This is a genomic window from Nocardioides sp. Soil777 (genome assembly GCF_001428425.1).
In the GTDB taxonomy this organism is placed as follows: domain Bacteria; phylum Actinomycetota; class Actinomycetes; order Propionibacteriales; family Nocardioidaceae; genus Nocardioides; species Nocardioides terrigena.
The window spans coordinates 1-56,103 of sequence record NZ_LMSN01000018.1; the positions used below are offsets into that span (position 1 = coordinate 1).

The 56,103-nt window shown below is 71.5% G+C and carries 57 protein-coding genes (1 of these 57 only partly in view); 17 read left to right on the forward strand and 40 right to left on the reverse strand.

Going from position 1 to position 56,103, the window contains the following annotated elements; genetic code table 11:
* Window positions 1-1,152 (forward strand): HNH endonuclease signature motif containing protein (locus ASG88_RS17050; RefSeq protein WP_268791466.1); only part of this gene is annotated, 1,152 nt, incomplete at its 5' end.
* A 517-nt stretch (window positions 1,153-1,669) separates the two neighbouring features.
* Here ASG88_RS17050 and ASG88_RS17055 read toward each other — a convergent pair.
* Entirely contained in the window at window positions 1,670-3,367 is a 1,698-nt protein-coding gene (locus ASG88_RS17055; protein WP_056888655.1) for a Mur ligase family protein, read from the reverse strand.
* A gap of 177 nt (window positions 3,368-3,544) precedes the next feature.
* Here ASG88_RS17055 and ASG88_RS17060 point away from each other — a divergent pair, with 177 nt between their 5' ends.
* On the forward strand, window positions 3,545-4,021 hold the full coding sequence (locus ASG88_RS17060; protein ID WP_056888656.1) for a hypothetical protein: 477 nt from the start codon (window positions 3,545-3,547) through the stop codon (window positions 4,019-4,021).
* A 66-nt stretch (window positions 4,022-4,087) separates the two neighbouring features.
* Here ASG88_RS17060 and fabI read toward each other — a convergent pair whose 3' ends face one another.
* The 3 genes from fabI to ASG88_RS17075 are packed head-to-tail and all read right to left on the reverse strand — an operon-like array spanning window position 4,088 to window position 5,870.
* Complete coding sequence (fabI, locus tag ASG88_RS17065) at window positions 4,088-4,858, reverse strand: enoyl-ACP reductase FabI (protein WP_056888657.1); 771 nt, start codon at window positions 4,856-4,858, stop codon at window positions 4,088-4,090.
* Between the two features lie 22 nt (window positions 4,859-4,880).
* A complete protein-coding gene (locus tag ASG88_RS17070; protein ID WP_056888658.1) occupies window positions 4,881-5,606 on the reverse strand; it encodes a beta-ketoacyl-ACP reductase in 726 nt (241 codons plus the stop codon).
* A gap of 51 nt (window positions 5,607-5,657) precedes the next feature.
* Window positions 5,658-5,870, reverse strand: a complete 213-nt coding sequence (locus ASG88_RS17075) for a dodecin (RefSeq protein ID WP_056888659.1) — start codon at window positions 5,868-5,870, stop codon at window positions 5,658-5,660.
* 85 nt (window positions 5,871-5,955) lie between these two features.
* On the opposite strand from ASG88_RS17075, the gene ASG88_RS17080 reads away from it, so the two are divergent.
* Window positions 5,956-6,258 carry a DUF3099 domain-containing protein gene (locus ASG88_RS17080; RefSeq protein WP_082600618.1) on the forward strand — a complete coding sequence of 101 codons (303 nt, stop codon included), beginning with the start codon at window positions 5,956-5,958 and terminating at the stop codon, window positions 6,256-6,258.
* 159 nt (window positions 6,259-6,417) lie between these two features.
* A complete protein-coding gene (locus ASG88_RS17085; protein ID WP_056888661.1) occupies window positions 6,418-6,630 on the forward strand; it encodes a hypothetical protein in 213 nt (70 codons plus the stop codon).
* Between the two features lie 57 nt (window positions 6,631-6,687).
* Here the strand turns inward: ASG88_RS17085 and moaA are convergent, their stop codons facing one another.
* Window positions 6,688-7,677, reverse strand: a complete 990-nt coding sequence (moaA, locus tag ASG88_RS17090) for a GTP 3',8-cyclase MoaA (RefSeq protein WP_056888662.1) — start codon at window positions 7,675-7,677, stop codon at window positions 6,688-6,690.
* 125 nt (window positions 7,678-7,802) lie between these two features.
* Here moaA and ASG88_RS22720 point away from each other — a divergent pair, with 125 nt between their 5' ends.
* On the forward strand, window positions 7,803-8,702 hold the full coding sequence (locus tag ASG88_RS22720; RefSeq protein WP_082600619.1) for an SURF1 family protein: 900 nt from the start codon (window positions 7,803-7,805) through the stop codon (window positions 8,700-8,702).
* On the opposite strand, the gene ASG88_RS17095 is transcribed toward ASG88_RS22720, so the two are convergent.
* The 3 genes from ASG88_RS17095 to ASG88_RS17105 form a co-directional block, all read right to left on the reverse strand.
* Window positions 8,588-9,343 (reverse strand): SDR family oxidoreductase, encoded by a 756-nt coding sequence (locus tag ASG88_RS17095; RefSeq protein ID WP_056888663.1) that lies wholly within the window; start codon window positions 9,341-9,343, stop codon window positions 8,588-8,590. The genes ASG88_RS22720 and ASG88_RS17095 overlap by 115 nt on opposite strands.
* Before the next feature lie 17 nt (window positions 9,344-9,360).
* A complete protein-coding gene (locus ASG88_RS17100) occupies window positions 9,361-11,247 on the reverse strand; it encodes an ABC transporter ATP-binding protein (protein ID WP_235534899.1) in 1,887 nt (628 codons plus the stop codon).
* An 88-nt stretch (window positions 11,248-11,335) separates the two neighbouring features.
* On the reverse strand, window positions 11,336-12,934 hold the full coding sequence (locus ASG88_RS17105; RefSeq protein ID WP_056888664.1) for an ABC-F family ATP-binding cassette domain-containing protein: 1,599 nt from the start codon (window positions 12,932-12,934) through the stop codon (window positions 11,336-11,338).
* A gap of 117 nt (window positions 12,935-13,051) precedes the next feature.
* On the opposite strand from ASG88_RS17105, the gene ASG88_RS17110 reads away from it, so the two are divergent.
* Window positions 13,052-13,987 carry a neutral zinc metallopeptidase gene (locus ASG88_RS17110; RefSeq protein ID WP_056888665.1) on the forward strand — a complete coding sequence of 312 codons (936 nt, stop codon included), beginning with the start codon at window positions 13,052-13,054 and terminating at the stop codon, window positions 13,985-13,987.
* Window positions 13,988-14,067: 80 nt separating this feature from the next.
* On the opposite strand, the gene ASG88_RS17115 is transcribed toward ASG88_RS17110, so the two are convergent.
* The 18 genes from ASG88_RS17115 to ASG88_RS17200 all read right to left on the reverse strand — a co-directional run bounded on the left by ASG88_RS17115 (window position 14,068) and on the right by ASG88_RS17200 (window position 28,768).
* Window positions 14,068-14,970, reverse strand: coding sequence for a phosphotransferase (locus ASG88_RS17115; RefSeq protein ID WP_056888666.1), 903 nt, complete (start codon window positions 14,968-14,970; stop codon window positions 14,068-14,070).
* Window positions 14,971-14,980: 10 nt separating this feature from the next.
* Window positions 14,981-16,558 (reverse strand): ABC transporter permease, encoded by a 1,578-nt coding sequence (locus ASG88_RS17120; RefSeq protein WP_056888667.1) that lies wholly within the window; start codon window positions 16,556-16,558, stop codon window positions 14,981-14,983.
* Window positions 16,555-17,460, reverse strand: coding sequence for an ATP-binding cassette domain-containing protein (locus tag ASG88_RS17125; RefSeq protein WP_056888668.1), 906 nt, complete (start codon window positions 17,458-17,460; stop codon window positions 16,555-16,557). Before ASG88_RS17125 ends, ASG88_RS17120 begins: the two co-directional genes overlap by 4 nt.
* Before the next feature lie 77 nt (window positions 17,461-17,537).
* Window positions 17,538-18,140 carry an acVLRF1 family peptidyl-tRNA hydrolase gene (locus ASG88_RS17130; RefSeq protein WP_056888669.1) on the reverse strand — a complete coding sequence of 201 codons (603 nt, stop codon included), beginning with the start codon at window positions 18,138-18,140 and terminating at the stop codon, window positions 17,538-17,540.
* 3 nt (window positions 18,141-18,143) lie between these two features.
* Window positions 18,144-18,689 carry an NYN domain-containing protein gene (locus ASG88_RS17135; protein ID WP_056888670.1) on the reverse strand — a complete coding sequence of 182 codons (546 nt, stop codon included), beginning with the start codon at window positions 18,687-18,689 and terminating at the stop codon, window positions 18,144-18,146.
* A gap of 3 nt (window positions 18,690-18,692) precedes the next feature.
* Window positions 18,693-19,076: a hypothetical protein gene (locus ASG88_RS17140; RefSeq protein ID WP_056888671.1), complete on the reverse strand. Its 384-nt coding sequence runs from the start codon at window positions 19,074-19,076 to the stop codon at window positions 18,693-18,695.
* A 98-nt stretch (window positions 19,077-19,174) separates the two neighbouring features.
* Window positions 19,175-19,831 carry a hypothetical protein gene (locus ASG88_RS17145; RefSeq protein WP_056888672.1) on the reverse strand — a complete coding sequence of 219 codons (657 nt, stop codon included), beginning with the start codon at window positions 19,829-19,831 and terminating at the stop codon, window positions 19,175-19,177.
* A 2-nt stretch (window positions 19,832-19,833) separates the two neighbouring features.
* Window positions 19,834-20,127, reverse strand: a complete 294-nt coding sequence (locus ASG88_RS17150; protein ID WP_056888673.1) for a hypothetical protein — start codon at window positions 20,125-20,127, stop codon at window positions 19,834-19,836.
* Window positions 20,128-20,251: 124 nt separating this feature from the next.
* The gene (locus ASG88_RS17155) at window positions 20,252-20,644 is read right to left on the reverse strand and encodes a metal-sulfur cluster assembly factor (protein ID WP_056888674.1); all 393 of its coding nucleotides are present in this window, start codon (window positions 20,642-20,644) and stop codon (window positions 20,252-20,254) included.
* Window positions 20,641-21,087 (reverse strand): Fe-S cluster assembly sulfur transfer protein SufU, encoded by a 447-nt coding sequence (sufU, locus tag ASG88_RS17160; protein ID WP_056888675.1) that lies wholly within the window; start codon window positions 21,085-21,087, stop codon window positions 20,641-20,643. The genes ASG88_RS17155 and sufU overlap by 4 nt, the downstream gene beginning before the upstream one ends.
* Window positions 21,087-22,349, reverse strand: a complete 1,263-nt coding sequence (locus ASG88_RS17165) for a cysteine desulfurase (protein WP_056888676.1) — start codon at window positions 22,347-22,349, stop codon at window positions 21,087-21,089. The genes sufU and ASG88_RS17165 overlap by 1 nt, the downstream gene beginning before the upstream one ends.
* A 44-nt stretch (window positions 22,350-22,393) precedes the next feature.
* Window positions 22,394-23,155: a Fe-S cluster assembly ATPase SufC gene (gene sufC / locus ASG88_RS17170; protein ID WP_056888677.1), complete on the reverse strand. Its 762-nt coding sequence runs from the start codon at window positions 23,153-23,155 to the stop codon at window positions 22,394-22,396.
* The gene (locus ASG88_RS17175) at window positions 23,152-23,499 is read right to left on the reverse strand and encodes a non-heme iron oxygenase ferredoxin subunit (protein WP_056888678.1); all 348 of its coding nucleotides are present in this window, start codon (window positions 23,497-23,499) and stop codon (window positions 23,152-23,154) included. The genes sufC and ASG88_RS17175 overlap by 4 nt, the downstream gene beginning before the upstream one ends.
* Window positions 23,499-24,641 carry a Fe-S cluster assembly protein SufD gene (gene sufD / locus ASG88_RS17180; RefSeq protein ID WP_235534900.1) on the reverse strand — a complete coding sequence of 381 codons (1,143 nt, stop codon included), beginning with the start codon at window positions 24,639-24,641 and terminating at the stop codon, window positions 23,499-23,501. The genes ASG88_RS17175 and sufD overlap by 1 nt, the downstream gene beginning before the upstream one ends.
* Before the next feature lie 98 nt (window positions 24,642-24,739).
* Entirely contained in the window at window positions 24,740-26,158 is a 1,419-nt protein-coding gene (gene sufB / locus ASG88_RS17185; protein ID WP_056888680.1) for a Fe-S cluster assembly protein SufB, read from the reverse strand.
* A complete protein-coding gene (locus ASG88_RS17190; RefSeq protein WP_235534901.1) occupies window positions 26,155-26,859 on the reverse strand; it encodes a helix-turn-helix transcriptional regulator in 705 nt (234 codons plus the stop codon). Before ASG88_RS17190 ends, sufB begins: the two co-directional genes overlap by 4 nt.
* A gap of 80 nt (window positions 26,860-26,939) precedes the next feature.
* Window positions 26,940-27,764, reverse strand: coding sequence for an ABC transporter permease (locus tag ASG88_RS17195; protein WP_056888682.1), 825 nt, complete (start codon window positions 27,762-27,764; stop codon window positions 26,940-26,942).
* Window positions 27,761-28,768, reverse strand: a complete 1,008-nt coding sequence (locus ASG88_RS17200) for an ATP-binding cassette domain-containing protein (protein ID WP_056888878.1) — start codon at window positions 28,766-28,768, stop codon at window positions 27,761-27,763. Before ASG88_RS17200 ends, ASG88_RS17195 begins: the two co-directional genes overlap by 4 nt.
* 127 nt (window positions 28,769-28,895) lie before the next feature.
* On the opposite strand from ASG88_RS17200, the gene ASG88_RS17205 reads away from it, so the two are divergent.
* The 3 genes from ASG88_RS17205 to ASG88_RS17215 are packed head-to-tail and all read left to right on the forward strand — an operon-like array spanning window position 28,896 to window position 31,502.
* Window positions 28,896-29,792, forward strand: coding sequence for an ABC transporter ATP-binding protein (locus tag ASG88_RS17205; protein ID WP_056888683.1), 897 nt, complete (start codon window positions 28,896-28,898; stop codon window positions 29,790-29,792).
* Window positions 29,789-30,583: an ABC transporter permease gene (locus tag ASG88_RS17210; RefSeq protein ID WP_056888684.1), complete on the forward strand. Its 795-nt coding sequence runs from the start codon at window positions 29,789-29,791 to the stop codon at window positions 30,581-30,583. The genes ASG88_RS17205 and ASG88_RS17210 overlap by 4 nt, the downstream gene beginning before the upstream one ends.
* A gap of 1 nt (window position 30,584) precedes the next feature.
* Window positions 30,585-31,502, forward strand: a complete 918-nt coding sequence (locus ASG88_RS17215) for a COX15/CtaA family protein (protein WP_082600624.1) — start codon at window positions 30,585-30,587, stop codon at window positions 31,500-31,502.
* Window positions 31,503-31,544: 42 nt separating this feature from the next.
* Here ASG88_RS17215 and ASG88_RS17220 read toward each other — a convergent pair whose 3' ends face one another.
* Complete coding sequence (locus tag ASG88_RS17220; RefSeq protein WP_082600625.1) at window positions 31,545-32,510, reverse strand: heme o synthase; 966 nt, start codon at window positions 32,508-32,510, stop codon at window positions 31,545-31,547.
* Between the two features lie 176 nt (window positions 32,511-32,686).
* Between ASG88_RS17220 and tkt the strand changes: the two genes are divergently transcribed.
* From tkt to pgl, 6 genes are read left to right on the forward strand one after another with little or no spacing between them, the layout of a single operon-like run.
* Window positions 32,687-34,714 (forward strand): transketolase, encoded by a 2,028-nt coding sequence (gene tkt, locus ASG88_RS17225; RefSeq protein ID WP_235534916.1) that lies wholly within the window; start codon window positions 32,687-32,689, stop codon window positions 34,712-34,714.
* A gap of 48 nt (window positions 34,715-34,762) precedes the next feature.
* The gene (gene tal / locus ASG88_RS17230) at window positions 34,763-35,884 is read left to right on the forward strand and encodes a transaldolase (RefSeq protein WP_056888686.1); all 1,122 of its coding nucleotides are present in this window, start codon (window positions 34,763-34,765) and stop codon (window positions 35,882-35,884) included.
* Window positions 35,881-37,554 (forward strand): glucose-6-phosphate isomerase, encoded by a 1,674-nt coding sequence (gene pgi, locus ASG88_RS17235; RefSeq protein WP_056888687.1) that lies wholly within the window; start codon window positions 35,881-35,883, stop codon window positions 37,552-37,554. The genes tal and pgi overlap by 4 nt, the downstream gene beginning before the upstream one ends.
* Window positions 37,555-37,565: 11 nt before the next feature.
* Window positions 37,566-39,101, forward strand: coding sequence for a glucose-6-phosphate dehydrogenase (gene zwf, locus ASG88_RS17240; protein ID WP_056888688.1), 1,536 nt, complete (start codon window positions 37,566-37,568; stop codon window positions 39,099-39,101).
* Window positions 39,098-40,015, forward strand: coding sequence for a glucose-6-phosphate dehydrogenase assembly protein OpcA (locus ASG88_RS17245; RefSeq protein WP_056888689.1), 918 nt, complete (start codon window positions 39,098-39,100; stop codon window positions 40,013-40,015). The genes zwf and ASG88_RS17245 overlap by 4 nt, the downstream gene beginning before the upstream one ends.
* The gene (gene pgl / locus ASG88_RS17250; RefSeq protein ID WP_056888690.1) at window positions 40,012-40,746 is read left to right on the forward strand and encodes a 6-phosphogluconolactonase; all 735 of its coding nucleotides are present in this window, start codon (window positions 40,012-40,014) and stop codon (window positions 40,744-40,746) included. Before ASG88_RS17245 ends, pgl begins: the two co-directional genes overlap by 4 nt.
* A gap of 201 nt (window positions 40,747-40,947) precedes the next feature.
* Here pgl and ASG88_RS17255 read toward each other — a convergent pair whose 3' ends face one another.
* From ASG88_RS17255 to uvrA, 11 genes are all read right to left on the reverse strand, one after another.
* Window positions 40,948-41,307 (reverse strand): RNA polymerase-binding protein RbpA, encoded by a 360-nt coding sequence (locus ASG88_RS17255; RefSeq protein ID WP_082600627.1) that lies wholly within the window; start codon window positions 41,305-41,307, stop codon window positions 40,948-40,950.
* Between the two features lie 67 nt (window positions 41,308-41,374).
* On the reverse strand, window positions 41,375-41,614 hold the full coding sequence (gene secG / locus ASG88_RS17260; RefSeq protein ID WP_056888692.1) for a preprotein translocase subunit SecG: 240 nt from the start codon (window positions 41,612-41,614) through the stop codon (window positions 41,375-41,377).
* 30 nt (window positions 41,615-41,644) lie between these two features.
* Entirely contained in the window at window positions 41,645-42,433 is a 789-nt protein-coding gene (gene tpiA, locus ASG88_RS17265; protein WP_056888693.1) for a triose-phosphate isomerase, read from the reverse strand.
* A gap of 6 nt (window positions 42,434-42,439) precedes the next feature.
* The gene (locus ASG88_RS17270; RefSeq protein WP_056888694.1) at window positions 42,440-43,642 is read right to left on the reverse strand and encodes a phosphoglycerate kinase; all 1,203 of its coding nucleotides are present in this window, start codon (window positions 43,640-43,642) and stop codon (window positions 42,440-42,442) included.
* A 1-nt stretch (window position 43,643) separates the two neighbouring features.
* Window positions 43,644-44,639, reverse strand: a complete 996-nt coding sequence (gene gap, locus ASG88_RS17275) for a type I glyceraldehyde-3-phosphate dehydrogenase (RefSeq protein WP_056888695.1) — start codon at window positions 44,637-44,639, stop codon at window positions 43,644-43,646.
* Between the two features lie 180 nt (window positions 44,640-44,819).
* Window positions 44,820-45,806 carry a DNA-binding protein WhiA gene (gene whiA / locus ASG88_RS17280; protein ID WP_056888696.1) on the reverse strand — a complete coding sequence of 329 codons (987 nt, stop codon included), beginning with the start codon at window positions 45,804-45,806 and terminating at the stop codon, window positions 44,820-44,822.
* Window positions 45,807-45,857: 51 nt separating this feature from the next.
* The gene (locus ASG88_RS17285; protein WP_056888697.1) at window positions 45,858-46,826 is read right to left on the reverse strand and encodes a gluconeogenesis factor YvcK family protein; all 969 of its coding nucleotides are present in this window, start codon (window positions 46,824-46,826) and stop codon (window positions 45,858-45,860) included.
* A 4-nt stretch (window positions 46,827-46,830) separates the two neighbouring features.
* Entirely contained in the window at window positions 46,831-47,697 is an 867-nt protein-coding gene (gene rapZ, locus ASG88_RS17290; protein WP_056888698.1) for an RNase adapter RapZ, read from the reverse strand.
* A complete protein-coding gene (gene uvrC, locus ASG88_RS17295; RefSeq protein WP_056888699.1) occupies window positions 47,697-49,706 on the reverse strand; it encodes an excinuclease ABC subunit UvrC in 2,010 nt (669 codons plus the stop codon). The genes rapZ and uvrC overlap by 1 nt, the downstream gene beginning before the upstream one ends.
* A gap of 66 nt (window positions 49,707-49,772) precedes the next feature.
* Window positions 49,773-50,270, reverse strand: coding sequence for a ubiquinol-cytochrome c reductase iron-sulfur subunit (locus ASG88_RS17300; RefSeq protein ID WP_082600697.1), 498 nt, complete (start codon window positions 50,268-50,270; stop codon window positions 49,773-49,775).
* A gap of 72 nt (window positions 50,271-50,342) precedes the next feature.
* Window positions 50,343-53,324: an excinuclease ABC subunit UvrA gene (uvrA, locus tag ASG88_RS17305; RefSeq protein ID WP_056888700.1), complete on the reverse strand. Its 2,982-nt coding sequence runs from the start codon at window positions 53,322-53,324 to the stop codon at window positions 50,343-50,345.
* Window positions 53,325-53,489: 165 nt separating this feature from the next.
* On the opposite strand from uvrA, the gene ASG88_RS17310 reads away from it, so the two are divergent.
* Both ASG88_RS17310 and ASG88_RS17315 read left to right on the forward strand, forming a co-directional pair.
* On the forward strand, window positions 53,490-54,236 hold the full coding sequence (locus ASG88_RS17310; protein ID WP_056888701.1) for a maleylpyruvate isomerase family mycothiol-dependent enzyme: 747 nt from the start codon (window positions 53,490-53,492) through the stop codon (window positions 54,234-54,236).
* Window positions 54,233-54,919 (forward strand): MBL fold metallo-hydrolase, encoded by a 687-nt coding sequence (locus ASG88_RS17315; protein WP_056888882.1) that lies wholly within the window; start codon window positions 54,233-54,235, stop codon window positions 54,917-54,919. Before ASG88_RS17310 ends, ASG88_RS17315 begins: the two co-directional genes overlap by 4 nt.
* 7 nt (window positions 54,920-54,926) lie before the next feature.
* Here the strand turns inward: ASG88_RS17315 and ASG88_RS17320 are convergent, their stop codons facing one another.
* Both ASG88_RS17320 and ASG88_RS17325 read right to left on the reverse strand, forming a co-directional pair.
* Complete coding sequence (locus ASG88_RS17320) at window positions 54,927-55,229, reverse strand: hypothetical protein (protein ID WP_056888702.1); 303 nt, start codon at window positions 55,227-55,229, stop codon at window positions 54,927-54,929.
* Window positions 55,230-55,320: 91 nt separating this feature from the next.
* Window positions 55,321-56,103: the 3' portion of an FAD-binding oxidoreductase gene (locus ASG88_RS17325; protein ID WP_056888703.1), read on the reverse strand. The gene runs 3 nt beyond the window's last position; only the last 783 of its 786 coding nucleotides appear in the window; its start codon lies off the right edge, out of view; it ends in the stop codon at window positions 55,321-55,323.

Consider the following 56,103-nt stretch of genomic DNA (forward strand, 5'->3'; position numbering starts at 1 on the left):
TTGGTGGCGGGGTGGCGGGCGCGGATCATCGCGCAGACCACCCTCGCCCTCACCCTCGAGGCCGCGACTCACGTCGACGAGCAGGTGTTCTGGTGCGCCTCCCGGCTCACGCCGTCGCAGCTGSSCCGCGTGGTCGACGAGGCCCGGGTCCGGTTCATGCCCGACACGGTCCAGAAGTCACTGGACGATTCGGCGGACAAGCGGCACGTCACCTTCGACACCGAGCAGGCCTCGTTCGACGGGACCATGCACCTCGAGGCCGACCTGGAGATCCCCGACGCCCTCGCGCTGGCCGAAGCCGTCACGAGCGGGGCCGAGCACCTGGCGAACCTCGGGTCCACCGACACCGCCGACGGCCGCCGGGCCACGGCGCTGGGCGACCTGGCCCGGCACCAGTTCACCATCGGCTTCGACGATCCCGACGCGGACGACACCTCGGGGGTTGAGGTGCGAGCGCAGCGAGCCTCGAAACCCACGGCGTCCTCGAGGCCTTCGAAGCCGGTGACGCAGATCCACCTGTATGCCCACCTCTCGGCGGACGCGATCACCCACTTCGACAACCCGGATGCGTCGGATGAGGCGTTGTGTGGGCGGATCGAGCAGGCCGGCCAACGTCTGTTGTCGGTGGACCAGATCCGGGCCTGGTGCGGGCGACCCGACGTGCAGGTGGTCGTCACCCGGGTCATCGACCTCCGGGAGCGGTTGGAGTGCCAGGGCTACAGACCCACCCCCGAGATCCGTCAGCACGTCATCGTCCGCGACGGCACGTGCGTCTTCCCGTGGTGCGGCCGCAACGCCAGGCTCTGCGACCTCGACCACGTCATCCCCTACAACCACGAAAAGCCCGAGGACGGTGGTCCGACGGCGACCGACAACCTCGCCCCGCTCTGCAGGCGGCACCACCGCCTCAAGACACGGGGCAGGTGGCGCTACGAGATGACCGAACCCGGGGTGTTCGTCTGGACCAGCCCGCTCGGCCACACCTACCTCCGCGACCACACCGGCAGCCAGCCGATCGGCCGCGCCTGGCCCGAGCCCGGGATCCCGTCCCCGCGCGACGGCACCGACACGCCGGACCACGACGACACGCCGCCCCGCCACCCGAGCTCGGATCCGGACGACCCGCCGGACGCACACCCGCCCGACCTCTGACCACCACGCCCCGGACCCCGCCAACGCACCATCGGCGGGGGCGCCGGCGCGTCCGGGACACTCGCCCCGACCTGCCGCGAGGACACCCGCAGGGCCACAGCCACGTCCGGACAGCTCACCACCGGCAGGGCCACAGGCATGTCCGGGGCAGCTCGCCACTGGGACACTGGACGAAGCCTCAGGCGCGGACTGGTCAGCTCGTCACCGACCGCCCGGTGTTACGCGGTGCGTGCGGAAAGACACTCAGGCACGACAGCGCTCCATCGAGTGTGCGCAACGGCACCGGAGCGGCACGCCGAGTGGTGCTTCCACGCACACCCGCCGACGAGCACCAGCCGCCTCTCGCGGCAGCAGCGCCCCATTGAGTGTGCGCAACGGCACCGGAGCGGCACGCCGAGTGGTGCTTCCACGCACACCCGCCGACGAGCACCAGCCGCCTCTCGCGACAGCAGCGCTCCTCCGCTCCCCTGCGCCCGACGGCAGGCGGCTGAGCCCGCGTGGAGACGACCAGCGAAGGTCACACCGAGGCGGCCCGCACCTTGGCGGCCAGCTGCTCGGGCGTGTCCGGCGTACCACCGTGAGAGGCGATCCAGTCGTAGACCTCTTCGCGCTCCGCGTGGCACATGAGACCCACGACGTCCCCGGGGCGCGCCTGCGCGACGAGGGCAGCCAGGCAGTCGACCTCGGTCCGGTGGGTCTCGATGTCCTCGACACCGACGCGGGCCGCCCCCGCACGCAGCAGCTGGTCGATCTCGTCCATCGTGCGACCGCGGAGGTAGTGCTCCTTGTGCCCGATCGCCACGACGTCGCTGCCCTTGGCGCCGATCTCCCCCAGGGCGTCGATCAGCTCGTCGGTGCGGTCGCCGACCGCACCGAGGCCGAGCAGGAGGCGTGCGCCGGGGCGTCGTACGCCGCCCATGATCTCGAGCAGGGCCTCCAGCCCGGCCTCGTTGTGGGCGAGGTCCATGACCACCGAGAGGTGGTCGCCGTCGACCGGCAGCGTGAAGAAGTTCATCCGGCCCGGGTTGTGCTCGGCGTCCGGAAGGAACGACCGCAACCCCTCGACGACGGCCTCGGCCGGCAGGCCGATGGCCAGCGCTGCAGAGGTGGCGGCGAGCGAGTTCTCGACGTTGAAGCGGGACAGACCGGCGAGGGTCATGGGTACGTCGACCAGCTCGACGAGCGGCTCCGGGTCGGCGCCCGGCCGGAGCACGGTCACCCACCCGTCGATGACGGTGGTGGCCCGGCCTCCGCTGCCGAGCACCTCACGGATGGCCGGCGAGTCGGGGTCGCGGGAGAAGACCCACGGCCTGGCCTTGGTCACCGACCGCATCGCCAGCACCCGCGGGTCGTCGGCGTTGAGCACCGCCCAGCCGTCCTTGCGGGTGATCTGGGGGACGACCGACTTGACCTCGGCGAGCTGGTCGACGGTGTCGATGCCCTGGAGCCCCAGGTGGTCCGCGGTGACGTTGGTGACCACCGAGACGTCGTTGTGCCGCAGGCCGATGCCCTTGAGCAGGATGCCGCCACGTGCGGTCTCGGTCACCGCCAGCTGGACCTGCGGGTGGGCCAGGACGCGCCCTGCGCCGCTCGGCCCCGAGTAGTCGCCGGCCTCGACGAGCTCGCCGTCGATGTAGACGCCGTCGGTGTTCGACCAGCCGGTGAGGAGCCCGTGGGCGCGCGCGATGTGGGCGATCATCCGGCTCGTGGTGGTCTTGCCGTTGGTCCCCGTCACCGCGACGACCGGCACCCGTGGGGTCAGCGTCGTCGGCCCGTCCCCCGGCTCGGCCGCCGCGACGGTCTCGGCGGCGGCGCTGACAGCGGCCTCCAGGTCGGGGGTGGGCAGCGCGTCGAGCGCGTCGGCGACGGCTCGCCCCAGGGACTCGGCCCGACCCCGGTGCCGCCACGGGAACGCGACGACGAGCCGGTCCGGGTCGCTGGTCGGTCGGACCCGTACGGCGAGCCGCGTCGTACCCGACTCGGCAGCGATCGCCCGCACGAGCCTCTCCACCGCACGCATCGCGAACCGCTGCCGGAAACCGCTGCCCGGGGCGCCCGGACGAGTGCTCCGCAGCCCGATCCGGCGTGCGAAGCGCAACGCGGTCTCGTCCGACGCCTCGACGATCGTGGTCACGTCGAGGGTCAGTTTGATGGCGGCGCGGGGGAAGTAGAGGTTCGGGCCCTCCAGGACCCGGAGCTCGACGAGAGAGTTCACCCGCGCACGCTACCGAAGCCAGTCACACCACCCGATGTCCGCACATACCCAGATTCGGAGATGTGCCGGGACCCGGCCGGGCGGATGCTCCAAGGGCAGGCCCCAGGTCGGGGCCGTGGCCGCTCGGGGGGACGTCCTGCGTCTCGCGCCCACAGCAACCGAAGGGACCGCACATCCATGAGGAAGATCATCGTCGCCATCGCCATGGCGCTCGCTGCTCTCACGACGTTCGTCGCCGCACCCAGCGCGAACGCCGTCGAGATCGGCTACGAGGGCTGCACGCCCGGCTACTGGAAGAACCACACGGACAACTGGGAGGAGATGAAGACCGAGCGCCTGTTCGGGGTCGTCTACACCTCCGCCGCACCGACGGCCGTGGGTGGCCTCACGTTCCTGCAGGCGCTCTCCGCCAAGGGTGGACCGGGCGTCGACGGCGCCGCGGGCAACCTGGCACGGGCCGCGGCCGCGGCCTACCTCAACGCGGCCCACGAGGGCCTCGGCTACCCGTGGCGTCGCGACAAGGTCGGCCTGGACGGCCGTCCGCCGCTCGTCGACACCGTCAACGCGGCGTACGCCAGCGGCGACCGCGCCACGATGCTCGATCTGGCCAGCCGGCTCGACATGGACAACAACCTGGGCTGCCCGCTCAACTGATCACGGCCACGGGTGGTGCTCCGGCTCGACCGGGGCACCACCCGTGCTCACGTGTGGGGGTGGTGGTCAGAGCCCCATCGCGTGGAAGCCGCCGTCGACGTGGACGATCTCGCCGGTGGTGGCCGGGAAGAAGTCGCTCAGCAGGGCGCACACGGCCTGCGCGGTCGGGACCTGGTCGGTCTCGTCCCAGCCGAGCGGGGCGCGGTCCTTCCACGAGGTCTCGAGGTCCTCGAAGCCGGGGATCGCCTTGGCCGCCAGCGTCTTGAGCGGACCGGCGGAGACGAGGTTGCAGCGGATGCCCTCGGGGCCCAGGTCGCGTGCGACGTACCGCGACGTGCTCTCCAGCGCCGCCTTGGCGACGCCCATCCAGTCGTACGCCGGCCAGGCCGACGTCGCGTCGAACGTGAGGCCCACGATGGAGCCGCCCCGCGACATGAGCGGCCGGGTGGCGGTGGCGAGGGACTTGAGCGAGTAGGCCGAGACCTGCACCGCCTGGGCGACGTCGTCCCACGGTCCCTCCATGAACTTGCCGCCGAGCAGCGTCGCCGGGTTGCCGTAGGCGATCGAGTGCACCACCCCGTCGAGGCCGTCCACGTGCTCGCGCACCTGGTCGGCCAGGCCGGCGAGGTGGTCCTCGTCGGTGACGTCGAGCTCGAGCACCGGCGGCTCGGTCGGGAGCCGCTTGGCGATCCGCTTGGTGATGCCCAGCGCCCGCCCGAAGTTGGAGATGAGCACCGTGGCGCCCTGCTCCTGCGCCACCTTGGCCGTGGCGAAGCCGATGGAGGAGTCCATCGTCACGCCCGCCACGAGGATCCGCTTGCCGTCCAGAAGTCCCATTGTCAGATTCCCTCTCGCTCGTTCAGTGGCCCATGCCGAGGCCGCCGTCGACCGGGATGACTGCCCCGGTGACGTACGCCGCCGAGCCGGACGCCAGCCACGTGACGGCGCCGGCGACCTCCTCGGGGGTGGCGTAGCGGCCCAGTGGCACCTGGGTCTTGATGGCCTGCTTCTGCTCGTCGGTGAGCACGTCGGTCATGTCGGTCTCGACGAAGCCGGGCGAGACCACGTTGGCGGTGATCGAGCGCGACCCCAGCTCGCGGGCCAGCGAGCGGGCCATGCCCACGAGACCGGCCTTGGAGGCGGCGTAGTTGACCTGGCCGGCCGAACCGAGCAGCCCGACGACCGAGGAGATGAAGATGATCCGGCCCCGCCGCAGCCGCAGCATGCCCTTGGCGGCCCGCTTGGCCAGCCGGAAGGAGCCGGTGAGGTTGGTGTCGATGACGCTCGACCACTGCTCCTCCGACATGCGGAGCACCAGCGTGTCGGCGGTGATCCCCGCGTTGGCGACCAGCACCTCGACGGGCCCGTGGGCCTCCTCGATGGTCTTGAACGCGGTCTCCACGGCCTCCGGGTCGGTGATGTCGCAGCGGACGTCGAGCGCCCCCTCGGGCGCACCCCCGCTGCGCGTGGTCACGGCGACCTTGTCGCCCTGGGCGATGAAGGCCTCCGCGATGGCGCGGCCGATGCCGCGGTTGCCGCCCGTCACCAGCACGGAACGGGGCTCGGGGCGCGTGTCGTCACTCATGCTGGTCGACGCTAGTGATTACCCCGGGGTACGCGAAAAGACCTCGCCGTCTCACTCGTCCTCGAGCCGGAAGCCGACCTTCATGCCGACCTGGACGTGCTCGACCTGGCCGTCCTTGGCCTGGCCGCGGATCTGGGTCACCTCGAACCAGTCGATGTGGCGCAGGGTCTTGCCGGCCCGCTCGATGCCGTTGCGGATGGCCTGGTCGACGCCGTCGGGCGAGGTGCCGACGATCTCGGTGACGCGGTAGGTGCGGTTGGACACGGGTCCTCCTGGGGTGCGTACGGACGGTCCTCCGGAGCCTAGCGACGCACGGCCCTGCGTTGGGGGTGCGACGTACAGTGAATGCATGGCCCGCCGCGAGGATCAGAGCACTCCTGTGCGCATCACGACCGCGGCGTCGAGCCACCACGCGGACATCGCGGCCAGGCAGAAGCGCTACGTCATCTCGATGTCGATCCGCACCCTCTGCTTCATCGGCGCGGTCGCCGTCGGGCCGGGCTGGCTGCGCTGGGTGCTGGTGGCGGGAGCGGTCCTCCTGCCCTACGTGGCGGTCGTCATGGCCAACCCCGAGACCCGCAAGGACGACAGCTTCGAGCTGCGTGGCGCGCCCAGCACGCGGGAGCTCCCACCGTCCGCCACACGCCCGTAACCGGTTGTTGGTTTTGCCGTTGCGTCGTGCAAGAATCAACTTCGCCACCCAGCATCCCCCGTCTGAGGTGGCACCGGCGGTGCCGGACGGCTTCCCCCGTGGCTGTCCGGCACCGCCCTCATTTCCGGCCGTCCCGGACGTCGAGAGGATGGACCGAGGTTGAGCGACGAGCTCCCCGACATCTGCTCCGCCAAGGGATGCACGGCCCCCGCCACCTGGGCGCTGCTCTGGAACAACCCCAAGCTGCACACGCCCGAGCGCCGCAAGACGTGGCTGGCCTGCGACGAGCACCGGACGACCCTGGGTGACTTCCTCGGGGCGCGCGGATTCCTCAAGGACGTCGTCGCGCACCCGAGCCACGGATCGATCTAGTTCTTCGGTCGAGCGTCTCGCCCGACCCACGTCAGCGGACCCGCCGACGCCGCTCCGTCAGCCCCCGATGGCCGACATCGGCCGGTCGGGCTGGAGGAACGACGGGTCGTTGATCCCGTGGCCCGGCAGCTTGCCCGCCATCGCGGTCACCCAGCGCTGCGCGAGCTCCTCGTCGGTGGCGCCCGCGCGCATGGCGGCGCGCAGGTCGGACTCGTCGCGGGCGAACAGGCAGTTGCGCACCTGTCCGTCGGCGGTGAGGCGGACCCGGTCGCAGTCCCCGCAGAACGGACGCGTCACCGAGGCGATGATGCCGACCGTCGCCGGACCGCCGTCCACGTCGAACAGCTCGGCCGGGGCACTCCCCCGCGGCGCGCCGTGCGGCGTGAGGTCGAACTCGGCGCTGAGCGCGTCGTAGATCTCGTCCGCCGTGATCATCTCGGCGCGGCTCCAGCCGTGCTGCGCGTCCAGCGGCATCTGCTCGATGAAGCGCAGGTCGTAGCCCCGCTCGATCGCCCAGGCCAGCAGCTCGGGCGCCTGGTCGTCGTTGAGCCCGCGCAGCAGGACCGCGTTGAGCTTGAGCGGCCCCAGCCCGGCGGCCCGGGCAGCCTCGAGACCGGCGATGACGTCGTCCAGCCGGTCCCGGCGGGTCACCACGTGGAAGGTCTCGCGACGGACGCTGTCGAGGCTGACGTTGATGCGGTCGAGCCCGGCGTCACGCAGCGCCTGGGCGTTGCGCTGCAGGCCCAGGGCGTTGGTGGTCAGCGACGTCTCGACGCCGCCGAGGGCGTGGGTGCGGCGCACGATGTCGACCAGCCCGCGGCGTACGAGCGGCTCACCGCCGGTGAACCGCACCTCCTGCACGCCGAGGCGGCGTACGGCGATGGTGATCAGCCGGACGACCTCGTCGTCGGTCAGCGTCTGGTCGTCGGGCAACCAGTCGAGGCCCTCCGCCGGCATGCAGTAGGAGCACCGCAGGTTGCAGCGGTCGGTCAGGGAGACGCGCAGGTCGGTCGCGACACGACCGTAGTCGTCTGCGAGCGGGAGCATCCGAGTCGTCACCACGACAGTCTAGGTGGTGGGGGTGCGGGAGGGCCGTCACTCGCCCGTCCGGAGGGGTGGGGACGGGCGAGGTCGCCGACGGCGCGTGCGGGGTCGCCGGATAGCCTCGAGTCGTGCGACGGTTCCGGTTCCTGCTCAGCAGACGCTGGGTGCTCTTCCTGCTGACCGTCCTCGCGCTCGCCTGGGTGGCGTGGCGCCTCGGGGAGTGGCAGTTCCACCGCCTCGAGGACCGCAAGGACCGCAACGCGATCATCGAGCGCAACGAGACCCAGGCACCGGTGCCCGTCACCGACGTGCTGGGCATCGACGCCCCGGTGTCGTCCGACGAGGAGTGGACCCGGGTGACCGCGACCGGCACGTACGACGTCGACTCCACCGTCGTCGTCCGCTACCGCACCCGCGACGGGGCGGCAGGCGTGGACGTCGTGGTCCCGCTGGTGCTGGCCGACGGCACGAGCCTGCTGGTGGACCGGGGCTGGTTCGCGACCGACAACCGCGGCACCACTCCCGACGACGTGCCCGCTCCCCCGGCCGGCGAGGTGGAGATCGAGGGCTGGGTGCGTGCCGACGCCGCGGGCGACAGCGCCGCGGTCACCGACTTCTCCACCCGCGCGATCAGCAGCGCCGAGATCGGCCCGGCGATCGACCGGGAGGTCTTGGAGGGCTTCGTCGACCTCCGCTCGGAGTCGCCCGAGCCCGAGCAGGCCCTGGCCCCCGCCCAGCTCCCCGACCTCGACAACGGTCCGCACTTCTTCTACGGCCTGCAGTGGTGGTTCTTCGGAGCCCTGGCGCTCTTCGGCTTCGCCTACCTCGTGTACGACGAGTCGCGCGGCGGCCGTGGGCCGGTGCGCGGCTCGCGTCGGCAGCCGGCCGCCGGAGCGAATGCGGAGACCGGCGGTCAGAGCGAGCGGAGCATGCCCCCGTCGACCGGCAGCATGACCCCGGTCACGAAGGACGCCGCCGGCGACAGCAGGAAGGCCGCGGCCCGGCCGAACTCCTCCGGCTCGCCGTAACGCCCCAGCGGGATCGTCGCCTCGGCGGCGGCCCGTGCCGCGGCGGCGTCGCCGGACAGCTCGTCCAGCTCGGCGACCCGGTCGGTGGCCACCCGGCCCGGGAGCAGCCCGTTGACCCGCACCCCGCGGGGGCCGAGCTCGTCGGCGAGGGTCTTGGCGACCATCGCCAGCCCGGGACGCAGGCCGTTGGAGATGGCCATGTCGGCCAACGGCACCCGCACGCTCGAGCTCAGGACCAGGGCCAGTGACCCGCCGTCGCCCAGCGCGGAGCCGAGCTCGCGGGCCAGCCGCACGGCGCCGAGGAAGACCGATCCGAAGGCGGCGGTCCACTGCTCGTCGGTCATGGCGGTGACCGGACCCTTGGGCGGCCCCCCGACCGAGATCAGGGCACCGTCGAGGCGCCCCCAGCGCTCGTGGGCGGCCGCGACCAGCCGGGCCGGCGTGGCGGGATCCGCGTTGTCGGCCTCGACCGTGGTGGCCGCCTCGCCGAGGTCGGCGGCGGCGGACTCCAGTGACTCCGCCGAGCGCCCGGACAGCACCACCCGGGCCCCCTCGGCGACCAGGCAGTCGGCGGTGGCGCGGCCCAGGCCGCGCGCTCCACCGGTGACGACGTAGACACGGTCCGAGAGCAGCAGGTCCATCCCCCGACCCTAGCCAGTCACCCGACCTGCGCCGCGTCCTCCCGGAACTGCGTGGCGTACAGGTCGGCGTACAGGCCACCCTCGGCGAGCAGCGACGTGTGCGTGCCGGACTGCACGACACGGCCGTCCTCGAGCACGAGGATCTGGTCGGCGTTGCGCACGGTCGAGAGCCGGTGCGCGATGACGAGGGAGGTGCGCTCCTCCAGGGCCGCGTCGAGGGCGCGCTGCACGGCGGCCTCCGACTCGCTGTCGAGGTGCGCGGTGGCCTCGTCGAGGACCACGATCGACGGGGACTTGAGCAGCAACCGGGCGATCGCCAGCCGCTGCCGCTCGCCTCCGGAGAGCCGGTAGCCGCGGTCGCCGACCACGGTGTCGAGGCCGTCGGGCAGGCTCCGCGCCAGGGTGCCCACCTGCGCCGCCTCGAGCGCCGCCCATATCTCGTCGTCCGTGGCACCGGGGCGGGCGTAGACGAGGTTGGCCCGGATCGTGTCGTGGAACATGTGGGCGTCCTGGGTGACGTAGCCGACCGCGTCCTCCAGCGACTCCAGGGTGACGTCGCGGACGTCCTGGCCGCCGACGCGCACGGCGCCGGACGTGGCGTCGTACAACCGGGCGACCAGGTGCGTGACGGTCGTCTTGCCGGCGCCCGACGGGCCGACGAGGGCAACCATCTGGCCGGGCTCCGCGGTGAACGAGACGCCGCTCAGCACCTCGCCGTTGTCGCGGGACTCGACCCGGGCGACCTTCTCCAGCGACGCCAGGGACACCTCGTCGGCGCTGGGGTAGCGGAAGGACACGTCGTCGAACTCCAGCCGCGAGGCGGAGCGAGGCAGCACGGTCGCGCCGGGCTTCTCGGCGACCAGCGAGGGCAGGTCGAGCACCTCGAAGACCCGCTCGAAGCTGACCAGCGCGGTCATCACGTCGATGCGCACATTGGAGAGTCCCTGGAGCGGCCCGAGCAGGCGCAGGAGCAGCGTCGCCAGTGCGAACAGCGTGCCCACGGTCAGCTCGTCCTGGATGGCGAGGTGACCGCCGACGCCGTAGACCAGGGCGGTGGCCAGCGCCGGGACGAGCATCATGGAGGCGCCGAAGATCCGGGTGATGAGCGAGATCCGCACCCCAAGGTCGCGCACGACGCCCGCCTTCTGGGCGAAGACGACGTCCTCCTCGGTGCGGCGGCCGAAGAGCTTGAGCAGCATCGCGCCGCCCACGTTGAAGCGCTCGGTCATCGCGTTGCCGAGGTCGGCGTTGCCGTCCATCTGGTCGCGGGTCAGCCCGGCCAGCTTGGTGCCGACGATCCGCGAGGTGATCAGCAGGATGGGGAAGAGCATCAGGCACAGCAGGGTCACCTGCCAGCTCAGCGCCAGCATCGCGATGCCGACCACCACGACCGAGATCGAGTTGGACACCGTGCTCGACAGGGTGGACGTGAAGGCGCGCTGGGCGCCGATCACGTCGTTGTTGAGCCGCGACACGAGGGCACCGGTCTGGGTGCGGGTGAAGAAGGCCAGGCTCTGCCGCTGCACGTGGCCGAAGACCTGGGTGCGGAGGTCGAAGATGAGGCCCTCTCCGATCCGCGAGGAGAACCAGCCGGCGACCACCGCGAGGGCTGCGCTGACGATCGCCACGCCGGCCATCGCGAGCGCGAGCAGGGTGACCAGCGAACCGTTGCCGGCGGTGATGCCGTCGTCCACCAGGCGCTGCACGAGCAGCGGGTTGACGACCACGAGGCAGGCGTCGACCACGGTCAGCAGCAGGAAGACGGTGATGAGGCCGCGGTGCGGGCGCGCGAACGACAGCACCCGGCGTACGGTCTCGCGGCTGACGCCACGCGGGACCTCGGACCTGTCGGTGCGCATGTGGCGGAAGACCGCTCCACGCCCACCGGGGCTCATCATCGACATCCGACCTCCTCAGGTCCTGCAGGGGCACGTCCCGATCGGGAGGCTAGGACTTCATGTCCACACGAGGACAAGTCGGCGGTGCTCCGGGTCAGGCGAGCGACACCAGGTCGAGGTAGCCCTCGTTCCACAGGTCCTCGTCCCCGTCGGGGAGCAGCAGCACCCGGTCGGGCTCGAGGGCCCGCACGGCCCCCTCGTCGTGGGTGACGAGGATGATCGCTCCTTCGTAGGAACGGATCGCGGCCAGCACTTCTTCCCGCGACGCCGGGTCGAGGTTGTTGGTGGGCTCGTCGAGCAGCAGCACGTTGGCGCTGGAGACGACCAGGGCGGCCAGGGCCAGGCGGGTCTTCTCGCCACCCGAGAGCACCGACGCGGACTTGTGGGCGTCGTCGCCGGAGAAGAGGAACGACCCGAGCACGCTGCGCGCCTCGCTGTCCGTGAGCTGGGGGGCGGCCGACTGCATGTTCTCCAGGACGGTGCGACCCGTGTCGAGGGTCTCGTGCTCCTGGGCGTAGTAGCCGACCTTGAGCCCGTGTCCGGGCAGCACGCGACCGGTGTCGGCCTCGTCGACGCCGGCGAGGATCCGCAGCATCGTGGTCTTGCCGGCACCGTTGAGGCCCAGGATCACCACGCGCGACCCGCGGTCGACGGCGAGGTCGACGTCGGTGAAGACCTCCAGCGAGCCGTAGGACTTGGACAGCTCCTCGGCGGTGATCGGGGTCTTGCCGCACGAGGCGGGGGCGGGGAACTTGATCCGCGCCACCTTGTCGGAGGCCCGCTCGCCCTCGAGGCTCGAGACCATCTTCTCGGCGCGCTTGAGCATCGACTGGGCGGCGGTCGCCTTGGACGCCTTGGCCCGCATCTTGTTGGCCTGGTCGGTGAGGGTCTTGGCCTTGCTCTCGGCGTTGGCCCGCTCCCGCTTGCGGCGCCGCTCGTCGGTCTCGCGCTGGGTGAGGTAGTTCTTCCACCCCATGTTGTAGACGTCGATGACGCCGCGGTTGGCGTCGAGGTGCATGACCTTGTTGACGGTCGCCTCGAGCAGGGCGTTGTCGTGGCTGATCACGATCAGGCCGCCGCGGTGGGAGGAGAGGAAGCCGCGCAGCCACACGATGGAGTCGGCGTCGAGGTGGTTGGTGGGCTCGTCGAGGAGCAGGGTCTCGGCGCCGGAGAACAGGATGCGGGCGAGCTCCACGCGGCGGCGCTGGCCACCGGACAGCGTCTTGAGGGGCTGCTCGAGCAGCCGCGCCTCGATGCCGAGGCTGCTGGCGATCTGGGCGGCCTCGGACTCGGCCGCATACCCGCCGCCGGCGTGCAGCTCGGCGTCGGCGCGGGCCCACCGCTTCATCCCGCGCTCGTGGACGGCGGGGTCCTCGTCGGCCATCTCGACCTCGGCGTCGCGCAGGCGGCGTACGACGTCGTCGAGACCGCGTGCGGACAGGATCCGCTCGCGGGCCAGGACCTCGGGGTTGCCGATCCGGGGGTCCTGCGGGAGGTAGCCGACCTCACCACTGGTGAGGACGGTGCCGGAGGCCGGCTGGGCCTCGCCGGCGAGGATCTTGGTGAGGGTCGTCTTGCCGGCGCCGTTGCGGCCGACGAGGCCGACCTTGTCGCCTGCGGCGATGCGGAACGAGACGTTCTCCATGAGGAGGCGAGCGCCCGCGCGGACCTCGAGCTGCTGGGCGGTGATCATCGGTCCCGAGTGTACGGAGGAAGGACCCACCCCTAGGAATCGGCGGTGACGCACGATCGGGCGACGGCGCGTTAGCCTGCCCCCCGACCCTCCTGCTCCACCGAAAGGCGCACCCACATGCGGTTCAACCCGAAGGCTGACATCAGCGGAGGTCGCGTCGGCGACGCCGGGCGTGGCGGCGGTGGCGGCGGAGGCGGTGGCATGCGCATCCCGATGCCCGGTGGCACCAAGGCCGGCGGCGGCATCGGCGGGGTGCTGGTGATCATCCTGTTCCTCGTGCTCACCCAGTGCATGGGCGGCGGCGGGGGCGGCGGCACGGGCATCGACCCGACCGGCCAGGGCGGCAACCCGTCGGGCCTCGACCAGGACAGCGAGCGCTACGCCAACTGCAGGACCGGCGCGGACGCCGAGGACGACGCGGACTGCGCCCGCAAGGCCGTCCTCCTGTCCCTCGAGCAGTACTGGGCGGCCACGCTGCCCGAGCAGGGCGGCACCGAGCTCGTCCCCGCCCAGACCATCACCTTCAGCGGCGGCGTCAACACCGGCTGCGGCCAGGCCACCTCCCAGGTCGGCCCGTTCTACTGCCCGGCCGACCAGCAGATCTACCTCGACACCACCTTCTTCTCCGACGTCCTCGAGGGACAGCTCGGCGGCCAGGGCGGCGACTTCGTCGAGCCCTACGTCCTCGCCCACGAGTACGGGCACCACATCCAGAACCTGCTCGGCACCATGGGCCAGGTCCGCACCCAGCAGGGCCCCGAGTCCGACGCCGTGCGGCTCGAGCTGCAGGCCGACTGCTACGCCGGCATGTGGACGCGTGACGCCAGCGACGGTGACGGCATCCTCCTCGACCTCGACCAGGGCGACATCGACGAGGCCATCGACTCGGCCAAGACCGTCGGCGACGACCGGATCCAGCAGAAGTCCGGCCAGCGTGTCGACCCCGAGGGCTGGACCCACGGGTCGTCGGAGCAGCGCATGCGCTGGTTCATGGTCGGCTTCGAGGAAGGCTCGTTGGAGGCGTGCGACACGTTCGCCGCCACCGAGCTCTGAGCCGCCTCTCGGGGTAGTCCGTGACGGTCGGACCCCTGGATCACGAGATCCGGGGTCCCTTCGTCACGGACTACCGCGACTCACCCGAGCAGGGCCTCGATCTGGGTCACCTGGCGCTGCATGGCGACGATGTACGGCGCGACCGCGGGGTGGCGGAACTTGCCGGCGAGGGCACCCTCCCCGTCGGCGACCCGGCCGAGGGCCCAGTCGACCCGGGTGAGGGCGGTGTAGACGGCGGTCACCTGGGCGCCGAGCTCGGCCTGCTCCCGGGTCGCGAAGCTCTCCGGCAGGCCGTCGAGGTAGGCGTCGAGCAACGTCTCGAACCCCTCGCGCGAGGACAGTGACAGGTAGCCGAGGTCGGCACCCACCGGGCCCGTCCCGAGGTGCGACCAGTCGATGGCCACCGCATCGCTGCCGTCGCGCACCGGCACGTTGGCGCCGACCGGGTCCCCGTGCTGGGCGACGCGAGGCAGGTCGTCGCAGCGGGCGAGCCACGAGTCCCGCCTGCTCCACAGGTGCTCGGCGATGTCGGCCGTCGGCGTGCGCGCGAGGGTGCGCCATCCCCCGCGACGCTCGACGAGGCCGAGCCGGGTGCGCAGCTGACCGCTGGCCAGCCACGGCTCGTCGCCGAGGTCGGCCCCGGCGAAACGCCCGAGGCAGTGGGCGATGAAGAGCCCGCCCGGTGCCTCGCCCGCCACCCGCTCGTGCACCACCGTCACGCCGTCCTCGTCCTCCTCGACACGGACGACGGGCGCCTCGCGGAGCCCGGGCGTGCGGCGTACGACGCCCGACAGCGCGACGTCCGCGGCACGCCGCCAGTAGCCGGTGTCCCGCGGGTCGCTCAGACCGGCCGGGTCGGGCGGCTCGGGGGCGGCGAAGCGCTTGGCCACCACCTCGCGGCCGGCCTCGACGGCGGACCACACGCCGAACGTCGACGGGCCGGCGCCCGGGAGTCGCTGCCAACCGGGCTCGGGCTGCCACATGGCGAGGACGCTAGCGGACCTCGACGTCGCGGCGGGTGAACGCCGCGACACCGGCGGCGCTCAGCACGGCGGCCACCGTGGCGAGGCCGAGGACCGGTGCCCACCTGAAGTCCTCGGCCGGCACCAGCGCCATGTGCTCGAAGGGGGACAGCGCCTGCAGCCCGTCGGGGATCGAGAAGAGCTCCCCGAACATCAGCACGACCACCGCGTAACCCAGCACGACCCACGCCAGCGAGGCCAGCCGCGGGGAGATCCCGTACAGCAGCCGGGCCACCGCGCTGGTGACGAGCACCGGGACGACGTACGGCAGCGCCGCCAGCGTGTAGTCGAGCACGGCGCCACCGTCGTCGGCGGCCAGCGCGTAGCCGACGCCGAGCCCGCCTCCCGCGGCCACCACGACGAGCACCGTCCCGACCACGGTGACCGCGACCTGTCCGACGAGCCAGCGGGCGCGGGACAACCCCGTCGCCAGCAGGCTCTCCACCCTCCCCTCCGCCTCGTCCTGGCGGGGCCGCAGGGCACTGCTGACGGCGAAGCCGCACGACATGAGCGCGAGCAGCACGATCGCGGTCGCGTAGAAGCCGTCCACGAGGCCTCCGGCGCCCCGCTCGAACATCTCGCGACTGAGCTCGCTGTCGCCGATCAGGTCACCGACGTCCGAGCCCATCGAGCCGTAGGCGAGGCCCATCAGTGCCATGCCCGTGGTCCAGCCGATGACGGCACCCCGCTGGAGGCGCCAGGCGAGCCCCCAGCCCGACGCGAGCCCGGGCGAGGCGTTCGCTGGTCCCGGGCGCGTGGCCACGACGCCGGCGCCGAAGTCCCGGCGCCCGAACACCCACAGCGCGACCGCGAGCGCCAGGGCGGCCCCGGCCACCAGCAGCAGCATCGGCCACCACCTGAGCCCCGAGAACGCGTACATGCCCTGGTACCAGCCGATCGGCGACATCCACGTGAGGAAGGGGGTGCCGACGTCCCCGATGGCGCGCAGCAGGTAGGCGATCGCGATGACGGCGCCCGCCAGCCCGTACGCCGCGCGCGCACCGCTGGTGAGCTGGGCTGCGAGGAGCGCCGTGCCGGTGAACACGGCTCCGACCGCGGCGAGGCCGGCGCCCAGGGCGACCGAGTCGGCGACGGCGAGCGGCACGGCCACGAGGCTGGCCGCCACGAGGGCGCCGGCGAGCAGGTTGGCGACCAGGGCCACCAGGACGGCGGCCAGCGTCGGTGCTGCGCGACCGATGGAGGAGGCGCGCAGCAGCTCGTCGCGACCCGACTCCTCCTCCGCCCGTGTGTGGCGCACGACGAGGAACATCGACATGAGGCCCACGACGATCGCACCGAAGGCGGTCGCCTGCCACGACACCTGTCCCCCGACCGTGTTGAGCGCGCGGGCGGGGCCGGCCATGGAGATGAGGGCGGCGTTGCCCTCCATGCTGGCCGCGGCAGCGTCGAACTCGGCCTGCGTGGCGTACAGGCCCTTCACGCTCACGGCCTGCGACCAGTAGAGGAGCATGGTGCCCGACGACCACCACAGCAGCATCCAGCGGTCCCGCCACAGGAAGTGCCGCAGCAGCGTCCCAGTCCCGGTCACGACGCCGGCTCGTGGTCCGCGTGGTCGCCGTAGTGGCGCAGGAAGAGCTGCTCCAGCGTGGGAGGCGTGGCCGTCAGGGACGCGACGCCCGCCTGCTGGATCATCCCCAGCGCGTCGCCGAGCACCGCGGTGTCGACCTCGAAGAAGGCCCGGCGACCGTCGATCTCGAGGTCGTGCACGCCGGGCAGGGCCTCGAGACCGGCGACCGGCCGCACGGTCTCGGCCGCCACCGAGGTGCGGGTCAGGTGCCGCAGCTCGGTCAACGTGCCGGTCTCGACCCGCTGTCCGGCACGGATGATGCTCACCCGGTCGCACAGCCTCTCCACCTCGGCCAGGATGTGGCTGGAGAGCAGCACCGTGCGCCCGCTGTCACGGAAGTCGTCGACGCACTCCTGGAACACCGACTCCATCAGCGGGTCCAGCCCGGTGGTGGGCTCGTCGAGGACGAGGAGCTCGACGTCGCTGGAGAGCGCGGCCACGAGGGCGACCTTCTGACGGTTGCCCTTGGAGTAGGCCCGCCCCTTCTTGGTCGGGTCGAGCTCGAAGCGCTCCAACAGGTCGGCCCGGCGCCGTTCGTCGAGGCCTCCCCGCAGCCGGCCGAGGAGGTCGATGACCTCACCGCCGGTCAGGGCGGGCCAGAGGTTGACCTCCCCGGGGACGTAGGCCAGCCGACGGTGCAGGTCGGCCGCGTCCGCCCACGGATCGCTGCCGAACAGCCGGACCTCTCCCCCGTCCTTGCGCAGCATCCCGAGCAGCACCCGGATGGTGGTGGACTTGCCCGAGCCGTTGGGTCCGAGGAAGCCGTGGATCTCGCCCTGCGCCACGTCGAGGTCGAGGCCGTCCAGGGCACGAAGGTGTCCGAACGTCTTGACCAGACCGGAGATCTCGATGGGATCAGCCACGACCCCCAGACTAGGCGCGGCGCCGGACGTCGGGGAGGGACGAAAGACCCGTCAGGAGCGGCGCACGACCCGACGCCTCAGGCGTTGGTGACGTCGACGCAGAGCGACTGCGCGTCGGCGATCGCCTGGTCGAGGACCGCGCGCCGGGGGTCGGGCACCGCCAGCCACGGCTCGACGACCCGCATCCCGGACAGCCGGGCGTCGGTCAGCACCTCGTCCACCGCCGTCCGGTCCCCGCCGGTCACGAGCACGCCCGGGCGCAGGATCCGCGCCGCGCGGTCGGCGGCGGCCTCGTAGGCCTGGCGGGCCTGGTTGTCGCGCCGGCGCGCGAAGCGCTGCTGGCTCTGGCCACCGGCCTTGGTCCGACCCTGCACGTGGCGCTGGCCGATCTTGTGCTCGACCATCCGTGTCCCCTCCATCCGGGCCACCGCGAACCCGCCCTTGCGGACGAGCAGCACCCCCCACCGGCCGGGGGGCCCGCACGCCGCGAGCAGGGCGCCGACGTCGGGCACGGCGTCGTACGTCGCAGCGAAGGGCGGACGGGCCACGAACGACGATCCATCGGCGGCGTCGCCGCGCAGCCCCCCGTCCTCGACGGCGTAGGACGTCGCCCCGTGCCGGGCCTCGAAGTTGACGACCCAGCGCTCGAGGCGGGCGGGAGGGACCAGGACGACAGGCACGGCTCAGAGGAAGTCGAGCGGGTCGAACTCGTCGATGGGGATGACGCGCACACGCGGGAGCGGTGCGGTGAAGGCGCCCACGTCGTGCTCGAGGTCGATGATGCGCAAGCCGGGCAGCCCGCGGAACGCCCCGTTGACGAACTCGTTGAAGCCGACCACGCCGACCTGGCGGCTGCCGTCGCACAGGCGGGACACCTGCTCCACGAAGTCACCGTCGTGGCTGACCAGCACGACGTCGGCGTCACGGTCGACGAGCGCGTCGGCCGTGCGCTGGATGGCGATGTCGACCACCTTGCCGGCGCCGCTGAGCGGCACGGGCCGGAAGCCGATCGCGATCAGGGCCTGGACGAACGTCGTCGGCAGCTCCGTCCCGGCCGCGAGGAAGAAGAGTCCGGTGACGTCCTGGTCGAACGCGCGCTCGGTCCACTCCAGAAGCCGGTCCCAGCGGGGCCGCTCCTCGGGACGGGGACGACGGCCGAGGATCGAGCCACCCAGGGTCGCGTCGATGTTCTCGCCGTCGACGAGGAGGTAGGTCGTGCGCTCCGACACGGGTCAGTCGCCCTGGTAGACGACGCGGAACTGCTCGCGCACCTCGTCGCCGTCGACGGCCACCGTGGTGGTCTCGACGAGTGCCCGCGGTCGCCCCTCGCCGTCGCAGAGGATCGACAGGACGCCCTCCTCGGGCAGCATGCCGTCGTAGTCGGCGAGCTGTGCGGTCGTCGAGCCACCCTCGTCCTCGAGCGCGGCGGCGACGAACTCCCCCGCCTCGGCCGGCGAGTCGCCGTACGACCAGGCCGGCGGCGGCACCGACTCCAGCGGTGTCGGACCGAAGTACGACGACGCGGCGTTGAGCTTGGCGTGGACGCGGGCGACGTCCCAGAAGGCCCGGACCTCGGGGTGGTCCGGCTCGGACACGGTCATGTCGGCGTCGCTCATGCCCGAACCCTAGCCGGGTGTCACGGTCCCGCAGGCGACGTCGACCCCGGCGGCGGTGTGGCCGCGCGGTCCTGCGCGGTGGAGCGCAGCACGCACGGTCATGCCGAGCCTCCGGCGGGCTCGAGCCCGATGACCGTGGTGGGCCGGGTGCCGAGCGGGAGCACGACCCGCTCCCCCGTGGTGCCCGGCACCTCACGGCAGTCACCCGACGGCAGCGCGCACGTCATCAGGGTCAGGGTGTCCCCCGGACCGATCTCCTGCCCGCGCCCCGGCCCGTCGATGGCCACGCCGAGCACGGTGTCGTCGTCCACCCATCGCACGAGCGTCCAGCGGGCCGTGCCCGCCCGTGGGACGACCTCGTCCCCCTGCTCCACGACGACGACGTCGCGGAGAGCGTCCCGCTGGCGGATCCGCGCGCGACCGTCCGGGCTGACCAACGGGTCGCCGGCCTCCCCCGGTGCCGGCTCGTCGTCGAGCGGACGTCCCGCGCCGGTGGCGAGGTCGTAGGCGTAGTCGCCGTTGACGACGCGGGCTGCGACCTCGTCGTCGGAGATGCCGAGGATCTCGACCTCCGACTCGAGGAGGTGGTCCACGGAGTCCTCGATGTCGGAGGTGTCCATCCCGTCGTCGGAGGCGACCTGCTTGCCCGACACGAGGTCGAACAGCCGCATGGTGGCCTCACCGGTGTCGAGGTCGGCATCGAGGACGGCGAGGCTCTCCCCGTCGGGCGAGGCCGCCAGGCCGGCGCCGGCCACCGTCAGCCCGGTGTCGGTCGGAGGCGCCCGGGCGCCGAGAACATGAGCTCGGCGTCCGCGAACTGTGCCGAGCCGATGTCGTCGGCGGACTCCGCGGGGACGAAGAACACGCCGTCCCCGGCGACGACGAAGGCGCGGACCGGTCCCCCCACGTCGATCGACGTGCCGTCGGCCAGGTGGACGGTCGACCCCGCGGCCCACACGAGGCCACCCGTGCCGACGGGGGCGCGAGAGGTGCGCCAGCCCGCGTCCTCGTCCAGGTCCGGCCGGTCGGCGCCGCACGCTCCGACCAGCACGACGGCCAGCGTCGTCAGCAGCGCGGTCGTCCCCGAGAGCTCATGCGTGCGATCGTGCCACCCGAGTCACCGGACCAGACGTCGCGCCGGGTCAGGGTCCGGACACGACGCCGTCGAGGCTCCGTCAGACGTTGAAGCCCAGCGCGCGCAGCTGCTCGCGGCCGTCGTCGGTGATCTTGTCCGGGCCCCACGGCGGCATCCAGACCCAGTTGATGGCCACGTCGTTGACGATGCCCTCGAGCGCGGACTGCGTCTGGTCCATGATCACGTCGGTGAGCGGGCAGGCCGCCGAGGTCAGGGTCATGTCGATGACGGCGTTGCTGCCCTCGTCGACGTGCACGCCGTAGACCAGGCCGAGGTCCACGACGTTGATGCCGAGCTCGGGGTCGACGACGTCCTTCATCGCCTCGGTCACGTCGTCGATCGTGACCGTGGTGGTGCCGCCGGCGGCCGGTACGTCGGGGAGGTCACCGTGGTCGGGGACGTGTGCGGGAGCACCGGTGCTGTCGTTGGTCATGCCTTCTCCTTGTCGAGACTCTGTGCGGTCGCGTCCTTCCACGCCATCCAGGAGAGGAGGGCGCACTTGACGCGGGCGGGGAACTTGGCGACTCCGGCGAACGCGATGCCGTCCTCGAGGACGTCCTCGTCGGGCTCGACCTGTCCCTTGCCCTGCATCAGCTCCAGGAACGTCTGGTGGATCGTCATGGCCTCGTCGACGCGCTTGCCGATGAGGAGGTCAGTCATCACGGAGGTGGACGCCTGCGAGATCGAGCAGCCCAGGGCGTCGTACGACACGTCCTCGACCACGCCGTCGGCGACGTGGACGCGCAGCGTCACCTCGTCGCCGCAGGTGGGGTTGACGTGGTGCACCTCCGCCTCGAACGGGTCGCGCAGACCCGCGTGGTGGGGGTGCTTGTAGTGGTCCAGGATGATCTCCTGGTAGAGGGAGTCGAGGTCCATCAGGCATCCAGCTTGAAGTAGGAACGGGTGTGGTGCAGCCCCTCGACGAGCGCGTCGATCTCGGCCGGGGTCGTGTAGAGGTAGGACGACATCCGGGTCGAGCTCTGGACGCCGAAGCGCGCGTGCGCCGGCTTGGCGCAGTGGTGTCCGGCCCGCACGGCGATGCCGCGCGAGTCGAGCACCTGGGCCACGTCGTGGGGGTGCACGCCGGCGACCTCGAAGGAGATCGCGCCGCCCCGCGAGGCGGCGTCGAGCGGACCCATGACGGTCAGGCCGGGCACGGTCTGCAGGCCCTCGAGGGCGTACGCCGTGATGGCCTGCTCGTGAGCGTGGATCGCGTCCATCCCCACGTGGTCGAGGTAGTCGACGGCGGCGCCGAGGCCCACGGCCTCGACGATCGGCGGCGTACCGGCCTCGAACTTGTGCGGGATCCCGGCGTACGTCGAGCGCTCCATGCGGACCGTCTCGATCATCTCGCCGCCACCGAGGAAGGGCGGCAGCTGCTCGAGCACCTCACGACGCCCCCAGAGGACGCCGATGCCGGTCGGCCCGACCACCTTGTGGCCGGTGAAGACGAGCACGTCGGCACCGCTGGCGACGACGTCGACCGGCAGCTGGGGCGCAGCCTGCGACGCGTCGACCACGACGATCGCCCCGACCTGGTGGGCGCGGTCCGCGATCTCGCGGACCGGGTTGATCGTGCCGAGCATGTTGGACACCCAGGTCAGCGAGACGACCTTGGTGCGCTCGGTGATGAGCTCGTCGATGTTCGACAGGTCGAGCCGCCCGTCGTCGGTCAGCCCGAACCACCGCAGCGTCGCTCCGGTGCGCTCGGTGAGCAGCTGCCACGGCACGATGTTGGAGTGGTGCTCCATCTCGGTGATGACGACCTCGTCGCCCTCGCCGACCTGGAGGTCACCGCGCCACGCGAGCGTGTTGGCGACCAGGTTGAGCGCCTCGGAGGCGTTCTTGGTGAAGATCACCTCGTCGCGGCTCGGCGCCTTGATGAACGCCGCGACCTTGTCGCGCCCGGCCTCGAAGGCCTCCGACGCCTCCGCGCCCAGCTGGTGCATGGCGCGGGCGACGTTGGCGTTGTGGCGCTCGAGGTGGTCGACCATCGTGTCGATGACGACCTGAGGCTTCTGCGAGGTGTTGGCGCTGTCGAGGTAGACCAGCGGGTACCCGTCCGCGAGCGTGCGCTCGAGGATCGGGAAGTCCTTGCGGATGACCTCCAGCTCGGGAAGCAGTCCCGGGATGCTCATCTCTGGTCTCCTCTCGTCGTACGTCGTGGGGTGGCGGTGGTCGGTCAGACCGAGGCAGCCTTGGTGTACTTGTCGTACCCCTCGGCCTCGAGGCGATCTGCGAGCTCGGGGCCGCCCTGCTCGGCGATCCGGCCGTCGACGAAGACGTGCACGAAGTCGGGGGTGATGTAGCGCAGGATGCGGGTGTAGTGGGTGATCAGCAGGACACCCTTGCCCTCCTGGCCGCGGAAGCGGTTGACACCGTCGCTGACGACGCGCAGCGCGTCGATGTCGAGGCCGGAGTCGGTCTCGTCGAGGATGGCGACCTTGGGGTCGAGCAGCTCGAGCTGGGCGATCTCGTGGCGCTTCTTCTCACCGCCGGAGAAGCCCTCGTTGACGTTGCGGGTGCCGAACGACGGGTCCAGGTTGAGCTGCTCGAGGGCCGCGTTGACGTCCTTGACCCACGTGCGGAGCTTGGGGGCCTCGCCGTCGATGGCGGTCTTGGCGGTGCGCAGGAAGTTGGACACCGAGACGCCGGGGACCTCGACGGGGTACTGCATGGCGAGGAACAGGCCGGCACGGGCCCGCTCGTCGACCGTCATCGCGAGGACGTCCTCACCGTCGAGGGTCACGGTGCCGCCGGTGATCGTGTACTTCGGGTGGCCGGCGATGGAGTAGGCCAGCGTCGACTTGCCCGACCCGTTGGGGCCCATGATGGCGTGGGTCTCACCGTCGTTGATCGTCAGCGTGACGCCCTTGAGGATCTGCTTGGGACCGTCCTCGGTGTCGACGGTGACCTGGAGGTCCTTGATCTCGAGCTTGCTCATGCGGGGGTGACTCCGTTCAGGGTGGTGTCGGTGTCGACCCAGACAGCCAGGCTGCCCGCGTCGTCACGGATGTCTACAGGGAAGGTTGCTACGGGTTCGGTGGCCGGCAGGCCGGTCGGCTTGCCGGTCCGGAGGTCGAAGCGCGAGCCGTGCAGCCAGCACTCGACGGTGCAGTCCTCGACCTCGCCCTCGCTCAGGGCGACGGCGGCGTGCGAGCACTGGTCCTGGATCGCGAAGACCTCGTCGCCGTCCCGGGCCACCGCGACCTCGTAGGCCCCGACGGTGACCGCGAGGGCCTCGTCGGTGGGGACGTCGGCGAGCGCGCACGCCTTGACCCAGGCCATCAGAGGTCCTTGAGGACGTTCTTGGCGAGCTCGGCCTCGACCGTGCTCATCAGCCTGTCCTCGATGGAGGGGACGCCGATCTTGCGGATCAGGTCGTTGAAGAAGCCGTGCACGACGAGGCGGCGGGCCTCCTTGTCGTCGATACCGCGGGCGCGGAGGTAGAACAGCTGCTCGTCGTCGAAGCGGGCGGTGGCGCTGGCGTGGCCGGCCCCCTCGATCTCGCCGGTCTCGATCTCCAGGTTGGGGACCGAGTCGGCGTGGCAGCCGTCGCTGAGCACGAGGTTGCGGTTCTCCTCGTAGGTCTCGATGCCCTCGGCGACCTTGCGGATCAGGACGTTGCCGATCCACACGGTGTGGGCGCCCTGGCCCTGGAGCGCGCCCTTGTACATCACGTTGCTCTTGGTGCGCGGTGCGTCGTGGTCGGCGAAGAGCCGGTGCTCGATGTGCTGGCCGGCGTCCGCGAAGTAGAGGCCCAGCAGCTCGGCGGACCCGCCGGGACCGTCGTACGTCACGTTGGCGTCCATCCGGACGACGTCGCCGCCGAAGCTGACCGCCACGTGCTTGTACGTCGCGTCGCGGCCGACCAGCGTCTGGTGGTGCGTGAGGTGGACGGCGTCGTCCTCCCAGTCCTGCAGCGAGATGACCGAGGCCTGGGCCCCGTCGCCCACGACGACCTCGACGACCTGTGCCATCGACGCGTGGCCGGTGTGGTTGAGCACCACGGTGGCGCGGGAGTGACGCCCGAAGCGGAGCACGACGTGGCCCGCCTCGGTGACGCCCGCGTCCTGGCCGGACAGCTCGACGACGACCGGCTCGGTGACGTCGGCGTCGGCCGGCACGTCCACGAGCAGGGTCGAGGGCACCTCGGCGAGCACGCGTGCCGCGAAGCGGGTGTTGGGCACGAGGCCGCTCACCCCTCGCAGCGATCGGGCCTCGTCGCCGTCCACGCCCTCGACGCGCACGCCGGCGGGGGTGTTCCAGGTGCACGTCGTGGCGCTGGGCTGGAACTCCGCGTCCGCGTGGAGGCCCTTGAGCCGCTTGAGCGGGGTGAAGCGCCAGATCTCCTCGCGGCCTGTGGGCACCACGTGGTCGGCGACGTCGAACGAGCCCACGGGGTGCAGGTGGCTCTCGACCTTGTCCACCTCGAGGGCAGACCGAACAGAATCCGTGACAGTCACTACAGCTCTACTTCTCTTCCTACGTACGACGGGTGGTCTGGGGCGGTGCCGATCCCGGAGGATCAGCCGACCGCGCCCTCCATCTGCAGCTCGATCAGGCGGTTGAGCTCGAGGGCGTACTCCATCGGCAGCTCCTTGGCGATGGGCTCCACGAAGCCGCGGACGATCATGGCCATCGCCTCGTCCTGCTCCATGCCGCGAGACATCAGGTAGAACAGCTGGTCGTCGGAGACCTTGGAGACGCTCGCCTCGTGGCCCATCGACACGTCGTCCTCGCGGATGTCGACGTAGGGATAGGTGTCGGAGCGCGAGATCTGGTCGACGAGCAGCGCGTCGCACAGCACGTTGGACTTGGAGCCGTAGGCGCCCTCGTTAACCTGGATGAGGCCGCGGTACGACGTCCGGCCACCGCCGCGCGCCACCGACTTGCTCAGGATCGAGCTCGAGGTGTGCGGGGCCGCGTGGACCATCTTGGCGCCGGCGTCCTGGTGCTGGCCCTCGCCCGCGAAGGCGATCGACAGCGTCTCGCCCTTGGCGTGCTCGCCCATCAGGTAGATGGCGGGGTACTTCATCGTCACCTTGGAGCCGATGTTGCCGTCGACCCACTCCATGGTGGCGCCGGCCTCGCAGGTGGCGCGCTTGGTGACGAGGTTGTAGACGTTGTTGGACCAGTTCTGGATGGTCGTGTAGCGGCAGCGACCGCCCTTCTTGACGATGATCTCCACGACGGCCGAGTGCAGCGAGTCGGAGGAGTAGATGGGCGCGGTGCAGCCCTCGACGTAGTGCACGTAGGCGTCCTCGTCGACGATGATGAGGGTGCGCTCGAACTGGCCCATGTTCTCGGTGTTGATCCGGAAGTAGGCCTGCAGCGGGATGTCCACGTGGACGCCCTTGGGGACGTAGATGAACGACCCGCCCGACCAGACGCTGGTGTTGAGCGCGGCGAACTTGTTGTCGCCGACCGGGATCACCGTGCCGAAGTACTCCTGGAACAGCTCGGGCTGCTCGCGCAGGGCGGTGTCGGTGTCCAGGAAGAGCACGCCCTGCTCCTCGAGGTCCTCGCGGATCGAGTGGTAGACGACCTCGGACTCGTACTGCGCGGCGACACCGGACACGAGGCGCTGCTTCTCCGCCTCGGGGATGCCGAGCTTGTCGTAGGTGTTCTTGATGTCCTCGGGGAGGTCGTCCCACGAGGTCGCCTGCTTCTCGCTGGAGCGGACGAAGTACTTGATGTTGTCGAAGTCGATGGTGCTGAGGTCGGAGCCCCAGGTCGGCATCGGCTTGCGGTGGAAGAGCTTGAGGCCCTTCAGCCGCAGGTCGAGCATCCACTGCGGCTCGTTCTTCTTCGCGGAGATGTCGCGGACGACGTCCTCGTTCAGCCCGCGGGTCGCGGCGGCGCCGGCCGCGTCGGAGTCGGACCAGCCGAACTCGTAACGGCCGATGCCCTGGAGCTCGGGGTTGAGCTCTTCGATGGAGGTCATGCCTTCTCCTTGGTGCTCGAGGGGGTGCTCGTGGTCTGGGTGGTGCCGGTCGTGCTGGGGATGCAGGTCGTGCAGACGCCGTCGCCGTGGGCGATCGTCGCCAGCCGCTGGACGTGCGTGCCGAGGACCCGGCCGATGGCCTCGGTCTCGGCCTCGCACAGCTGCGGGAACTCGTGGGCCACGTGGGCGACCGGGCAGTGCTGCTGGCACAGCTGGTCACCGATCGGGAGCTGGCGCACGGTGGCGGCGTAGCCGCCGGCGGTGAAGACCCGGGCGAGCGCCTCGGCCGGGGTGAGCGTGGGCTCCTCGGCCATCACGGCCGCGTAGTCGCGCTCGACGAAGGCCACCCGGCGCCGGGCGAACTCGACCACCGCGTCCTCGCCCTGGGTCTCGGCGACGAAGCGGAGCGCGGCGACCGCGAGGTCGTCGTACTGCTGGTCGAACGCGTCGCGACCGGAGTCGGTCAGCGCGAAGACCCGCGCCGGGCGACCGCGACCGCGGTGGCCGTAGACCTTCTGCTCGCGTCCCTCGACGGTGCCGCTCTCGGCCAGGTGCTCGAGGTGACGACGCACGGCGGCCGGCGTCAGCTCGAGCCGCTCGGCCAGCGCGACGGCCGTGGAGGGGCCGTTCTCGAGGATCGACCGAGCCACCCGCTCACGGGTGGGGGCGTCCCTGTCGGGCGCCGCAGCAGTCGTCCTCACGAATTGCACAACGCAAGTGTGACGTTAATGCTTCCACGCATTCAAGCAAGGGTCCCCTTACCCGGACCTCCTGGCCAGCCTCAGGCGGCCGTACGGCGTCGGAACGTGCGGATGGCGAGCGGGGCCACCACGGCGGTGATGAGCAGGATCCACCCGATCGTGAACGGGATCGGGTGGTGCATGGGGAAGGCCGCGCCCGGCGCGAGCGGCTGGTCGTTGCCCCACAGGACCCGGACCGCCTGGGTCAGGGACGAGATCGGGTTCCACTCGGCGATGAAGCGCAGCGCAGTGGGCATCTGATCGGTCGGGGCGAACGTGTTGGCGAGGAAGGTGATGGGGAACATCGTCGCGAACATGACGCCGTTGACCGCCTCGACCGAGCGCATCGCCGACCCCACCCAGATCCCGACCCAGATCATCGCGAAGCCCCAGCCCAGGAGCAGCAGGTAGCCGAGGACCGCTTCGGGCACGCCGGTGTGGATGCGCCAGCCGATGAGCAGCCCGGTGAGCGACATCACCACCAGGCCGATCGAGGAGTGCGCCAGGCTGGAGATGCTGCGTCCCACCAGGACCGCCGAGGAGTTGATCGGCAACGAGCGCATCCGGTCGACGATGCCCTTCTCGAGGTCCGCGGTGAGGCCCACGGCGACGATGAAGGATGCGAAGGCGACCGTCTGGGCCATGATCCCGGGGAGCAGCCACGCGCGGTAGCCCGCCGGGGTGTCGACAGCGATCGACGAGCCGAACACGAAGGCGAAGAGCAGCACGAACATCACCGGCTGGATGGTGACGTCGAGCAGCATCTCGGGCATCCGACGGATGTGCAGGAAGTTGCGACGGGCGATCGACCACGACTGGCCCATCAGCCCGGTCTGGCGGATCTCGGGGCGTTCGAGCGTCCTCATCGGACTGCCTCCCTGCTCTGGTCGGTGGCGCCGGTCCCGTCGGAACCGGCCTCGGCCTCCCCGTCCTCCGCGCGGTGGCCGGTGAGGTGCAGGAACACGTCGTCGAGGCTCGGGCGCTTGAGCCCGATGTCGTCGAGCACGATCCCGCTCTCGTCGAAGAGGCCGGCGACGCGGGTCATGTGGCCCAGGCCCTCGGCGGGCGCGGTGATCTGGCGGGCCCCGTGGTCGATGTGCAGCTCCTGGACGTGCGGTCGCATGAGCGCCTCCGCGGCGTCGAGGTCCCTGGCCTCCGAGACCGTGACGACCAGCGCCGCCGCCCCGGACCGGTCCTTGAGCTGCAGCGGGGTGCCCTCGGCGATCACCGTCCCCCGGTCGATGACGACGATGTTGTCGGCCAGCTGGTCGGCCTCCTCGAGGTACTGCGTCGTGAGGAGCAGCGTCGTGCCGTCCGCCACCAGCTCGCGCAGCACCTCCCACAGCTCGACGCGTGAGCGCGGGTCGAGGCCCGTGGTCGGCTCGTCGAGGAACAGCACCGGTGGCGTGGCGATGAGGCTGACCGCCAGGTCGAGCCGCCGGCGCATGCCCCCGGAGTAGGTCTTGGCGATCCGGTCCCCCGCCTCCCCGAGGGAGAAGCGCTCGAGCAGGTCCTCGCTCGCCCGCGAGATGTAGCCCTTGTCCAGCCCGTAGAGCTGGCCGATGAGGCGGAGGTTCTCCCGGCCGGTGAGCAGCTCGTCCACGGTCGCGGCCTGACCGGTCAGGCCCATGCTGCGGCGGACGGCGTCGGGCTCCCCGACCACGTCGTGCCCGGCGACCCGGGCCGTCCCGGACGTGGGCAGGGTGAGGGTGGTCATCATCCGCACCGTGGTGGTCTTGCCGGCACCGTTGGGGCCGAGGAGTCCGAGGACCGAGCCCTCGGGGACGACGAAGGAGACGTCGTCGACGGCGACGGTGTCGCCGAAGTGCTTGACGAGGTGCTCCGCCTCGATGGCATGGGTCGATGTCATGCAGACCACGCTAGCCACCACCGGGGACAGGGCGCGTCCGCTTTTCCTCGGGGCCGCTCCTAGACTTCCCAGCGTGCCGACCGACTCGCCTTCCCACGGCCCTGCCGTCGAGGTCGACGGCCTGGTCATGCGGTACGGCGACAAGGTCGCCGTCGACGGCCTGTCCCTGCGCGTGGAGCGCGGCTCCGTCACGGCCGTGCTGGGACCCAACGGCGCCGGGAAGACCACCACGCTCGAGACCTGTGAGGGCTACCGCCGGCCGCAGGGCGGCACCGTCCGCGTGCTCGGGCTCGACCCGCACCGCCAGCGTCGTGCCCTGCTCCCCCGCATCGGCGTGATGCTCCAGGACGGGGGCGCCTGGTCGGGCGTCCGGGCCATGGAGATGCTCGACCACATCGCGGCGCTGCACGCCCACCCGCTCGACACGGCCATGCTCAGCGACCGGCTCGGGCTCGCCGACTGCGGCCGCACGCCGTACCGGCGGCTCTCCGGCGGCCAGCAGCAGCGCCTCGGGCTGGCCATGGCCCTCGTCGGACGCCCCGAGCTCGTCTTCGTCGACGAGCCCACCGCCGGCATGGACCCCCAGGCCCGGCGGGCCACGTGGGAGCTGCTCGACGAGCTGCGCGCCGACGGGGTGACCGTGGTGCTCACCACCCATCACATGGACGAGGCAGAGCACCTCGCCGACACCATCCACATCATCGACCGCGGCCGCCTCATCGCGTCGGGCTCGCCGACCGAGCTCACCAGCGGGGGCCGGTCCGCCACCATCCGCCTCGTCGTCACGAGGCCGTTCCCCGACGGTGCGCCGGAGTCGCTGCGCACCGCGCTGGGCCCCGACACCGAGGTGACCCAGCTGGACGCCGTGAGCATGCTCATCACGGGTCCGGCCGACGGCAGCACCCTGGCGACGGTCTCGGCCTGGTGCGAGCGCCACGACGTGCTGCCCGAGTCGCTCTCGCTCGGCCGCCGCACCCTCGAGGACGTCTTCCTCGAGCTCACCGGTCACGAGCTGGTCGGATGAACGGCACCCCCGTGAGCACCTTCGCCCCCCGCCCCGGGGCCGCCCCGCTGCGCCGTCAGGTCGCCGCGCAGGCCCGGATGGAGGCGCGGCTGATGCTGCGCAACGGCGAGCAGCTGCTCCTCGCCATCGTCATCCCGGTGATCGTGCTCGTCGGCGGCGTCGCGGGTGCCGACCGGCTGGGACTCGACCTCGACGGCCACCGGGCCGTCGACGTCCTCACCCCCGGGGTCCTCGCGCTGGCCGTCATGTCCACGGCCTTCACGTCGATCGCCATCGCCACCGGGTTCGAACGCCGATACGGCGTGATCAAGCGCCTCGGCGCCTCGCCGCTCCCCCGCCACGGCTTCCTGCTCGGCAAGGTGCTGGCGCTGCTCAACGTCGTGGCGCTCCAGCTCGTCGTGCTGGTGGTGGTCGGCCTGGTCCTGGGCTGGCAGCCCACCATGGACCGCCCCGTGACCACGGTCGGCTCCGCCGTGCTCGCCGTCGCGGCCGGCACCTGGGCCTTCGCCTCGCTCGGCCTCTTCGTCGCCGGCGTGCTCCGGGCCGAGGCGACCCTGGCGCTGGCCAACCTCGTCTACCTGCTCCTGATGACCGGCGGCGGCGTGGTGCTGCCCACGTCGTCGTACGGCGCCGCGTCCGGCGTCATCCAGTGGCTCCCCTCGGCGGCCCTGGGCGACGCGATGCGCGCCGCCCTCGTCGACGCCCGCCTCGACGCCACCGCGATCCTCGTCCTCCTCGTCTGGGGTGCCGTCGGCACCCTGCTGACCGCCCGCACCTTCACCTGGGAATGACATGACCAGCCTCGACCAGTCCGCCGACCTCCGACCCACCACCGGCGTCCGGCGCCTCGCGTGGCCGCTGGCCGTGGCCAACCTCGTCGCCAACATCGGCATCGTCATCACCGGCGGGGCCGTGCGCCTCACCGGCTCGGGCCTGGGCTGCCCGACGTGGCCGCGCTGCACCGACGACTCGTACGTCGCCCACGGCGAGCTCGGCATCCACGGCGCGATCGAGTTCGGCAACCGGCTGCTGACCTTCGTCCTGGTCGTGCTGGCCCTCGCGCTCTGGGTCGTCATGCTCGTCGGCCTGGTCCGCTCCTGGCGAGGCGAGCGCGAGTGGCGCCCGTTCCTGCTCGCGACCACCGTGGCGCTCGGCATCCCGGCCCAGGCGATCATCGGCGGCATCACCGTGCACACCGACCTCAACCCCTGGATCGTCTCCCTGCACCTGCTCGTCTCCATGGCGATCATCGGCGTCTGCGTGGTGCTGCTCGACGAGCTGCGCGGGCCCGACCGCGACGGGTCCCCCCGGCTGGCCACCCTGGCCTGGGCGGTCTTCGCAGTCACCTGGGTGGTGCTCTACCTCGGGACCGTCGTCACCGGCAGCGGCCCGCACTCCGGCGACCTCGACTCGCGTCGTACGGGCCTGGACCCCCAGGTCATGTCGCACGTGCACGCCGCGGCGGTCTACCTGCTGCTCGCACTCACCCTCGGGCTCGCCGTCGCCGCCCGCCGGGTCGGTACGCCGACCCTGGCCGCGGCGGCCCTCCTGCTCCTGGTCCTCGAGGTGGCGCAGGGTGTCGTCGGCTTCGTGCAGTACTTCACCGACCTGCCGGAGATCCTGGTCGGCCTCCACATGCTCGGCGCCGCGCTCGTCTCCGCGAGCGTCACGTGGGTGGTCCTGGCGGCCCGCCCACGCCACCGCGGCTGAGCCCCGCCGCCCCGGCGTCGGGGCGGGTCCCGCTCCGCGCCCTCAGCCGATGAGCGGGTCGAGGGCGACCGCGACGAACAGCAGGCTGAGGTAGAGGTTGGAGTGGTGGAACAGCCGCATCGGGTTGATCACCGACAGGTCGTCCGATGCCTTCGTACGACGCCACATCCGGTGCGCCTCGACGAGGAACACGGCCCCGAGCACACCGGCCGCGGCGGGGTAGAACCAGCTGGTGCCGGCGACCGGCCACAGCAGCAGCGACGTGGCGACCATCACCCAGCTGTAGAGGACGATCTGGCGACCGACGGACGCCGCAGGGGCGACGGCCGGCAGCATCGGCACGTCCACGCCGGCGTAGTCCTCGCGGTAGCGCAGGGCCAGGGCCCAGGTGTGCGGCGGCGTCCAGAAGAAGACGACCAGGAAGAGGATGACCGGCGTCCACGCCAGCTCGTTGGTCACCGCGGTCCACCCGATGAGTGCCGGGAAGCAGCCGGCCAGGCCACCCCAGACGATGTTCTGGGTGGTGCGGCGCTTGAGCACCATCGTGTAGACGAGCACGTAGAACGCGTTGGCCAGCAGGGAGAGTGCGGCCGAGAGCCAGTTGACCCACAGGGCCAGCACGACGGTCGACAGGACGGCCAGGACGGTGGCGAAGACGAGCGCCGACAGCGGCGAGACGATGTGCCGCGGGAGGGCACGACGACGCGTGCGGCGCATCTGCTCGTCGATGTCGCGGTCGTAGACGCAGTTGAAGGCCGACGCGGAGCCGGCCGAGAGCGCTCCGCCCACGACGGTCGCGGCCACGAGCCCGAGCGGCGGGATGCCGCGGGCGGCGAAGAACATCACCGGGACGGTGGTGAGCAGCAGCAGCTCGATGACGCGGGGCTTGGTGAGCCCGACGTACGCCGCCACGACGTCCCGGAACGAGGCGCGCTCTCCGCCTCTCGCCGGGTCACCGGAGGGTGCCGACGGCACGGCAGCGTTGGCCGAACGGCCGACGTGGGACACGGTGGGGACCTCGCGGGAAGGGGGACGATGCGGGGTCGAGTCTAGACCTCGGCATGAGTAGGCTCGGCGGTGCCTGCCAATGATCGTCCGAGAGGATCCCCGTGCCTTCCACTCTGCCCGCGCTCGACTGGAGCGAACTCGACTCGAAGGCCGTCGACACGGTCCGCGTCCTGGCGATGGACGCCGTGCAGAAGGTCGGCAACGGCCACCCCGGCACGGCCATGAGCCTCGCCCCCGCGGCGTACCTCCTGTTCCAGAAGGTCATGCGGCACAACCCCGCCGACCCGCACTGGCCCGGCCGCGACCGCTTCGTGCTCTCCTGCGGCCACTCCAGCCTGACGCTCTACATCCAGCTCTACCTCGGTGGCTGGGGACTCGAGCTCGACGACCTCAAGGCGCTGCGCACGTGGGGCTCCAAGACCCCCGGCCACCCCGAGTTCGGCCACACCGCCGGCGTCGAGACCACCACCGGCCCGCTGGGCCAGGGCATCGGCAACGCCGTGGGCATGGCGATGGCCGCCCGCCGCGAGCGCGGCATGCTCGACCCCAACGCGGCCGAGGGCGCCTCGCCCTTCGACCACCACATCTACGCGCTGTGCAGCGACGGTGACATCGAGGAGGGCGTCAGCGCCGAGGCGTCGGCCCTCGCCGGTGTCCAGCAGCTCGGCAACCTCACGCTGATCTACGACGCCAACCGGATCTCGATCGAGGACGACACCGACATCGCGCTGGCCGAGGACGTCGCCGCGCGCTACGAGGCCTACGGCTGGCACGTGCAGACGGTCGACTGGACCCACGACGAGACGCGCTACGCCGAGGACGTCCCGGCGCTGTACGACGCGATCCGCAAGGCCGAGGCCGTCACCGACCGCCCCAGCTTCATCGTGCTCCGCACGATCATCGCGTGGCCCGCCCCGACCCTCCAGAACACCGGCAAGAGCCACGGCTCCGCGCTCGGCGCCGACGAGGTCGCGGCCACCAAGAAGCTCATGGGCTTCGACCCCGAGCAGACCTTCGAGGTGCCCGCCGACGTCCTCGAGCACACCCGCTCGGCCGTCGCCCGCGGCAAGGCCGCCCAGGCCGCCTGGGCCGACGACTTCGCCCACTGGGAGAAGAAGCCGTCCGCCGACCTCGCCCTCTTCGACCGGATGCAGACCCGCAGCCTCCCCGACGGCTGGGCCGACGCGCTCCCCACCTTCGAGGCCGACGAGAAGGGCGTGGCCACCCGCGTCGCCTCGGGCAAGGCGATCAACGCACTGGCGCCCGGCCTCCCCGAGCTCTGGGGCGGGTCCGCCGACCTCGCCGGCTCCAACAACACGACCATCGAGGGCGTCCCGTCGTTCCTGCCCAAGGACCGCTCCACCAAGATGTTCTCCGGCGACCCGCACGCCGGCCGGGTGCTGCACTTCGGCATCCGGGAGCACGGCATGGGCGCCATCATGAACGGCATCGCCGTGCACGGTGGCACCCGCGTCTTCGGCGGCACGTTCCTCACGTTCTCCGACTACATGCGCCCCTCGGTGCGACTGGCCGCGCTCATGCAGCTGCCCGTCACCTACGTCTGGACGCACGACTCCATCGGCCTCGGCGAGGACGGCCCGACGCACCAGCCGATCGAGCACCTGGCCGCGCTGCGCGCGATCCCCGGCCTCGACGTCGTCCGCCCGGCCGACGCCAACGAGACGGTCGCCGCGTGGAAGGCCGTGCTGGAGCACACCGACCGTCCCGCCGGCCTGTGCCTGAGCCGCCAGAACGTCCCGGTCTTCCCGCGCGACACCGACGGCTACAGCGACACCAGCAACGTGCACCGCGGCGGCTACGTGCTGCTCGACACCGACGGCATCCCCGACGTCGTGCTCGTCGGCACCGGCTCGGAGGTCCAGCTCGCCGTCCAGGCGCGCGACCTGCTCGCCGCCGACGGCATCGCCGCCCGGGTCGTCTCGATGCCGTGCCGGGAGTGGTACGACGCCCAGGAGACGTCCTACCGCGAGACCGTCATCCCGCCGCACGTCAAGGCGCGGGTGTCCGTCGAGGCCGGCATCGCGCTCGGCTGGCGCGAGGTCGTCGGCGACCACGGCCGCATCGTCTCGGTCGACCACTACGGCGGGTCCGCCGACTACGAGCGGCTCTACCGCGAGTACGGCATCACCGCCGAGGCGGTCGCCCAGGCCGCCCGCGACAGCATCGCCGCCGTGTCGGCCTGAGTCGACACCCCGGCACGCCCCCACGGACCACCACCATCGGAGGAACCCATGACTGACCGAATGAAGGCCCTGGCGGACGCCGGGGTGTCGATCTGGCTCGACGACCTGTCCCGCGAGCGCATCGAGACCGGCAACCTCGCCGAGCTCATGGAGACGCGCTCCGTCGTCGGCGTCACCACCAACCCGTCGATCTTCGCCGCGGCGCTGTCCGAGGGCGAGCGGTACGACGCGCAGGTGCGCGAGCTCGCCGCCGAGGGTGCCGACGTCGACGCCACGGTCTTCGCGCTCACCACGACCGACGTGCGCCAGGCCTGCGACATCCTGCGACCGGCGTACGACGCCAGCAACGGCGCGGACGGTCGCGTCTCGATCGAGGTCGCTCCGACGCTGGCGTTCGACACCGCCGCGACCGAGGAGGCGGCCAAGGCGCTGTGGGCCGAGGTGGACCGGGACAACCTGCTCATCAAGATCCCCGCCACCACCGAGGGCGCCCCCGCGATCACCACCGTCCTCGGCGAGGGGATCAGCGTCAACGTCACGCTGATCTTCGGCCTGGACCGCTACCGCGGTGTCATGGAGGCCTATGTCGCCGGGCTGGAGAAGGCTCGCGACAACGGCCACGACCTGTCCGGCATCCACTCGGTCGCGTCGTTCTTCGTGTCCCGCGTGGACACCGAGATCGACAAGCGGCTCGAGGCAGTCGGCGGCGACGAGGCCCTCGGCCTGCGCGGCAAGGCGGGCGTCGCCAACGCCGTCCTGGCCTACCGCGACTTCGAGGAGTTCTTCAGTGGCGAGCGCTGGGAGTCCCTCGCCGCGGCCGGCGCGCACAGGCAGCGCCCCCTGTGGGCCTCCACCGGGGTCAAGAACCCCGACTACCGCGACACGATGTACGTCACCGACCTGGTGGTGCCCGACACCGTCAACACGATGCCGGAGAAGACCCTCGAGGCCTTCGCCGAGCACGGCGAGGTCGAGGGCGACCGGGTCACCACGACGTACGCCGAGGCACAGTCCGTGATGGAGCGGCTCGCCGCCGTCGGCATCGACTACGACGACGTGATCGCCACCCTCGAGCAGGAGGGTGTCGAGAAGTTCGAGGCCTCCTGGGCCGAGCTCCTCGACACCGTGTCCGGCCAGCTGAAGGCCGCGGGCGAGGGAACCTCGGCGTGACCTCGTCGCCCGTCGACCCGGTGACCACGCAGGCGTGGTCGGAGCTCGCCGACCTCGCGGCGACCTCCTCCCCCGACCTGCGGGCGTGGTTCGCCGACGACCCGGGCCGGGTGGAGCGCCACACCCACACGGCGGGCGACCTCTTCGTCGACCTCTCCAAGAACCTCGTCGACGACGACGTGCTCGCGGCCCTGCTGGCGCTGGCCGACGAGGTCGGGCTGGTCGCGAGGCGCGACGCCATGCTCCGCGGCGAGCGCATCAACGTCACCGAGGACCGGGCGGTCCTCCACACGGCCCTGCGCCAGCCGGCGGGCGCCTCGGTGGAGGTCGACGGGCACGACGTCGTGGCCGACGTGCACGAGGTGCTCCAGCGGGTCTACGACTTCGCCGAGCGCGTGCGCTCCGGCGCGTGGACCGGGGTGACCGGCCAGCGCATCGCCACGGTGGTCAACATCGGCATCGGCGGCTCCGACCTCGGGCCGGTGATGGCCTACGAGGCGCTCGCGCCCTACGTCCAGGACGGCCTCGAGTGCCGGTTCATCAGCAACATCGACCCGACCGACTGCGCCACGACGCTGGCCGGCCTCGACCCCGAGACCACGCTGTTCATCGTCTCCAGCAAGACCTTCGGCACCCTCGAGACGCTCACCAACGCCCGGCTGTGCAAGGCGTGGCTGCTCGACGGCCTGCGGCTCACCGGCGCGATCGGTGAGGCGGACGACGACGCTGACGCAGTGGCCCGGCACTTCGTCGCGGTGTCCACCGCCCTCGACAAGGTCGCCGACTTCGGGATCGACCCCGACAACGCCTTCGGGTTCTGGGACTGGGTCGGCGGGCGCTACTCGCTCGACTCCGCGATCGGCACGTCGCTGGTCGTGGCGATCGGCCCGGAGCGCTTCGCCGAGCTGCTGGCGGGCATGCACACCATGGACGAGCACTTCCGCACCACCGAGCTGGCGCGCAACGTGCCGGCGCTGATGGGGCTGCTCAACGTCTGGTACGTCAACTTCCTCGGCGCCGAGACCCACGCCGTGCTCCCCTACAGCCAGCTGCTGCACCGCTTCCCGGCCTACCTCCAGCAGCTGACCATGGAGTCCAACGGCAAGGGCGTCCGCTGGGACGGCACACCGGTCACCACCGAGACCGGTGAGGTCTTCTGGGGCGAGCCCGGGACCAACGGGCAGCACGCGTTCTACCAGCTGATCCACCAGGGCACCCGTCTCGTGCCCGCCGACTTCATCGCCGTCGCCACCCCGGCCCACCCCCTGCGCGACGGCGAGGCCGACGTCCACGAGCTGTTCCTCGCCAACTTCTTCGCCCAGACGGCCGCGCTGGCCTTCGGCAAGACCGCCGACGAGGTGCGCGCCGACGGCACCGCCGAGGACGTCGTCCCGGCCCGGGTGTTCCCGGGCAACCGCCCGACCACCTCGATCATGGCCCCGGCCCTGACCCCGTCGGTGCTCGGACAGCTGATCGCCCTCTACGAGCACATCACCTTCACCCAGGGTGTCGTGTGGGGCATCGACAGCTTCGACCAGTGGGGCGTCGAGCTCGGCAAGCAGCTGGCCCAGCAGGTGGCCCCCGCGGTCGCCGGCGACGCCGCGGCGCTCGCCGGCCAGGACGCCTCCACCCGCTCCCTGGTCTCCTACTACCTGGCCCACCGCGGCTGATCGGCGGCGTCATGCGACCCAACCCGCTCCGGGATCCCCAGGACCGACGGCTCCCGCGCATCGCGGGCCCGTCGAGCCTGGTGCTGTTCGGTGTCACCGGCGACCTGTCCCGCAAGAAGGTCATGCCGGCGATCTACGACCTCGCCAACCGCGGGCTGCTGCCCCCGGGCTTCTCGCTGATCGGCTTCGCCCGACGCGACTGGGCCGACCAGGACTTCGCGCAGATCGTCTACGACGCGGTCAAGGAGCACGCGCGCACCCCCTTCCGCGAGGAGGTGTGGCGCCAGCTCGCCGAGGGGTTCCGCTTCGTGCCGGGCAACTTCGACGACGACGAGGCGTTCGCCACCCTGGGCCGGACGATGCGCGAGCTGGACGAGGCCCGCGGCACCGGAGGCAACACCGCCTTCTACCTCGCCATCCCGCCGTCGTTCTTCGGCACCGTGGTGGGACAGCTCAAGGAGCACGGGCTGGCCGAGCCGACCATCGACTCCACGGGGATGCCCTCGTGGCGTCGCGTGGTCGTGGAGAAGCCCTTCGGCCACGACCTCGAGTCGGCGCGCGAGCTCAACGACGTACTCGACTCGGTCTTCCCGTCGGGGTCGATCTTCCGGATCGACCACTACCTCGGCAAGGAGACGGTCCAGAACATCCTGGCGATGCGCTTCGCCAACAACATGTTCGAGCCGATCTGGAACGCCAACTACGTCGACCACGTGCAGATCACCATGGCCGAGGACATCGGCATCGGGGGTCGGGCCGGCTACTACGACGGCATCGGCGCCGCCCGCGACGTCATCCAGAACCACCTCCTCCAGCTGATGGCCCTGGTCGCCATGGAGGAGCCCACCGCCTTCGACGCCGAGCAGCTGCGCCTCGAGAAGCAGAAGGTCCTCTCCTCGGTCGTCCTCCCGCCACGCCTCGACACCACCACCGCGCGCGGGCAGTACTCCCCCGGCTGGCAGGGCGGCGAGAAGGTCATCGGCTTCCTCGAGGAGGAGGGCATCAAGCGCACGTCGAAGACGGAGACGTACGCCGCCATCACGCTGCACGTCGACACCCGCCGCTGGGCCGGCGTGCCGTTCTACCTCCGCACCGGCAAGCGCCTGGGACGCCGCGTCACCGAGGTGGCGGTGGTCTTCAAGCGGGCGCCGCACCTGCCCTTCAACGCCACCTCGACCGAGGAGCTCACCCAGAACGCCCTGGTCATCCGGGTGCAGCCCGACGAGGGCCTCACGATGCGGTTCGGCTCCAAGGTGCCCGGCACCGCGATGGAGATCCGCGACGTCAACATGGACTTCGCCTACGGCGGCTCCTTCACCGAGGCGAGCGCCGAGGCCTACGAGCGGCTCATCCTCGACGTGCTGCTCGGCGACCCGCCGCTCTTCCCACGCCACGAGGAGGTCGAGCTGTCGTGGAAGATCCTCGACCCGATCCTCGAGCACTGGGAGCGCAAGGGGAAGCCCGAGGCCTACCCGTCCGGCACCTGGGGGCCGGAGTCGGCCGACAAGATGCTCGCCCGTGACGGACGCACCTGGAGGCGACCATGACCAAGTTCGAGCTCGAGGACACCAACGCCTCCACGATCGCGGCCGAGTTCGTCAGGGCCCGGACCCGCGCCGGCTCCCCGGCCATGGGCATGGTGATGACCCTCATCATCGTGGTTCCCGACGACGACGCCGAGGAGGCCATGCAGGCCGCCCAGCGGGCGTCGCGCGAGCACCCTGCCCGAGTGCTCGGCGTCATCCTCGGTGACGGCCGCGGCAAGCCGCAGGTCGACGCCACCGTCGCCACCGGTGGTGGCTGGGGCGGGGAGACCGCGCTCATCCGGCTCAAGGGCGAGGTCGTCCGGTACGCCGAGTCCGTGGTGCTGCCCCTGCTGCTGCCCGACTCCCCCGTCGCGATCTGGTGGCCGACCGAGCCCCCGGACGACCCGGCCGACGACCCGCTGGGGGCGCTGGCCAAGCGGCGGATCACCGACTCCGCGGCCGCCAAGCGCGGCAAGTCCTCGGTGATGCTGCGCCAGTGCCAGTCCTACGCGCCCGGCAACACCGACCTCAGCTGGACCCGGCTCACCCCGTGGCGGGCGCTGCTCGCCGCGGCCCTGGACCAGCACCCGCTCAAGGTCACCCGGGCGTCGGTCTCCGCCGAGCGGATCAGCCCCAGTGCCGACCTGCTCGTGGCCTGGCTCAACGACCGGCTCAAGGTGCCCGTCGAGCGGCACACGTCCGACGGCCCGGGCATCACCCAGGTCGTGATGGACACCAAGCAGGGTCCGATCACCATCGCCCGCGACGACGGCCGGCTCGCCACATTCTCCTCGCCCGAGCGGCCGGACCGACCGGTGGCACTCAAGCGTCGCGAGGTCCCGGCGCTGCTGACCGAGGAGCTGCGACGCCTCGACGAGGACGACGTCTACGCGGCCACCGCCAAGCGGCTCGTGGCCCTGGCCAAGGAGTCATGAGCGTGCCCGCCGAGGCCCGGGTCGTCGTCCACGAGGACGCCCAGACCCTCGCCGGCGACGTCGCCTCGATGCTGCTCGACCGCCTGGAGTCCGCTCAGGACCGCGGGGAGGTACCGCAGGTCGGCCTCACCGGCGGCTCCATCGCCGAGGCCATCCACCGCGAGGTCGCCCGGCGAGCCGTCGACTCCTCCGTCGACTGGTCGCGCGTCGTCTTCTGGTGGGGGGACGAGCGCTTCGTCGAGGCCGGCTCGCCCGACCGCAACGCCCGCCAGGCCCGCGAGGCCTTCCTCGACGGGCTCGGCGTCGACCCGGCCCACGTGCACGAGGTCCCAGCAGCGGACGGGGTGGCGACCGCGGAGGACGCGGCGGCGGCATACTCCGAGACGCTGCGCACGCACGGCGCCGACTTCTTCGAGGTCCTGATGCTCGGTGTCGGACCCGACGGCCACATCGCGTCGCTGTTCCCCGGACACCCGGCGCTCGACGTCACGGACGCCATCGCCGTCGCGGTCCACGACTCCCCCAAGCCGCCCCCGGACCGGGTCTCGCTGACCTTCGAGGCGATGGACCGGGCCAGGGCCGTGTGGTTCCTCGTCAGCGGTGACGGCAAGGCCGACGCAGTCGCCGCCGCGCTGGCCGGGGGCGACGTCCACGAGATCCCCGCCCGCGGGGTGGTCGGGCAGGACGAGACCCTCTGGCTGCTCGACGAGGCCGCCGCCTCCGCCCTCTGACCGACCGGGCGCCACGTACACACGCGGACACATATGCCTCCGCCCCCTCACGCCGCGCTCGGCGGTGACCGGGCAGGAGGTTGTGTCCGCGCGTCTACGAGGCGCGGGCCGCCGGGCGGACCGATGGCCCACTCCGACGGCCACTGCACGCGGATTGCGGGCGATCTCTCGCCCGTTCGGTCCGTACGACGGCCGGTCGGGTCAGAAGATGATGTCGCCCGACTTGCGGCGGCTGCGCAGCAGCTGGATCGCCTCGTCGAGGATGTCCGCCGCCTCGGCGTCGGAGCGACGCTCCTTCACGTAGGCGAGGTGCGTCTTGTAGGGCTCGATCTTGGGCGCCGGCGGCGGGTTGTCCGAGTCCAGGCTGGCCGGGAGCCCGCACTTGGGGCAGTCCCACGACTCCGGCACGTTGGCCTCGACCGAGAAGGTCACCACCGAGCGGTGCTCGTGCGAGCAGAAGTAGGTCACCGCCTGGCGAGGCGCCGCCTCGCCGCGCTCGGCCTCGCCCATCGGGCCAGCACCGACCCGACTCCCTCGGATCGCGTTACCGCCACCAGCCACGTGTCTCTCTCCCTCTTCAAGACCCCGGCGACGAAGCCGCCGGGGACGCGATCCCCGTCACGAAACGTCAGTTGCTGCCGTAGGCCTTGAGCAGGCCCAGAGCGATGATGCAGGCGAACCAGATGATGCCGATCCCGACCGTGAACCGGTCGAGGTTGCGCTCGGCGACCGAGGAACCCCCGATGGTGCTGGAGACCCCGCCGCCGAACATGTCGGACAGTCCGCCGCCGCGGCCCTTGTGGAGCAGCACCAGCAGGATGAGGATCAGGCTCGTGATGACGAGCAGGATGGTGAAGAGCAGAATCACGAGCGGAAGCCTACGTCACACCCATGCGGATCAGAGGACCGGCATCTCGTAGAACCGGCAGATTCCTCCGAACTCGTCGGCCTGGAGGCTCGCACCGCCCACGAGGCACCCGTCGACGTCCGGCTTCTCCATGATTCCGGCGACGTTCGAGGCCTTCACGGAGCCGCCGTACTGGATGCGTACGCCGTCCGCGGCCGCGTCCCCGTGGACCTCGCGGATGCGTCCACGGATGGCTCCACACACCTCCTGGGCGTCGTCGGGCGTGGCCACCTCGCCGGTGCCGATGGCCCACACCGGCTCGTAGGCGACGACGAGGCCGGCGACCTGCTCGGCGGTGAAGCCGGCGAGCGAGCCGTCGACCTGCGCGAGCGTGTAGGGCACCTGCTCGCCGGCCTGGCGGACGTCGAGCCCCTCGCCCACGCACACGATGGGCGTCATGCCGGCCGCCAGGGCCTTGTGGGCCTTCGCGTTGACGGTCTCGTCGGACTCCGCGTGGTGCTCGCGGCGCTCGCTGTGGCCCACGACGACGTAGGAGCAGCCGAGCTTGGCCAGCATCGCCGACGAGATCTCGCCGGTGTAGGCGCCCCCGTCGTGCATGGAGACGTCCTGGGCGCCGTACTTGATCGAGAGCCGGTCACCGTCGACCATCGTCTGCACCGAGCGCAGGTCGGTGAACGGCGGCACCACGACCACCTCGACCTTGCCGTAGTCGTGGCGCTTGTCCGACAGCGTCCAGGCGAGCTTCTGGACGAGGACCACGGCTTCCTGGTGGTTGAGGTTGCTCTTCCAGTTGCCGGCCATGATCGGGGTGCGGCTCATGTGTGATCAGTTCCTTTCGAGTACGGCGATGCCGGGCAGCTCTTTGCCCTCGAGGAACTCGAGGCTGGCGCCGCCGCCGGTGGAGATGTGGCCGAAGGCGGCCTCGTCGAATCCGAGCTTGCGGACCGCGGCGGCGGAGTCGCCCCCACCGACCACGGACAGCCCGTCGACCTCGGTGAGCGCCTGCGCGACGGCACGGGTGCCCTCGGCGAAGGCGTCGACCTCGAAGACGCCCATCGGACCGTTCCAGAAGACCGTGCGGGCATCGGCGAGCGCCGCGGCGAACGCGGCACCCGACTCGGGGCCGATGTCGAGGCCGAGCGCGTCGGCCGGGATGGCGTCGGCGGCCACGACCTGCGGCTGCGGCTCGCGATCACCCGACGGGAAGGCGGTGTCGACGACCACGTCGGTCGGCAGCACGATCTCCACGCCGCGCTCGGTGGCCTCCTCGAGGTAGCGCCGGCAGATGTCGAGCTGGTCCTCCTCGAGCAGGCTCTTGCCGACCTCGTGGCCCTGGGCCTTGAGGAAGGTGAACACCATGCCTCCGCCGATGAGCAGCTTGTCGGCCTTCTCCAGCAGGTTGTCGATGACCCCCAGCTTGTCCGAGACCTTCGACCCGCCGAGCACCACGACGTACGGGCGTTCCGGGTCGACGGTGAGGCGACGCAGGACGTCGATCTCGGTCGCCACCAGGCCACCCATGGCCGACGGCAGGCGCAGCGCCACGTCGTAGACGCTGGCCTGCTTGCGGTGGACGACGCCGAAACCGTCGGAGACGAACGCGTCGGCCAGCTGGGCGAGCTGGCCGGCGAACGAGCCGCGCACGTCGTCGTCCTTGCTCGTCTCACCGGAGTTGAAGCGCACGTTCTCGAGCAGGGCGACCTGGCCGTCCCGCAGCGCCGCGACCGTCTCGGTGGCACTCTCGCCCACCGTGTCGGTCGCGAACGCCACGTCCTGGCCGAGCAGCTCGCCGAGGCGTGCGGCCACCGGGGCCAGGGTGTACGCCGGGTCCGGCTCGCCCTTGGGCCGGCCCAGGTGGGCGGTCACGACCACCCGGGCGCCGGCCTCGGAGAGCTGCCGGATGGTCGGCACGCTCGCGCGGATGCGGCCGTCGTCGGTGATGGTGCTGCCGTCCAGCGGCACGTTGAGGTCCGAGCGGACCAGGACGCGCTTGCCGGTCAGGTCACCCAGGGAGGCGATGTCCGACACGTCAGAGCGTCGTGCCGATGTGGGTGATCAGGTCGGCGAGGCGGTTGGAGTAGCCCCACTCGTTGTCGTACCAGCCGACGACCTTGACCTGGTTGCCGATGACCTTGGTCAGCGGCGCGTCGAAGATGCAGGACGCCGGGTCGGTGACGATGTCCGAGGACACGATCGGGTCGGTGGAGTACTTGAGGAACTTGCCGTCGGCGGCCTTCTGCACGGCGGCGTTGACCTCCTCGACCGAGGTCTCGCGGCCGGCCTCGAAGGTGAGGTCGGTGGCCGAGCCGGTCGGGACCGGGACGCGCAGGGCGTAGCCGTCGAGCTTGCCCTTGAGCTCGGGCATGACCAGGCCGATCGCCTTGGCGGCGCCGGTCGACGTGGGGACCACGTTGAGGGCGGCGGCGCGGGCGCGACGGGGGTCCTTGTGGATGTTGTCGAGCAGGTTCTGGTCGGCGGTGTAGGCGTGCACCGTCGTCATCAGGCCCTTGACGATCGTGAACTCCTCGTGGAGCGCCTTCGCCATCGGGGCGAGGCAGTTGGTCGTGCACGAGGCGTTGGAGATGACCGTGTGCTTGCTCGGGTCGTAGAGCTCGTGGTTGACACCCATCACGACGGTGATGTCCTCGTGGGAGGCGGGCGCGGAGATGATGACCTTCTTGGCGCCGGCGTCGACGTGGGCGCGGGCCTTGGTCGCGTCGGTGAAGAAGCCGGTGGACTCGACGACGACGTCGACGCCCAGCTCGCCCCACTTGAGGTTGGCCGGGTCGCGCTCGGCGAAGGCGGTGATGGTCTGGTCGCCGACCCGGATCGAGGTGTCGTCGCTCGACACGTCGGCGTCGAGGCGGCCCAGGATCGAGTCGTACTTGAGCAGGTGCGCGAGCGAGGCGTTGTCGGTCAGGTCGTTGACGCCGACGATCTCGATGTCGGCACCCGACGCGCGCACGGCGCGGAAGAAGTTGCGGCCGATGCGGCCGAAGCCGTTGATACCTACGCGAACAGTCACTGCGGAACTCCTAAGAGGGAACGAGCGTGTGCGGGGTCAGGTGGCACGACGGCACGCAGGCGCGGTCGTCGGCGTCTCGCGTCGACCCTATCGCGCGCGCGTCCCGCGTGGCGGGGGCCGTATCGGCGTACGTGCGGGTAACTCCGCGCGGCGGCGGAACCCGGCCCGGACGAGGGCCGGTCAGGCCTCTTCGGCGAGCATCTCCGGGGTCAGCGACGACTCGGTGTCGGGGATGCCGAGCTCCTCGGCGCGCTTGTCGGCCATGGCCAGCAGGCGGCGGATGCGGCCGGCGATGGCGTCCTTGGTGAGCACCGGGTCGTGCAGCTGGCCGAGCTCCTCGAGGCTGGCCTGCTTGTGCTCGAGCCGCAGGTGGCCCGCGAGCTTGAGGTGGTCGGGGACCTCGTCGGCGAGGATCTCCAGGGCCCGCTCGACGCGGGCGCCGGCGGCCACGGCCGCGCGGGCGGAACGACGCAGGTTGGCGTCGTCGAAGTTGGCGAGCCGGTTGGCGGTGGCACGGACCTCACGGCGCATGCGCCGCTCCTCCCAGGCCATCAGGGACTCGTGGGCGCCGAGCCGGGTCAGCAGCGCACCGATGGCGTCGCCGTCACGGATGACCACCCGGTCGATGCCGCGGACCTCGCGGGCCTTGGCGGAGATGCCGAGCCGGCGGGCGACGCCGACGATCGCGAGCGCCGCCTCCGGACCGGGGCAGGTGATCTCGAGCGACGACGAGCGCCCGGGCTCGGTCAGCGAGCCGTGGGCGAGGAAGGCGCCGCGCCACGCGGCGACTGCGTCGCAGCCGCCACCCGAGACGACGGCGGGGGGCAGGCCCCGCACCGGGCGGCCGCGCTGGTCCAGCAGGCCGGTCTGGCGGGCGAGGGCCTCGCCGTCCTTGACCACCCGGACGATGTAGCGGCTGCCCTTGCGGATGCCGTTGCCCTGCACCATGACCACGTCGGACTGGTGGCCGTAGACCTCGGCGATGTCCTTGCGCAGGCGCCGCGCGGCGGCACCGGTGTCGAGCTCGGCCTCCACCACGATGCGGCCGCTGACGATGTGGAGACCGCCCGCGAACCGCAGCATCGAGGCCACTTCGGCCTTGCGGCAGCAGGTCTTGGTGATCTGGGTGTTGGCGAGCTCCGCCTTCACCTGTGCCGTCATCGCCATGGGCCCGATCCTGCCATGCGCGTCAATCACCCCGACCGCCGCCGGGGGTGTTCAGACGCGCGACACGATCCCCTCGAAGGCGGCCGCGAGACGAGCGTGGTCGTGCCGGTCCGTGGCGTCGTCGGCCGCCACGTCGGCCAGCACCAGCTCCGCACCGGCGGACGCGGCCACCCGCTCGAGCTCGTCGGGGTGCGCCACGCTGCCGCGGTCGGCCAGGACGGTGTGGATCTTGAGCTCGGGCGCGTGCTCGAAGAGGGCCGCCAGGTGGTCCTCCGGCCCGAACCCCGGGGTCTCCCCCTCCTGGGGCTCCAGGTTGAGCACCACCACCAGCCTGGCCGAGGTGTTGACCAGGGCCTCCCGGAGCCCGGGGACCATGAGGTGCGGGATCACCGAGGTGAACCACGAGCCGGGCCCGAGGAACACCCAGTCGGCGTCGAGGATGGCGTCGACGGACTCCGTGCAGGCCTGCGGCGAGGGCGGGTCGAGGGCGACCGACACGATGTCGCCGTCGGTGGTGGCGACCTCCACCTGGCCGCGGACGGTCGTGGTGCGGGCCGGGTCACCCGGGTCGAGGCCGCGCACCTCGGCGGTGATGTCCATCGGGGTGACCGCCATCGGCAGCACCCGCCCCTGGGCGCCCAGCAGCCGCCCGACCCAGTCGAGGGCCCGGACGTGGTCGCCCATGAGCTCCCAGAGCCCGACGATGAGCAGGTTGCCCACCACGTGGCCCCGCATGTCGCCCTCCCCGGCGAACCGGTGCTGGACGACCTCGGCCCACGTCCGACCCCACTCGTCGTCGCCGCACAGGGCGGCCAGCGCCATCCGCAGGTCGCCGGGCGGTAGGACGCCGAACTCGCCCCGGAGCCGACCGGACGAGCCGCCGTTGTCGGCGACCGTGACGACGGCCGTCAGGGAGTCGATGGTCAGGTCGGCCTCGAGCCTGCGCAGGGCGCTCAGGGTGGCGAACAGGCCGTGCCCGCCACCCAGGGCGACGGCGGCCTGGGCGGTGTCGCGTGCCATCAGCTCACTCCCGACCCAGGTCGCGGTGACGCGCGCCGGTGTCGTGGCCGAGCGCGCGCAGCCGCGCGGCGATCTCCTCGGTCATGGCCACGCTGCGGTGCTTGCCGCCGGTGCAGCCGATGGCCACGGTCATGAAGCGCTTGCCCTCGCGCAGGTAGCCGCGGGCCGCGGTCTCCAGCACCGGGACGTACTGCTCGAGGAACTCGGCCGCGCCGGGACGCTCCTTGACGTAGGTCGCGACCGCCTCGTCCCGCCCGTTGAGCGCCCGCAGCTCGGGCACCCAGAACGGGTTGGGCAGGAAGCGCATGTCCGCGACGAAGTCGGCGTCCACCGGGATGCCGTACTTGAACCCGAAGCTGGTCACCGTGACCTTGAGACGCGTCGACTCGGCGGTGCCGAAGGCCTGGGCGATCCGGTCGGTGAGCTGGTGGACGTTGAGGTTGGTGGTGTCGATGACCACGTCGGCGTCCCCGCGCAGCTCGGCGAGGACCTCGCGCTCCCGCTGCAGGCCGTGGAGGAGACGGCCGCTGCCCTGCAGCGGGTGTGGTCGCCGGGCAGCCTCCTGGCGGCGGACGAGCACGTCGTCGGTGGCCTCGAGGAACAGCAGCGTGGTCGGGCGCCCGGTGACCCCCTGGTGGCGGTTGGCCTGGAGGGAGTCGAAGAACGACCCCGACCGGACGTCGACCACGACGGCGATGGGCTGGCTGATGCCGTGGTTGTCGTCGACGAGGCGTACGACGTCGCGCACCAGCGTGGGCGGAAGGTTGTCGACGACGAAGAACCCGAGGTCCTCGAGCTCCTTGGCGGCGGTGCTGCGCCCGGCGCCCGTCATGCCGGTCACGATGACCAGCTCAGCCGGCTGGGGGTCCATCAGTCCTCCTCGATCTCGCCCGTCGCGGTGTTGACCCGCGGGCTGCCAGTCTTGCGGGTCGTGGCCGCGGCGGCGACCGCCTCCTTGATCGAGGCCGCGGTGCGCGGCCCGATGCCGGGCACCAGGGCGATCTCGGCGGCGTCGGCCTCCCGGAGCTTCTTGAGGGAGCCGAAGTGCTTGAGCAGCGTCTTGCGACGCACCTCGCCGAGGCCGGGCACGTCGTCGAGCATGCTCTCGACCATGGTCTTGGAACGCCGCGACCGGTGGTGGGTGATGGCGAACCGGTGGGCCTCGTCGCGCACCCGCTGGAGGAGGTAGAGCCCTTCGCTGGACCGGGCCATGATCACCGGGTCCTCCTCGTCGGGCAGCCACACCTCCTCGAGCCGCTTGGCGAGCCCGCAGACCGGGATGTCGTCGATGCCGAGCTCGGTGAGCGCCTGCTGGGCGGCCGCCACCTGCGGCGGCCCGCCGTCCACGACGACGAGGCCCGGCGCGTAGGCGAACTTGCGGGGCCGGCCGGTCTCGGGGTCGACGAGCATCGGCCCGGACTCGGTGCTCACGGCCTGCGACCTGGCCTGCTCGTCGAGGAGCCGCCGGAAGCGCCGGGTGATGACCTGGTGCATGTGGGCCACGTCGTTCTGCCCGACCTGCCCGTCCGCGTCGGAGCCGTCCTCGCCCCGGATCACGAAGCGGCGGTACTCCCCCTTGCGCGCCAGGCCGTCCTCGAAGACCACCATCGAGGCCACCACCTCGGTGCCCTGGAGGTTGGACACGTCGTAGCACTCGATGCGCAGCGGCACCTCGTCGAGCCCGAGCGCCTTCTGGATCTCCTCCAGGGCTCGGTTGCGGGTGGTGAGGTCGCTGGCGCGCTTGGTCTTGTGGAGCATCAGCGACTGACCGGCGTTGGAGGCGACGGTTTCCTGGAGCGCCTTCTTGTCCCCCCGCTGCGGCACCCGGATGGCCACCCGGCTCCCCCGGATGTCGCTGAGCAGGTCCTCGAGGACGGCGGCGTCGGGCGGCAGCGCCGGCACCAGCACCTCGCGCGGGATCGCCGACGCGTCGTCCTCGGCCGCCACGCCGCCGTACAGCTGGAGCAGGAACTCCTGGACGAGCCCGGCCGTGTCGCTGTCGTCGGAGCGGTCGGCGACCCAGCCGCGCTGGCCACGGATCCGCCCGCCGCGCACGTAGAAGATCTGCACCGCGACCTCGAGGGGGTCCTCGGCGAGCGCGATGACGTCGGCGTCGGTCCCGTCGCCCAGGACCACCGCCTGCTTCTCCAGCGCCTTGCGCATCGCGCCGAGGTCGTCGCGAAGGCGGGCGGCCTTCTCGAAGTCCATCGCCTCGGACGCGGCGTACATCTCGCGCTCGATCCGGCGCACGAAGGCGTTGGTGTTGCCGGCCATGAAGTCGCAGAAGTCGTCGACGATCCTGCGGTGCTCCTCGGCGGTGACGTTGCCGACGCAGGGGGCCGCGCACTTGTCGATGTAGCCGAGCAGGCACGGCCGGCCGATCTGGCTGGAGCGCTTGAAGACGCCGTTGCTGCACGAGCGCATCGGGAAGACGCGCAGCAGCAGGTCCACGGTCTCGCGGATCGCCCAGGCGTGGCCGTAGGGCCCGAAGTAGCGGGTGCCCTTGCGCTTGGCGCCCCGGCCCACCATGACCCGCGGGAACTCCTCGCCGACGGTCACCGCGAGCCACGGGTAGGACTTGTCGTCGCGGTACTTGACGTTGAACCGCGGGTCGAACTCCTTGATCCAGCTGTACTCCAGCTGGAGGGCCTCGACCTCGGTCTTGACCACCGTCCACTCGACGCTCGCGCCGGTCGTCACCATGCTCGCCGTGCGCGGGTGCAGGTTGGCGATGTCCTGGAAGTACGACGACAGGCGCGGGCGCAGGCTCTTGGCCTTGCCGACGTAGATCACCCGGCCCTTGGCGTCGCGGAACCGGTAGACCCCCGGGTCGGTCGGGATCGACCCGGGGGCGGGTCGATAGCTGCTGGGGGTGGCCACCCGACAACCCTACGGGCGGCCGGGGACAGTCCCTGCGGGTGGTGACCGGCGCCCCCGGACCCGGTGTCAGGCCAGCGTGATGCTGTCCCCGTCGACGGTGATCGAGACCTCCGCGAGAGGCGCGGTCGCCGGACCGTTGACCACGGAGCCGTCCTCGAGGGAGAAGGCGCTGCCGTGGCAGTTGCAGGGGATCTCGCCGTCGCTGGACGCGCTCACCGAGCACCCCTGGTGGGTGCACGTCGCGCTGAACGCCTTGAAGTCGCCCTCGGTCGGCTGGGTGACGACCACCTTCTCGGCCTCGAACACCGCGCAGCCTCCGACCGGGATGTCGGAGGTGCTCGCGAGCGCCGCACCGCCGGCGGCGGCACCGCCCTCGCTGCTGGAGCTCGACGGCGACGAGCTCGGCTCGGACGACGACGAGGAGGAGTCGCTCGCCGTACCGGTGTCGTCGGACCCGCAGGCCGCGAGGACGGGGAGCGCGAGGCCCGCGGAGGCGGTCGTGGCGAACCGCCGGCGGGAGACGGAGTGCTCGGTGCTCATGGTGGTGGCCTCTCGGTCAGTCATCAGGGTCCCACCACCGTAGGACACCGGGCCCGCCCGTACCTGTGAGCAGGCTGAGGATCCGCCGGGGTCCCCCTACTTCGAGACCTTCCGCTTGGTGGCGGTCTTCTTGGCGGCGGCGTTGCGGGCGGCCTTCTTGGCCAGTCGCGTGGGCGGCTCGTCCTTGGGGGCGACCCGACCACGGGGCTGCTTGGCGGCTCGTCCCTCGAGCAGCGGCGCGAGGAACCGGCCGGTGTGGCTGTCGGGGTGCGCGGCCACGGTCTCCGGAGTGCCCTCCGCGACCACGATGCCGCCGCGCGACCCGCCCTCGGGGCCCATGTCGACCAGCCAGTCGGCGGTCTTGATGACGTCGAGGTTGTGCTCGATCACCAGCACCGTGTTGCCGGCGTCGACGAGCCTGCCCAGGACCAGGAGCAGCTTGCGGATGTCCTCGAAGTGCAGGCCGGTCGTCGGCTCGTCCAGGACGTAGACCGTGCGGCCGGTCGAGCGCTTCTGGAGCTCGCTGGAGAGCTTGACGCGCTGGGCCTCGCCGCCCGACAGGGTGGTGGCAGGCTGGCCGAGCCGGACGTAGCCGAGCCCGACCTCGCACAGGGTCTTCATGTGGCGCGCGATCGGCGGCACGGCGGCGAAGAAGTCCAGCGCCTCCTCGATCGGCATGTCGAGGACCTCGGCGATGGTCTTGCCCTTGTAGTGCACCTCGAGCGTCTCGCGGTTGTAGCGGGCGCCGTGGCAGACCTCGCACGGGACGTACACGTCCGGCAGGAAGTTCATCTCGATCTTGATCGTGCCGTCACCGGAGCACGCCTCGCAGCGCCCGCCCTTGACGTTGAACGAGAAGCGGCCCTGCAGGTAGCCGCGCATCTTGGCCTCGGGGGTCGAGGCGAAGAGCTTGCGGACGTGGTCGAAGACCCCGGTGTACGTCGCGGGGTTGGACCGCGGCGTGCGCCCGATCGGCGACTGGTCGACGTGGATGACCTTGTCGACGTGCTCGGTGCCCGAGATGCGGGTGTGCCGTCCGGGGACCGTGCGGGCGTTGTAGATCTGCTTGGCCAGCGAGGTGTAGAGGATGTCGTTGACCAGGGTCGACTTGCCCGAGCCGGAGACGCCGGTGACCGCGCAGAAGACGCCGAGCGGGAAGCTCACGTCGACGTTGCGCAGGTTGTGCTCCTTGGCGCCGTGCACCGTGAGCTCGCGACCCTTGGTGCGCGGGCGACGGATCTCCGGGACCGGGATCTCGCGACGTCCCGAGAGGTACTGGCCGGTCATCGAGTCCGGGTGCTCGTAGAGGTCCTTGACGGTGCCGCTGTGGACCACCTGGCCACCGTGCTCGCCGGCGCCGGGGCCGATGTCGACCACCCAGTCGGCCGTGCGGATGGTGTCCTCGTCGTGCTCCACGACGATCAGGGTGTTGCCGAGCTCCTTGAGCCGCACCAGCGTCTCGATGAGGCGCTGGTTGTCGCGCTGGTGCAGGCCGATGGACGGCTCGTCGAGGACGTAGAGGACGCCGACCAGCCCGGCCCCGATCTGGGTCGCCAGCCGGATGCGCTGGGCCTCGCCGCCGGACAGCGAGCCGGAGGGCCGGTCCAGGGAGAGGTAGTCGAGGCCCACGTCGAGCAGGAAGTTGAGCCGCTCCTGGATCTCCTTGAGCACCCGCTCGGCGATCTGCTTCTCGCGCGGGGACAGCTCGAGGTCGCCCAGGTAGGCCGCGGCCTCGTTGATCGGCAGCGCGCAGACCTCGGCGATGTTCTTGCCGCCCTCGTCCTTGGGGCCGAGGGTGACCGACATCGAGACGGGCTTGAGGCGGCTCCCCCGGCACGCCGGGCAGGGCACCTCGCGCATGAAGCCCTCGAAGCGCTCCCGGCTGGTGTCGGACTCGGCCTCGGTGTGCCGGCGCTCGATGTAGGGGCGGACCCCCTCGAAGGCGGCGTAGTAGGACCGCTGGCGGCCGTAGCGGTTCTTGGTGACCACGTGGACCTTGGTCTTGTGGCCGTCGAGGATGGCGGTGCGGCTCTTGGCGTCCAGCTCGTCCCACGGGGTGTTGAGGTCGAAGCCGAGCTCCTCGCCGAGGGCGTTCATCAGGCGCAGGAAGTAGTCGGCGACGTGCGCGTTGCTCCACGGCTGGATGGCGCCCTCGCCGAGGGTGGCGCGGGAGTCGGGGACGACCAGCTCGGGGTCGACCTCCATCCGGGTGCCGAGGCCGTGGCACTGCGTGCAGGCGCCGAACGGCGAGTTGAAGGAGAACGACCGCGGCTCGAGCTCGTCGGTGTCGATGGTGTGCTCGTTGGGGCAGGCCATCCGCTCGGAGAACCGCATCTCGCGGCCCGGGTCCTTGGCGTCGAGGTCCACGAAGTCGAACACCACCAGGCCACTGGCCAGGCGCAGCGCGGTCTCCACCGAGTCGGTGAGCCGGCGCTTGCTGGAGGCCTTGACCGCGAGCCGGTCGACGACCACCTCGATCGTGTGCTTCTTCTGCTTGTCGAGCTTGGGCGGCTCCGCCAGCTGGTGGGTCTCGCCGTTGACGCGGGCGCGGCTGAAACCGTCGGTCTGGAGCTGCCGGAACAGCTCGACGTACTCGCCCTTGCGTCCGCGGATGACCGGAGCCAGGACCTGGAAGCGGGCACCCTCCTCGAGGGTGAGGATCCTGTCGACGATCTGCTGCGGGGTCTGGCGCTCGATCGGTGCACCACAGACGGGGCAGTGGGGCCGGCCGGCGCGGGCGTAGAGCAGGCGCAGGTAGTCGTAGACCTCGGTGATGGTGCCGACGGTCGAGCGGGGGTTCTTGGAGGTGGACTTCTGGTCGATGGACACCGCGGGCGACAGGCCCTCGATGAAGTCGACGTCGGGCTTGTCCATCTGGCCGAGGAACTGCCGGGCGTAGGCCGACAGGGACTCGACGTAGCGCCGCTGGCCCTCGGCGAAGATCGTGTCGAACGCCAGGCTCGACTTGCCCGAGCCGGAGAGGCCGGTGAAGACGATGAGCGCGTCACGGGGCAGGTCGAGCGAGACGTCCTTGAGGTTGTGCTCGCGGGCGCCGCGGATGATCAGCTGGTCGGCCACAATGGTCCTCACTGCACAGGGATCCCCACCCGGGTGGTCACTCGAGCAGGGAGATGGGTTCGAACAAGTGTTCGTCACGCCGCGCCGGGTTGCAACCCGCCACGCGGTCAGTCATCGATCCTACGGGGCTGCACAGCACCCCCAGGTGTGTGTTGAATGACATCCATGACGGACACCGCTCCCCCGGCGCCGGGGGCCGGGGCGCCCCCCTGGGTGCCCACCCAGCTCGAGCTCCTGACCGGGGCCGACCAGCGCCTCGTGCGCACCGTGGACGCCCTCGCCGCGGAGGATCTCGCCCGGCCCTCGCTGCTCCCCGGCTGGTCGCGGGCGCACGTCGTCGCGCACCTGGCGCTCAACGCCGAGTCCCTCGAGCGGGTGCTCTCGGCCGCGGCGCGCGGTGAGCAGCAGCCCATGTACGCCTCGCCCGACGCCCGCGCCGCCGACATCGAGGAGCTGGCAAAGGCCGAGGTCAGCGAGCTGCGCGAGCGCCTGATGGCCTCCACGCACTGCTTCGCCCGGGCCGCGGCCTCGTTGTCGGGCGACGACGCCTGGCACGGGCGTTTCGAGCGTACGCCGGGTGGCGGCGCGACGTTCTCCGTCGCCACGGTGCCACTGATGCGGCTGCGCGAGGTCGAGATCCACCACGTCGACCTCGGCGCCGACTACACGCCCGCCGAGTGGCCGGAGGCGTTCGCCGCGGTGCTGGTCGAGTCGATGACCAAGCGCCCCTACCCGCAGCCGTTCCGCGTCCTGGCCCGCGACCTGGCCCGCACGTGGGACTTCGGCGACGGCGATCCCGTGGCCAACGTCACGGGCGACGCTGCCTCCTTGGGGTGGTGGCTGACCGGCCGCGGCGACGGCGCGGACCTGACCGTAGACCAGGAACGACTCCCGGAGGTGCCCTCGTGGTGAACGACCAGCAGCAGCCAGGCGCCTACAGCGGCGACGTGTCCCCGGGTGGCACTCCCGACGTCCGGACGGTCGGCTGCATCACGATCACCAAGGTCGCGGTCGACCCGGAGATGTCCAACAACTGCTACCTGGTCCACTGCGGGGAGACCGACGAGCTCGTCCTGGTCGACGCCGCCGCCGAGGCGCCGCGGCTGCTCGAGCTGGTGGGCGACCGGTCGCTGACGGCCGTGGTCACCACGCACCAGCACTGGGACCACCACCGGGCGCTCGCCGAGGTCGTGGCCGCGACCGGGGCGATGGTCGTCGCCGGCGAGGCCGACGCGGACGCGATCACCCAGCAGACCGGCGTCGAGGTGACCCGGCGCGTCGGCGACGGTGACCGGGTGGCGGTCGGCACCTGCGACCTGCAGGTCATCCACGTCGCCGGCCACACGCCGGGGTCGATCTGCCTCTACTGGCCCGAGGACGGCGGCCACCTCTTCACCGGCGACTCGCTCTTCCCGGGCGGGGTGGGCAACACGTTCGGCGACGACGACGCGTTCCGCCGGCTCGTCTCGGACGTGGAGACCAAGCTCTTCGACCCGCTCCCGGACAGCACGTGGTTCTACCCCGGCCACGGCGGCGACTCGACCCTCGGCGCCGAGCGCCCGCACCTCGCCGAGTGGCGCGAGCGCGGCTGGTGAGCAGTCGTCAGTCGTAGACGTTGTAGAGCACCACGAACGCGACCACGACGGCCGCGGCCAGCGACAGGCCGGTGACGGCCCACCTCCGTCCGGGCCCGTGCAGGCCGAACGGCCCGGTCAGCACGGCGCCGACCAGCCCGACGGGCACGAGCCAGGAGCCGGCGATGCGCAGGCTCTCGGCCGGGTCCACCGACGTCGCGGTGATCAGCCAGACCCACGCCAGCCCGAGCACCGCCATCGCGCCGAACCAGGCGCTGGCCACTCCGGTCCAGCGCGGGTCGGGACGGGTGCGGACCGCGGTTCCGATCATCGGACCCACCTCCTCACCTCCATCGTCTCTCCCCTCCGCAGCCGCGAGCAGGGGCGAAGGTCACCGCAGGCGGAGTCCTTGGCCGTGCTGGCTAGGCCGCGTCGTCCGGGTCGTCCGCAGCGTCCAGGGTGGCCCGGGCCGCCCGCACCTCGTCGACGTCCCCGAACGGGTTGCCGTCGAGGGACACGAACTTCTCCTGGTGGCGCCGGGCGCGGGGGACGCCCAGGGAGCGCAGCGCCTGCGAGACCCCGGTCATGAACGGTGCCGGACCGCAGCAGAAGCTGGTCCACCCGTCGTACGACGAGGCGAAGGCGCGCAGCTGCGCCTCGCTCGGGAGTCCCTGGACCGACTCGAGCCAGTGCACGACCAGCAGCCGCTCCGGGTGCTCGTCGGCCAGCGCGGCGAGGGGCCCGGCGAAGATGACCGACCGCTCGTCGCGGTTGGCGTAGAGGAGGACGACCCGACCGGAGTGCTCGGCGAGGGCCGTCCGCACGATCGACATGATCGGCGTGATGCCCGACCCGCCGGCGAGCAGCAGGAGGTCGGCCGACCAGTCCCGGGGCGTGAAGATGCCCGACGGCGGCAGCACCCGCACGGTGTCGCCGACCGCGAGGTGGTCGTGGATCCACCCCGAGGCGTAGCCGCCCTCCGTCCGCTTGACCGTGACCGTGAGCGGCTCCCCCGGAGGGGTGCAGATCGAGTAGCAGCGCGCGACGAGACCCGTCCGCTCCGAGGGGATGCCCAGGGTGAGGAACTGGCCCGGGGAGAACGCGAAGCGGTCGGCGAGCTCGTCCGGCACCGTGAAGGTGACCGACTTCGCGTCCCGCGTCTCGTCGACGATCGCGGCGACCTCGAGCAGGTAGGAGTCAGTGGT

Excerpts from the sequence above, each read along its gene's own strand:
- ASG88_RS17195 (WP_056888682.1), bottom strand. The coding sequence starts at position 27,764 with ATGAGGACGCTCGAACGCCCCGAGATCCGCCAGACCGGGCTGATGGGC.
- sufC (WP_056888677.1), bottom strand. The coding sequence starts at position 23,155 with ATGAGCAAGCTCGAGATCAAGGACCTCCAGGTCACCGTCGACACCGAG.
- ASG88_RS17205 (WP_056888683.1), top strand. The coding sequence starts at position 28,896 with ATGCGGTACGGCGACAAGGTCGCCGTCGACGGCCTGTCCCTGCGCGTG.
- ASG88_RS17115 (WP_056888666.1), bottom strand. The coding sequence starts at position 14,970 with ATGTGGCAGCCCGAGCCCGGTTGGCAGCGACTCCCGGGCGCCGGCCCG.
- rapZ (WP_056888698.1), bottom strand. The coding sequence starts at position 47,697 with ATGGACCCCCAGCCGGCTGAGCTGGTCATCGTGACCGGCATGACGGGC.
- pgl (WP_056888690.1), top strand. The coding sequence starts at position 40,012 with ATGAGCGTGCCCGCCGAGGCCCGGGTCGTCGTCCACGAGGACGCCCAG.
- zwf (WP_056888688.1), top strand. The coding sequence starts at position 37,566 with ATGCGACCCAACCCGCTCCGGGATCCCCAGGACCGACGGCTCCCGCGC.
- ASG88_RS17300 (WP_082600697.1), bottom strand. The coding sequence starts at position 50,270 with ATGACTGACCGAGAGGCCACCACCATGAGCACCGAGCACTCCGTCTCC.
- tal (WP_056888686.1), top strand. The coding sequence starts at position 34,763 with ATGACTGACCGAATGAAGGCCCTGGCGGACGCCGGGGTGTCGATCTGG.
- ASG88_RS17140 (WP_056888671.1), bottom strand. The coding sequence starts at position 19,076 with ATGAGCGACGCCGACATGACCGTGTCCGAGCCGGACCACCCCGAGGTC.
- ASG88_RS17285 (WP_056888697.1), bottom strand. The coding sequence starts at position 46,826 with ATGGCACGCGACACCGCCCAGGCCGCCGTCGCCCTGGGTGGCGGGCAC.
- ASG88_RS17105 (WP_056888664.1), bottom strand. The coding sequence starts at position 12,934 with ATGATCACCGCCCAGCAGCTCGAGGTCCGCGCGGGCGCTCGCCTCCTC.
- ASG88_RS17165 (WP_056888676.1), bottom strand. The coding sequence starts at position 22,349 with ATGAGCATCCCGGGACTGCTTCCCGAGCTGGAGGTCATCCGCAAGGAC.
- ASG88_RS17175 (WP_056888678.1), bottom strand. The coding sequence starts at position 23,499 with ATGGCCTGGGTCAAGGCGTGCGCGCTCGCCGACGTCCCCACCGACGAG.
- fabI (WP_056888657.1), bottom strand. The coding sequence starts at position 4,858 with ATGGGACTTCTGGACGGCAAGCGGATCCTCGTGGCGGGCGTGACGATG.
- ASG88_RS17320 (WP_056888702.1), bottom strand. The coding sequence starts at position 55,229 with ATGATCGGAACCGCGGTCCGCACCCGTCCCGACCCGCGCTGGACCGGA.
- ASG88_RS17245 (WP_056888689.1), top strand. The coding sequence starts at position 39,098 with ATGACCAAGTTCGAGCTCGAGGACACCAACGCCTCCACGATCGCGGCC.
- ASG88_RS17200 (WP_056888878.1), bottom strand. The coding sequence starts at position 28,768 with ATGACATCGACCCATGCCATCGAGGCGGAGCACCTCGTCAAGCACTTC.
- ASG88_RS17100 (WP_235534899.1), bottom strand. The coding sequence starts at position 11,247 with ATGTCGATGATGAGCCCCGGTGGGCGTGGAGCGGTCTTCCGCCACATG.
- sufB (WP_056888680.1), bottom strand. The coding sequence starts at position 26,158 with ATGACCTCCATCGAAGAGCTCAACCCCGAGCTCCAGGGCATCGGCCGT.
- sufU (WP_056888675.1), bottom strand. The coding sequence starts at position 21,087 with ATGGACCTCGACTCCCTCTACCAGGAGATCATCCTGGACCACTACAAG.
- ASG88_RS17080 (WP_082600618.1), top strand. The coding sequence starts at position 5,956 with ATGGCCCGCCGCGAGGATCAGAGCACTCCTGTGCGCATCACGACCGCG.
- ASG88_RS17110 (WP_056888665.1), top strand. The coding sequence starts at position 13,052 with ATGCGGTTCAACCCGAAGGCTGACATCAGCGGAGGTCGCGTCGGCGAC.
- ASG88_RS17095 (WP_056888663.1), bottom strand. The coding sequence starts at position 9,343 with ATGGACCTGCTGCTCTCGGACCGTGTCTACGTCGTCACCGGTGGAGCG.
- tkt (WP_235534916.1), top strand. The coding sequence starts at position 32,687 with ATGGACGCCGTGCAGAAGGTCGGCAACGGCCACCCCGGCACGGCCATG.
- ASG88_RS17070 (WP_056888658.1), bottom strand. The coding sequence starts at position 5,606 with ATGAGTGACGACACGCGCCCCGAGCCCCGTTCCGTGCTGGTGACGGGC.
- ASG88_RS17210 (WP_056888684.1), top strand. The coding sequence starts at position 29,789 with ATGAACGGCACCCCCGTGAGCACCTTCGCCCCCCGCCCCGGGGCCGCC.
- tpiA (WP_056888693.1), bottom strand. The coding sequence starts at position 42,433 with ATGAGCCGCACCCCGATCATGGCCGGCAACTGGAAGAGCAACCTCAAC.
- ASG88_RS17215 (WP_082600624.1), top strand. The coding sequence starts at position 30,585 with ATGACCAGCCTCGACCAGTCCGCCGACCTCCGACCCACCACCGGCGTC.
- whiA (WP_056888696.1), bottom strand. The coding sequence starts at position 45,806 with ATGGCGATGACGGCACAGGTGAAGGCGGAGCTCGCCAACACCCAGATC.
- ASG88_RS17310 (WP_056888701.1), top strand. The coding sequence starts at position 53,490 with ATGACGGACACCGCTCCCCCGGCGCCGGGGGCCGGGGCGCCCCCCTGG.
- moaA (WP_056888662.1), bottom strand. The coding sequence starts at position 7,677 with ATGCTCCCGCTCGCAGACGACTACGGTCGTGTCGCGACCGACCTGCGC.
- ASG88_RS17060 (WP_056888656.1), top strand. The coding sequence starts at position 3,545 with ATGAGGAAGATCATCGTCGCCATCGCCATGGCGCTCGCTGCTCTCACG.
- ASG88_RS17155 (WP_056888674.1), bottom strand. The coding sequence starts at position 20,644 with ATGACCAACGACAGCACCGGTGCTCCCGCACACGTCCCCGACCACGGT.